46 protein-coding genes (1 of these 46 running past the window's edge) are annotated in these 57671 nt (G+C 71.1%); 28 read left to right on the top strand and 18 right to left on the bottom strand.

The window, feature by feature from the left end:
* From HTV45_RS29280 to HTV45_RS29265, 4 genes are all read left to right on the top strand, one after another.
* Window positions 1-6 carry part of the coding region annotated (locus HTV45_RS29280) for a flavodoxin-dependent (E)-4-hydroxy-3-methylbut-2-enyl-diphosphate synthase (RefSeq protein ID WP_215208911.1) on the top strand (this coding region is incomplete at its 5' end). The annotated region extends 202 nt beyond the left edge of the window, so 6 of the 208 annotated nt are shown.
* A 162-nt stretch (window positions 7-168) separates the two neighbouring features.
* Complete coding sequence (locus HTV45_RS29275) at window positions 169-1017, top strand: GNAT family N-acetyltransferase (protein WP_215208910.1); 849 nt, start codon at window positions 169-171, stop codon at window positions 1015-1017.
* Between the two features lie 27 nt (window positions 1018-1044).
* Window positions 1045-1611, top strand: a complete 567-nt coding sequence (locus HTV45_RS29270; RefSeq protein ID WP_215208909.1) for a GNAT family N-acetyltransferase — start codon at window positions 1045-1047, stop codon at window positions 1609-1611.
* A gap of 144 nt (window positions 1612-1755) precedes the next feature.
* The gene (locus HTV45_RS29265; RefSeq protein WP_215208908.1) at window positions 1756-3456 is read left to right on the top strand and encodes a proline--tRNA ligase; all 1701 of its coding nucleotides are present in this window, start codon (window positions 1756-1758) and stop codon (window positions 3454-3456) included.
* Between the two features lie 109 nt (window positions 3457-3565).
* Here HTV45_RS29265 and HTV45_RS29260 read toward each other — a convergent pair whose 3' ends face one another.
* The 3 genes from HTV45_RS29260 to HTV45_RS29250 are packed head-to-tail and all read right to left on the bottom strand — an operon-like array spanning window position 3566 to window position 5583.
* Window positions 3566-4486, bottom strand: a complete 921-nt coding sequence (locus HTV45_RS29260) for an aminoglycoside phosphotransferase family protein (RefSeq protein WP_215208907.1) — start codon at window positions 4484-4486, stop codon at window positions 3566-3568.
* A 51-nt stretch (window positions 4487-4537) separates the two neighbouring features.
* Window positions 4538-5026 carry a DUF4439 domain-containing protein gene (locus HTV45_RS29255; protein WP_215208906.1) on the bottom strand — a complete coding sequence of 163 codons (489 nt, stop codon included), beginning with the start codon at window positions 5024-5026 and terminating at the stop codon, window positions 4538-4540.
* A complete protein-coding gene (locus HTV45_RS29250; RefSeq protein WP_215208905.1) occupies window positions 5023-5583 on the bottom strand; it encodes a hypothetical protein in 561 nt (186 codons plus the stop codon). Before HTV45_RS29250 ends, HTV45_RS29255 begins: the two co-directional genes overlap by 4 nt.
* A gap of 218 nt (window positions 5584-5801) precedes the next feature.
* Between HTV45_RS29250 and rimP the strand changes: the two genes are divergently transcribed.
* The 9 genes from rimP to HTV45_RS29205 all read left to right on the top strand — a co-directional run bounded on the left by rimP (window position 5802) and on the right by HTV45_RS29205 (window position 18914).
* Entirely contained in the window at window positions 5802-6368 is a 567-nt protein-coding gene (gene rimP, locus HTV45_RS29245) for a ribosome maturation factor RimP (RefSeq protein ID WP_215208904.1), read from the top strand.
* Between the two features lie 2 nt (window positions 6369-6370).
* Window positions 6371-7429, top strand: coding sequence for a transcription termination factor NusA (gene nusA / locus HTV45_RS29240; RefSeq protein WP_215208903.1), 1059 nt, complete (start codon window positions 6371-6373; stop codon window positions 7427-7429).
* A 102-nt stretch (window positions 7430-7531) separates the two neighbouring features.
* A complete protein-coding gene (locus HTV45_RS29235) occupies window positions 7532-7852 on the top strand; it encodes a YlxR family protein (RefSeq protein ID WP_215208902.1) in 321 nt (106 codons plus the stop codon).
* Window positions 7853-8000: 148 nt separating this feature from the next.
* On the top strand, window positions 8001-11090 hold the full coding sequence (infB, locus tag HTV45_RS35090) for a translation initiation factor IF-2 (protein WP_215208901.1): 3090 nt from the start codon (window positions 8001-8003) through the stop codon (window positions 11088-11090).
* Window positions 11091-11365: 275 nt separating this feature from the next.
* Entirely contained in the window at window positions 11366-11662 is a 297-nt protein-coding gene (locus HTV45_RS29225) for a DUF503 domain-containing protein (protein ID WP_215208900.1), read from the top strand.
* Window positions 11663-11712: 50 nt separating this feature from the next.
* Window positions 11713-12162 (top strand): 30S ribosome-binding factor RbfA, encoded by a 450-nt coding sequence (gene rbfA / locus HTV45_RS29220; RefSeq protein ID WP_215208899.1) that lies wholly within the window; start codon window positions 11713-11715, stop codon window positions 12160-12162.
* Window positions 12159-13064: a tRNA pseudouridine(55) synthase TruB gene (gene truB / locus HTV45_RS29215; protein ID WP_215208898.1), complete on the top strand. Its 906-nt coding sequence runs from the start codon at window positions 12159-12161 to the stop codon at window positions 13062-13064. The genes rbfA and truB overlap by 4 nt, the downstream gene beginning before the upstream one ends.
* An 820-nt stretch (window positions 13065-13884) precedes the next feature.
* Window positions 13885-17772 (top strand): serine protease, encoded by a 3888-nt coding sequence (locus tag HTV45_RS29210; RefSeq protein WP_215208897.1) that lies wholly within the window; start codon window positions 13885-13887, stop codon window positions 17770-17772.
* A 185-nt stretch (window positions 17773-17957) separates the two neighbouring features.
* Window positions 17958-18914 (top strand): bifunctional riboflavin kinase/FAD synthetase, encoded by a 957-nt coding sequence (locus HTV45_RS29205; RefSeq protein ID WP_215208896.1) that lies wholly within the window; start codon window positions 17958-17960, stop codon window positions 18912-18914.
* Window positions 18915-19027: 113 nt separating this feature from the next.
* On the opposite strand, the gene HTV45_RS29200 is transcribed toward HTV45_RS29205, so the two are convergent.
* The 3 genes from HTV45_RS29200 to eccE all read right to left on the bottom strand — a co-directional run bounded on the left by HTV45_RS29200 (window position 19028) and on the right by eccE (window position 24778).
* Window positions 19028-22249 carry an SCO5717 family growth-regulating ATPase gene (locus tag HTV45_RS29200; protein ID WP_215208895.1) on the bottom strand — a complete coding sequence of 1074 codons (3222 nt, stop codon included), beginning with the start codon at window positions 22247-22249 and terminating at the stop codon, window positions 19028-19030.
* Window positions 22250-22631: 382 nt separating this feature from the next.
* Window positions 22632-23453, bottom strand: a complete 822-nt coding sequence (locus tag HTV45_RS29195; RefSeq protein WP_215208916.1) for a hypothetical protein — start codon at window positions 23451-23453, stop codon at window positions 22632-22634.
* Window positions 23454-23458: 5 nt separating this feature from the next.
* Window positions 23459-24778 carry a type VII secretion protein EccE gene (gene eccE / locus HTV45_RS29190; RefSeq protein ID WP_215208894.1) on the bottom strand — a complete coding sequence of 440 codons (1320 nt, stop codon included), beginning with the start codon at window positions 24776-24778 and terminating at the stop codon, window positions 23459-23461.
* A 218-nt stretch (window positions 24779-24996) separates the two neighbouring features.
* Here eccE and eccB point away from each other — a divergent pair, with 218 nt between their 5' ends.
* The 3 genes from eccB (at window position 24997) to HTV45_RS29175 (ending at window position 28484) form a co-directional block, all read left to right on the top strand.
* Window positions 24997-26532, top strand: coding sequence for a type VII secretion protein EccB (gene eccB, locus HTV45_RS29185; RefSeq protein WP_215208893.1), 1536 nt, complete (start codon window positions 24997-24999; stop codon window positions 26530-26532).
* Between the two features lie 14 nt (window positions 26533-26546).
* A complete protein-coding gene (gene mycP / locus HTV45_RS29180) occupies window positions 26547-27812 on the top strand; it encodes a type VII secretion-associated serine protease mycosin (RefSeq protein WP_215208892.1) in 1266 nt (421 codons plus the stop codon).
* A gap of 237 nt (window positions 27813-28049) precedes the next feature.
* Window positions 28050-28484, top strand: coding sequence for a hypothetical protein (locus tag HTV45_RS29175; RefSeq protein WP_308309779.1), 435 nt, complete (start codon window positions 28050-28052; stop codon window positions 28482-28484).
* Between the two features lie 92 nt (window positions 28485-28576).
* Here HTV45_RS29175 and HTV45_RS29170 read toward each other — a convergent pair whose 3' ends face one another.
* Window positions 28577-29041 carry a hypothetical protein gene (locus HTV45_RS29170; protein ID WP_215208891.1) on the bottom strand — a complete coding sequence of 155 codons (465 nt, stop codon included), beginning with the start codon at window positions 29039-29041 and terminating at the stop codon, window positions 28577-28579.
* A gap of 1298 nt (window positions 29042-30339) precedes the next feature.
* On the opposite strand from HTV45_RS29170, the gene HTV45_RS29165 reads away from it, so the two are divergent.
* The 3 genes from HTV45_RS29165 to HTV45_RS29155 all read left to right on the top strand — a co-directional run bounded on the left by HTV45_RS29165 (window position 30340) and on the right by HTV45_RS29155 (window position 32306).
* On the top strand, window positions 30340-31536 hold the full coding sequence (locus HTV45_RS29165; RefSeq protein ID WP_308309778.1) for a S8 family serine peptidase: 1197 nt from the start codon (window positions 30340-30342) through the stop codon (window positions 31534-31536).
* 75 nt (window positions 31537-31611) lie between these two features.
* The gene (locus HTV45_RS29160; protein ID WP_215208889.1) at window positions 31612-31953 is read left to right on the top strand and encodes a WXG100 family type VII secretion target; all 342 of its coding nucleotides are present in this window, start codon (window positions 31612-31614) and stop codon (window positions 31951-31953) included.
* A gap of 50 nt (window positions 31954-32003) precedes the next feature.
* A complete protein-coding gene (locus HTV45_RS29155) occupies window positions 32004-32306 on the top strand; it encodes a WXG100 family type VII secretion target (RefSeq protein ID WP_215208888.1) in 303 nt (100 codons plus the stop codon).
* A 152-nt stretch (window positions 32307-32458) separates the two neighbouring features.
* Here HTV45_RS29155 and HTV45_RS29150 read toward each other — a convergent pair whose 3' ends face one another.
* The 8 genes from HTV45_RS29150 to eccCa form a co-directional block, all read right to left on the bottom strand.
* The gene (locus tag HTV45_RS29150; RefSeq protein ID WP_215208887.1) at window positions 32459-33106 is read right to left on the bottom strand and encodes a hypothetical protein; all 648 of its coding nucleotides are present in this window, start codon (window positions 33104-33106) and stop codon (window positions 32459-32461) included.
* A gap of 38 nt (window positions 33107-33144) precedes the next feature.
* The gene (locus tag HTV45_RS29145; protein WP_215208886.1) at window positions 33145-34158 is read right to left on the bottom strand and encodes a hypothetical protein; all 1014 of its coding nucleotides are present in this window, start codon (window positions 34156-34158) and stop codon (window positions 33145-33147) included.
* A gap of 1 nt (window position 34159) precedes the next feature.
* Entirely contained in the window at window positions 34160-36433 is a 2274-nt protein-coding gene (locus tag HTV45_RS29140; protein ID WP_215208885.1) for a DUF6571 family protein, read from the bottom strand.
* Window positions 36434-36486: 53 nt separating this feature from the next.
* Window positions 36487-36930: a hypothetical protein gene (locus tag HTV45_RS29135; protein WP_308309777.1), complete on the bottom strand. Its 444-nt coding sequence runs from the start codon at window positions 36928-36930 to the stop codon at window positions 36487-36489.
* A gap of 92 nt (window positions 36931-37022) precedes the next feature.
* Window positions 37023-37535, bottom strand: a complete 513-nt coding sequence (locus HTV45_RS29130; protein WP_215208884.1) for a hypothetical protein — start codon at window positions 37533-37535, stop codon at window positions 37023-37025.
* 71 nt (window positions 37536-37606) lie between these two features.
* Window positions 37607-39931, bottom strand: coding sequence for a DUF6571 family protein (locus tag HTV45_RS29125; protein WP_215208883.1), 2325 nt, complete (start codon window positions 39929-39931; stop codon window positions 37607-37609).
* 18 nt (window positions 39932-39949) lie between these two features.
* Complete coding sequence (locus HTV45_RS29120) at window positions 39950-40429, bottom strand: hypothetical protein (RefSeq protein ID WP_215208882.1); 480 nt, start codon at window positions 40427-40429, stop codon at window positions 39950-39952.
* Window positions 40430-40532: 103 nt separating this feature from the next.
* Window positions 40533-44510, bottom strand: a complete 3978-nt coding sequence (gene eccCa / locus HTV45_RS29115; RefSeq protein ID WP_215208881.1) for a type VII secretion protein EccCa — start codon at window positions 44508-44510, stop codon at window positions 40533-40535.
* Between the two features lie 332 nt (window positions 44511-44842).
* Between eccCa and eccD the strand changes: the two genes are divergently transcribed.
* Complete coding sequence (eccD, locus tag HTV45_RS29110; protein WP_215208913.1) at window positions 44843-46342, top strand: type VII secretion integral membrane protein EccD; 1500 nt, start codon at window positions 44843-44845, stop codon at window positions 46340-46342.
* Between the two features lie 141 nt (window positions 46343-46483).
* Here the strand turns inward: eccD and HTV45_RS29105 are convergent, their stop codons facing one another.
* Window positions 46484-46765 (bottom strand): DUF397 domain-containing protein, encoded by a 282-nt coding sequence (locus HTV45_RS29105; RefSeq protein WP_215208880.1) that lies wholly within the window; start codon window positions 46763-46765, stop codon window positions 46484-46486.
* Window positions 46766-47034: 269 nt separating this feature from the next.
* Between HTV45_RS29105 and rpsO the strand changes: the two genes are divergently transcribed.
* From rpsO to HTV45_RS29080, 5 genes are all read left to right on the top strand, one after another.
* Window positions 47035-47322 (top strand): 30S ribosomal protein S15, encoded by a 288-nt coding sequence (gene rpsO, locus HTV45_RS29100; RefSeq protein WP_103540847.1) that lies wholly within the window; start codon window positions 47035-47037, stop codon window positions 47320-47322.
* 361 nt (window positions 47323-47683) lie between these two features.
* The gene (locus HTV45_RS29095; RefSeq protein WP_215208879.1) at window positions 47684-49900 is read left to right on the top strand and encodes a polyribonucleotide nucleotidyltransferase; all 2217 of its coding nucleotides are present in this window, start codon (window positions 47684-47686) and stop codon (window positions 49898-49900) included.
* Complete coding sequence (locus HTV45_RS29090; RefSeq protein ID WP_215208878.1) at window positions 49897-51276, top strand: pitrilysin family protein; 1380 nt, start codon at window positions 49897-49899, stop codon at window positions 51274-51276. The genes HTV45_RS29095 and HTV45_RS29090 overlap by 4 nt, the downstream gene beginning before the upstream one ends.
* A gap of 25 nt (window positions 51277-51301) precedes the next feature.
* Window positions 51302-52054, top strand: a complete 753-nt coding sequence (gene dapB, locus HTV45_RS29085) for a 4-hydroxy-tetrahydrodipicolinate reductase (RefSeq protein WP_215208877.1) — start codon at window positions 51302-51304, stop codon at window positions 52052-52054.
* A 13-nt stretch (window positions 52055-52067) separates the two neighbouring features.
* A complete protein-coding gene (locus tag HTV45_RS29080; RefSeq protein WP_215208876.1) occupies window positions 52068-52511 on the top strand; it encodes a hypothetical protein in 444 nt (147 codons plus the stop codon).
* Window positions 52512-52544: 33 nt separating this feature from the next.
* Here HTV45_RS29080 and HTV45_RS29075 read toward each other — a convergent pair whose 3' ends face one another.
* Both HTV45_RS29075 and HTV45_RS29070 read right to left on the bottom strand, forming a co-directional pair.
* On the bottom strand, window positions 52545-53099 hold the full coding sequence (locus HTV45_RS29075) for a hypothetical protein (RefSeq protein ID WP_215208875.1): 555 nt from the start codon (window positions 53097-53099) through the stop codon (window positions 52545-52547).
* A gap of 109 nt (window positions 53100-53208) precedes the next feature.
* The gene (locus HTV45_RS29070; RefSeq protein ID WP_215208912.1) at window positions 53209-53448 is read right to left on the bottom strand and encodes a hypothetical protein; all 240 of its coding nucleotides are present in this window, start codon (window positions 53446-53448) and stop codon (window positions 53209-53211) included.
* A 211-nt stretch (window positions 53449-53659) separates the two neighbouring features.
* Between HTV45_RS29070 and thyX the strand changes: the two genes are divergently transcribed.
* From thyX to HTV45_RS29055, 3 genes are all read left to right on the top strand, one after another.
* Window positions 53660-54400, top strand: coding sequence for an FAD-dependent thymidylate synthase (gene thyX, locus HTV45_RS29065; protein WP_215208874.1), 741 nt, complete (start codon window positions 53660-53662; stop codon window positions 54398-54400).
* A gap of 209 nt (window positions 54401-54609) precedes the next feature.
* Window positions 54610-55512, top strand: a complete 903-nt coding sequence (gene dapA / locus HTV45_RS29060; RefSeq protein WP_215208873.1) for a 4-hydroxy-tetrahydrodipicolinate synthase — start codon at window positions 54610-54612, stop codon at window positions 55510-55512.
* A gap of 155 nt (window positions 55513-55667) precedes the next feature.
* Window positions 55668-57353, top strand: a complete 1686-nt coding sequence (locus HTV45_RS29055) for a ribonuclease J (RefSeq protein WP_215208872.1) — start codon at window positions 55668-55670, stop codon at window positions 57351-57353.
* Window positions 57354-57671 lie beyond the last annotated feature (318 nt).

The following is a 57671-nucleotide window of genomic DNA, read 5'->3' as shown; positions in this document are numbered from 1 at the left end:
GGCTGACACGGAGTCCCGGACGCCGGGCGGCGCGGACCCGGCCCGTTTGCGGGCCTCCCCCCGGGGAATTCGCCGGGGAGCCCGGCCCGGGACCGGGGCGGCGACGCCCGGCGTCCGCGGGTACAGTGCGGACATCAGGCAGAACCCATTTGTGTGAGGCCCCCGCACTTGTTGACGCAGACCACTTCCCGGGTCCTCGAACCGAGCGACCTGGACGCCGCCCTCGCCGTACTCGACCGCGAGCCGGTCGCGAACGCCTTCGTGGCGGCCCGGGTCCAGGTCGCCGGCCTGGACCCGTGGCGCCTCGGCGGCGAGATGTGGGGCTGGTACGAGGGCGGCGTCCTGACGTCCCTGTGCTACGCCGGCGCCAACCTCGTACCCATCTGCGCCACCCCCCGTGCCGTCCGCGCCTTCGCCGACCGCGCCCGCCGGGCCGGCCGCCGCTGTTCCTCCATCGTCGGCCCGGCCGGCCCCACCGCGGCACTGTGGCGGCTGCTCGAACCCCAGTGGGGCCCGGCCCGCGAGGTCCGCACCCACCAGCCCCTCATGGTCACCGACCGGCTGCCCCACGACATCGCCCCCGACCCCGGCGTCCGCCGCGTCCGCAGGGACGAACTGGAGACGATCATGCCGGCGTGCGTGGCGATGTTCACCGAGGAGGTCGGCATCTCGCCCCTGGCCGGCGACGGCGGACTGCTCTACCAGGCCCGGGTCGCCGAACTCGTCGGGGCGGGCCGCTCCTTCGCCCGGTTCGACGCCGACGGCAAGGTCGTCTTCAAGGCCGAGATCGGCGCCGCCACCGACCGCGCCTGCCAGATCCAGGGCGTCTGGGTCGCCCCCGGACACCGGGGCCGGGGCGTCGCCGCCCCCGGCATGGCGGCCGTCCTTCGCTACGCCCTCGCCGACACGGCCCCCGTGGCGAGCCTCTACGTCAACGACTTCAACACCCCCGCGCGCAGGACCTACGAGAGGGTCGGCTTCCGGGAGGTCGGCGCCTTCACGAGCGTGCTGTTCTGACCGGCGCGCCCCTGTAGTCTCCCCGGCATGCTGCGCTTTCCCGGTCACGGCCGCTCCGAGTCCGACGACATCGTGATCGGCCCCCTCGACCTCCCCGCCCGCGTCGACGACGCCCTGTCGGTGCAGGCGCTGGCGTTCGGGCTCGGCCCCGACGAGGTGGCCGTCCGCCGGCAGATCGTGCTGCGCCACATGACCTTCCCCGGCGCCAGGGCCTTCGGCGCCACCGTCCACGACCACCTCGTCGGCTTCGTCTACGGCATGCCCAACGACCGCACCCACTGGTGGTCCACCGTCGTCGAGCCCTACCTGCGCGCCCGCGGCCACGGCGACTGGCTCGACGACTCCTTCGTCATCACCGAGCTGCACGTCCACCCCCGGCACCAGCAGCGCGGAATCGGCCGCGCACTGATCACCACGATCACCGAGGGAGCCGAGCAGCCCCGCTCGATCCTCTCCGCGATCGACGTCGAGAGCCCCGCCCGCCACCTGTACCGCTCCCTCGGCTACCAGGATCTCGCCCGGCAGGTCCACTTCCCCAGCGCCGCCCGGCCGTACGCCGTCATGGGCGCCCCGCTGCCCCTGCCGCGCGGATAACGGCCGGCGCGGAGCGCGTGTGCGCGGCGGCGGACAATCGATTTCCGCCGCCGCGTCCCGCCCGGCTAACCTCCTGTCATCACCCTCCCCCACTCCCGGCCGCGCGCGAGCGGGGGGACCCCCAGCAGCAGGAGTACGAGAACCATGGCGAACACACCGGTCCAGCGCATGTCCCAGTTGATGGCGAAGACGCTGCGCGACGACCCGGCGGACGCCGAGGTGCTCAGCCACAAACTGCTGGTCCGCGCGGGCTATGTACGCCGTACCGCCGCCGGTGTCTGGACGTGGCTGCCCCTCGGCAAGAAGGTCCTCTCCAACGTCGAGCGCGTCGTCCGCGAGGAGATGGACGCCATCGGCGCCCAGGAGGTCCTGCTCCCCGCCCTGCTGCCGCGTGAGCCCTACGACGCCACCGGCCGCTGGGACGAGTACGGCCCCGAGCTGTTCCGTCTCCAGGACCGCAAGGGTGGCGACTACCTTCTCGGCCCCACCCACGAGGAGATCTTCACGCTGATGGTGAAGGACCAGGCGTCCTCCTACAAGGACCTGCCGGTGATCCTCTACCAGATCCAGTCCAAGTTCCGCGACGAGGCCCGCCCCCGCGCCGGCATCCTGCGCGGCCGCGAGTTCCTGATGAAGGACTCGTACTCCTTCGACCTGGAGGACGAAGGCCTCGCCCGGTCCTACGCCCTGCACCGCGCGGCGTACCAGCGGATCTTCGAACGTCTCGGTCTCGACTACCGCATCTGCGCGGCCACCGCGGGCGCCATGGGCGGTTCCAAGTCCGAGGAGTTCCTCGCCCCGGCCGAAGCCGGCGAGGACACCTTCGCGGACTGCCCGAACTGCGACTTCGCCGCCAACACCGAGGCGATCGCCCACGAGCTGAAGCCGGTCGACGCCGCCGGCGTCCCGGCGGCCGAGGACATCCCCACGCCCGACACCCCCACCATCGAGACCCTCGCCGCCTCACTCGGCGTACCGGCCTCCGCCACGCTGAAGAACCTGCTGGTCAAGGTGGACGGCGAGATCGTCGCCGTGGGCGTGCCCGGTGACCGCGAGGTCGACATGGGCAAGGTCGAGGCACACTTCGCCCCCGCCGCGGTGGAGATGGTCACCGAGGCGGACTTCATCGCCCGCCCCGACCTGGTGCGCGGCTATGTCGGCCCGCAGGGCCTGGACAAGGTCACGTACCTCGCCGACCCGCGCGTCGCGCCCGGCACCGCCTGGATCACCGGCGCCAACAAGGCCGGCACGCACGCGAAGAACGTGGTCGCCGGCCGCGACTTCGAGGCCGACGCGTACGTGGACGTCGTGGTCGTGCGGGACGGCGACCCCTGCCCCCGGTGCGGCACGGGCCTGCGGCTGGACCGCGCCATCGAGATCGGCCACATCTTCCAGCTGGGCCGCAAGTACGCCGACGCCCTCAAGCTCGACGTCCTCGGCCAGAACGGCAAGCCGGTCCGCGTCACCATGGGCTCCTACGGCGTCGGCGTCTCCCGCGCGGTGGCCGCTCTCGCCGAGCAGACCGCCGACGACAAGGGTCTGTGCTGGCCCGCGGAGGTCGCCCCGGCCGATGTGCACGTGGTCGCCGCCGGCAAGGCGCTGCAGACGGAGCTGGCCCTGGACGTCTCGGAGAAGCTGTCCGCCGCGGGCCTCCGCGTCCTGGTCGACGACCGCCCCGGGGTCTCTCCGGGAGTGAAGTTCACCGACTCGGAGCTGATCGGCGTCCCGCAGATCCTGGTAGCGGGCCGTCGCTCCGCGGAGGGCGTCGTCGAACTCAAGGACCGGCGCACCGGCGAACGCGAGGAACTGACCGTGGAAGCGGCGGTGACCCGCCTGACCTCCTGATCCCCGGTCCCCGCCTGCCGTCCCGGCCCCCCGCCACCCGGGGGCGGCCGGGCCGGCAGGCGGCAGGCACCGCCCCGAACGGCGACGGCACCGTGGTGGCGGGCGGGTCTCACAGCCAGCCGGCGAACTCCAGCAGCAGTTCCGCGTCCCGCTCGCGCCCCACGCGCCGCGCCCGTACGCCTGACTCCACCGCGCGGAACAGCGTCCAGCCCCGCAGCCGGTCCCGGTCGACCTCCAGGGACTCCGCGAGCCGCTTCACCCGCCGCCGCGTCGTCGCCGCGCCGGAGGGCTGGGCGATGAGGTCCTCCACGCGGTCACGAACCAGCCGCGCCAGATCGAAGGCGTGCTCGCCGACCACCGGGTCCGGCCCCACCGCCAGCCACGGTGTGCGCTCCCCGGAGAGCACCTTGCTCTGCCGGAACGTCCCGTGCAGCAGTCGGTGCTCCGGTGGCTCCGCCAGCAACTCCTCGCGAGCCGTCAGGGCCGCCTCCACCAACGGGGCCACCTCCCGGTCGGCCGACGCGCTCGCCCGCATCGTCCGCGCCTGCCGCCCCGTCCGCTCGGCCACCGTCTCGAAGCCGTGCTGCTCCGGCGGATCCACCCAGAGCCTGCGCAGTGTCCCCGCCGCCTCCAGCAGCGCCTTCGCCTCCGGCAGCGTCCGCACCGACACATCGGGATGCAGCCGCTCCAGCAGCAGCACGCCCTCGGTCCCGGACGGCGACGAAGAGGAGGACGGCTCCTCCAGCAGCCGCACCGCTCCCCGCCCGTCCCAACGGAGCAGCGCGGCCCGCTCGCTCTCCGGGCGCGCCCGGCGCGGCGCCAGCTTCAGCACGGCGGGCCCGCCGCCGGCCGTACGCACCAGCACCACCAGGCTGCTGCGTCCGCCCGGAACCTGAACCCGCTCCACGGTCAACTCGCGCTGTGCCACGGCCTCGTGTGCCGCCCGAGGCAGCTTCTCCAGCCAGTCGTCGCCTTCGGGCGCCGTCTCACCGAGCGCCCTCACCAGACGCTGCGGCGGTTCGAAAACCATGCGCGAGTCGTTCCCTTCCTGCTGTTCGCGGTGTCTGCCGCCCCCGTCGCGTCACGCCGTCGGCGCCGGTGTCCCCGCAGCCGTACCGCCCCGCTCGGCGAGCCCAGGGAAGGCTACGCTCTCCCCGCTCCAGCGCACCGACCGCACCGCCGCCTCCCGCATCGCCTCGGCGGCCCCGCGGCGCCCCTCCCCGGTGCTCGCGCGCACCAGATCCGCGTAGACCCCGGCCAGCCGGTCCTCCAGCCGGGCCGCCAGCCGGACCGCCGCGCGCGCGTCCGGCACCGGGAACGGCAGCGCGTACCCCGCGGCGGCCGCGACGGGCGTGGCGCCCGCGTCCTTCACCGCGCGCACCAGTGCGTCCCTGCGCGCCCGGTGCGCGTCGTACGCCTTCCGTGCCTCGGTGCGCCGCTTCTCGCCGACCCGGCCGCCGACAACCCCGTAGCCGTACACCGCGGCGTGCTCGGCGGCCAGGGCCGCCTGAAGGGCGCGCAGCTCCTCGTCCTCCGTCTCGCGGCCTTGCGCCTCGCGTGCCTCGTTCACCGTCCGGCCTCCGTCAGCAGATACACATGTGCCGCACCGGCCGCCGCCACCGAGGCCAGCAGCCGGGCCAGTTCGCCCGGCGCGTCCAGCAGGGCCTTCGTACGCGCGTCGGCGATCCTCCGCTCGGCGGCGGCGAGTTCGGCGAGGGCGTCCTTCTGTCCGACCGGCACGGCGGCAGCCGGGGAAGGTACCGAAGGCGTCGCGCCGGACCCGGGCCCGGACAGCGACGGCGAGGGCGAGGGCGACGATGACGGCGACGCCTTCGCCGTGGCCCCGAAGGCCTCCGCGTGCCGGATCACCTCCGCCTGCAGCGGACGCAGCCGCTCCGTCAGCTTCGGGTGCGCGGCGAGGACCGCGTCGTACCGCGCGGCGAGGTCCTGGCTCTCGCGCGCCGCACGCGCGCGGGCCCGGTCGGCGGCCGAAGGACGGCTGCCGCCCGTGTCGGAGTCATCGGACTCGGCGGAACAACCCGCCACGAGCAGGGCCGCGGGCGCGGCGGCGAGCAGGCTCCTTCTGCGCGGCCCCGAACGGGCGCGCGGAGACGAGGGGAACGGCACGGCAGACGTCCTCGGGGGCTCGTACGAACGTGGCGACGGAGGGGAACAGGCAAACGGACCGCTGGCCCGTGATCACGGTACCCGTGCGCCCGCCCTCCGGCGGTCAGCGGCACCCTCCGTGACCGGGGTGGACGGCAACACCCCCCGCGACCGGATACCCTTTGACCCAGACACGCGCACCGTCCCACAACAGCACACGCGGCCGAGGAGTCACCCGGATGAGCAGCACCTTGAGCGAGAGGCTTCAAGACCTTCTGGAACCGCTCGTCAGCTCCCAGGGCCTGGATCTCGAAGAGATCGCCGTGGACTCGGTGGGCCGCAAGCGTGTGCTGCGTGTCACCGTCGACTCCGACACCGGTGCGGACCTCGACCGGATCGCCGATGTGAGCCGCGCGCTCTCGGCGAAGCTCGACGAGAGTGACGTGATGGGCAGCGCGGAGTACACCCTCGAGGTCGGGACCCCGGGCGCGGAGCGCCTCCTCACCGAGCACCGCCACTACGCGCGTGCCACCGGCCGCCTGGTGCGGTTCCAGCAGGCCGAGGGCGGCGAACTGGTCGCCCGGATCACCGCGGTCGACGACGACGGCCTCGACCTCGAGGTGCCCGGGGTCAAGGGCCGCAAGCCCACCGTGCGCAGACTCGCCTTCGACGACATCACCAGGGCCCGTGTCCAGGTCGAGTTCAACCGCAAGGACGACGCGGCCGGCCACACGAACGGCCACGACGGCCACGACGGCCACGACGGCCACAACGACGACAACGACGAGAAGGAAGAGGAGGCGTAATCGTGGACATCGACATGAGTGCTCTTCGGCTGTTGGTGCGGGAGAAGGAAATTTCTCTCGACCTGCTGGTCGAGGCGATCGAGTCGGCCCTCCTCATCGCCTACCACCGCACCGAGGGAAGCCGCCGGCGCGCGCGCGTGGAGCTCAGCCGGGAGACCGGGCATGTGACCGTGTGGGCGAAGGAGGACCCCGAGGACCTCGAGGAGGGCCAGGAGGCCCGCGAGTTCGACGACACCCCGTCCGACTTCGGCCGTATCGCCGCCTCCACGGCCAAGCAGGTCATCCTGCAGCGCCTGCGCGACGCCGAGGACGACGCGACGCTCGGCGAGTACGCCGGCCGCGAGGGCGACATCGTCACCGGAGTGGTCCAGCAGGGCCGCGACCCGAAGAACGTCCTGGTCGACATCGGCAGGCTGGAGGCCATCCTGCCCGTGCAGGAGCAGGTCCCCGGCGAGACCTACCCGCACGGCTTGCGGCTGCGGTCGTACGTCGTCCGGGTGGCCAAGGGTGTACGCGGCCCGTCCGTCACGCTGTCGCGCACACATCCCAATCTGGTGAAGAAGCTGTTCGCCCTGGAGGTGCCGGAGATCGCCGACGGCTCCGTGGAGATCTCCGCGATCGCCCGCGAGGCCGGTCACCGCACCAAGATCGCCGTCCGCTCCACCCGGTCCGGCCTGAACGCCAAGGGCGCTTGCATCGGCCCCATGGGCGGCCGGGTGCGCAATGTCATGGGCGAGCTGAACGGCGAGAAGATCGACATCGTCGACTGGTCGGACGACCCAGCCGAGATGGTGGCGAACGCGCTGTCGCCGGCCCGGGTCTCCAAGGTGGAGGTCGTCGACCTCGCAGCCCGGTCCGCCCGGGTCACCGTGCCGGACTACCAACTGTCCCTGGCGATCGGCAAGGAGGGGCAGAACGCCCGTCTGGCCGCCCGCCTGACCGGCTGGCGGATCGACATCCGGCCGGACACGGAACAGACCGGCGAAGAGGCCGGGGACCGCGCCAGGGGCCGGACCGGAGACCGGGCCGGAGACCGGGCCGGAGACCGGGCCGGGGAATAGATCCAGGCCGCGGTGCGCTGAGATCACGACAGCTTGGCCCGCGGCGCTGTTCGATTCTTTGCCCCAGCGGGGTGAGGTCGGTCGGGGGAGGTAGACTGAGGAGTGTCTGGCCGGACACGAGCTGGCGTATGCCCTGAGCGCACATGCGTGGGGTGCCGGGAGCGAGCGGTCAAGAGCGATCTGCTGCGGATCGTGGTGATCGAGGACGCGTGCGTCCCGGATCCTCGCGGTACGCTGCCCGGCCGGGGTGCGTATGTGCATCCCGTCCTGGTCTGTCTCGACCAGGCGGTGCGCCGCAGGGCGTTTCCGAGGGCGCTGCGCGTCACGGGACCGCTCGACGTAAAGGCGTTGCGCCACTACGTCGAGCAGGCACAAGGTTGCCGATCAGCGGCTGATACGTCCGCTGGACAGGCGACACGGTAAGAACTTGCCGTACGGAAACCGCCGTGCGGCCTGGTACCTCGCGAGTCGAAAGCAGGTCGAGATTGCGATGAGCACTCGATGAGTACGCGATGAGTACGCCCATGAACTAGCGACGGTCCGGACGCAACCCGGACCTCAGAGGAGCGAAGTGGCTAAGGTCCGGGTCTACGAACTCGCCAAGGAGTTCGGTGTGGAGAGCAAGGCCGTCATGGCCAAGCTCCAGGAACTCGGTGAGTTCGTCCGTTCGGCGTCTTCGACCATCGAAGCGCCCGTAGTACGCAAGCTGACAGACGCCTTCCAGCAGGGCGGGGGCAACGGCAGGTCCGCCGCGAAGCCCGGCGCCCCCCGCAAGGCGGCTCCGAGGCCCCCCGCGCCGTCTCCGGCGCAGGACGGCCCCTCCCAGGGCGTCAAGCCAGGGGGAGACCGTCCGGGTCCGGCGGCGCCGAAGCCGCCGTCAGCCCCCAAGCCCGCCGCGGCCCAGCCGCCGGCGGCCCCGTCGGCGCCCGCGTCGGCGACGCCCGGTTCGCGCCCGACGCCCGGCCCGCGGCCCGCGCCGCGTCCGGCTCCGGCGGCTCCGGAATTCCAGGCCCCGCCCGCGGCGGCGGCTCAGGCTCCGGCTCCGTCCGGTCCCAAGCCCGCCGGCGCGCGTCCCGGTGCGCCCAAGCCCGGCGGTCGTCCCGCCGGCCAGGGAGGTCAGGGCGGCCAGGGCCGCTCGTCCGGCCAGGGTCAGCGTCCCGGTGGCGGCGCCGCGCGTCCGGGCGGTCGCCCGGCCGGTCCGCGTCCCGGTAACAACCCCTTCACCTCCGGCGGCTCCACCGGCATGGCCCGTCCGCAGGCTCCGCGCCCGCAGGGCCAGCGTCCCGGCGGTCCCGGTGCCCCCGGTGCCGGTCCCCGTCCCCAGGCCCCCGGTGGCCAGGGCGGCGGTCCCCGTCCGCAGGCTCCGGGCGGGCAGCGCCCGACTCCGGGTGGGATGCCGCGTCCGCAGGGCGGTCCCCGTCCCGGCGGCGGCGGTCCCGGCGGTCCGCGTCCGAACCCCGGCATGATGCCGCAGCGTCCCGCTGCGGGTCCGCGTCCCGGCGGTGGCCCCGGTGGCCGCGGTCCGGGTGGCGCGGGTCGTCCCGGTGGCGGCGGCGGTGCCGGTCGTCCCGGTGGCGGTGGCGGTTTCGCGGGTCGTCCCGGTGGCGGCGGCGGTGCCGGTCGTCCCGGTGGCGGTGGCGGTTTCGCCGGTCGTCCCGGTGGCGGCGGCTTCGGTGGCGGCGGTGGCCGTCCCGGTTTCGGTGGCCGTCCCGGCGGTCCCGGCGGCCGTGGTGGCACGCAGGGCGCCTTCGGCCGTCCCGGCGGTCCCGCGCGTCGTGGCCGTAAGTCGAAGCGGCAGAGGCGCCAGGAGTACGAGGCCATGCAGGCCCCGTCGGTCGGCGGTGTGATGCTGCCCCGCGGCAACGGCGAAGCCATTCGCCTGTCGCGCGGTGCCTCGCTCACCGACTTCGCGGAGAAGATCAACGCCAACCCGGCGTCGCTCGTCGCGGTCATGATGAACCTCGGCGAGATGGTCACCGCGACCCAGTCCGTCTCCGACGAGACGCTCCAGCTCCTCGCGGGCGAGATGAACTACACCGTTCAGATCGTCAGCCCGGAGGAGGAGGACCGCGAGCTGCTCGAGTCCTTCGACCTGGAGTTCGGCGAGGACGAGGGGTCCGAGGAGGACCTGGTCGTCCGCCCGCCGGTGGTCACCGTCATGGGTCACGTCGACCACGGCAAGACCCGCCTCCTCGACGCCATCCGCAAGACGAACGTCATCGCGGGCGAGGCCGGCGGCATCACCCAGCACATCGGTGCCTACCAGGTCGCGACCGAGGTCAACGAGGAAGAGCGCAGGATCACCTTCATCGACACCCCGGGTCACGAGGCGTTCACCGCCATGCGTGCCCGTGGTGCGCGGTCGACGGACATCGCGATCCTGGTCGTCGCGGCCAACGACGGCGTCATGCCGCAGACGGTCGAGGCGCTCAACCACGCCAAGGCGGCCGAGGTCCCGATCGTCGTCGCGGTCAACAAGATCGACGTCGAGGGCGCCGACCCGACCAAGGTGCGCGGTCAGCTGACCGAGTACGGCCTGGTGGCCGAGGAGTTCGGCGGCGACACCATGTTCGTCGACATCTCCGCCAAGCAGGGTCTGCACATCGACAGCCTCCTGGAGGCCGTCGTCCTCACCGCGGACGCCTCGCTCGACCTGCGTGCCAACCCCACGCAGGACGCGCAGGGTATTTCGATCGAGTCCCGGCTCGACCGCGGCCGCGGTGCCGTGGCCACGGTCCTCGTCCAGCGAGGCACCCTGCGGGTCGGCGACACGATGGTGGTGGGCGACGCCTACGGCCGCGTGCGCGCCATGCTCGACGACAACGGCAACAATGTCGCCGAGGCGGGCCCGTCGACGCCGGTCCAGGTCCTGGGCCTGACCAACGTCCCGGGCGCGGGCGACAACTTCATCGTCGTCGACGAGGACCGTACGGCCCGTCAGATCGCCGAGAAGCGCGCCGCCCGTGAGCGCAACGCCGCGTTCGCCAAGCGCACGCGCCGCGTGTCGCTGGAGGACCTGGACAAGGTGCTCAAGGCCGGCGAGGTCCAGCAGCTGAACCTGATCATCAAGGGTGACGCGTCCGGATCGGTCGAGGCCCTCGAGTCCTCGCTGCTCCAGCTGGACGTCGGTGAAGAGGTCGACATCCGCGTCCTGCACCGCGGCGTCGGTGCGGTCACGGAGTCCGACATCGACCTGGCGATGGGCTCCGACGCCATCGTGATCGGCTTCAACGTGCGCGCCGCGGGGCGTGCCGCGCAGATGGCCGAGCGCGAGGGGGTGGACGTCCGGTACTACTCGGTCATCTACCAGGCGATCGAGGAGATCGAGGCGGCCCTCAAGGGCATGCTCAAGCCGGAGTACGAGGAGGTCGAGCTCGGTACGGCGGAGATCCGCGAGGTCTTCCGCTCCTCCAAGCTGGGCAACATCGCGGGTGTTCTCATCCGCTCCGGCGAGGTCAAGCGCAACACCAAGGCGCGCTTGCTCCGTGACGGCAAGGTCATCGCGGAGAGCCTCAACATCGTGGGCCTGCGTCGCTTCAAGGACGACGTCACCGAGATCCGCGAAGGCTTCGAGGGTGGTATCAACCTCGGAAACTTCAACGACATCAAGGTCGACGACGTCATCGCGACCTACGAGATGCGCGAGAAGCCGCGGGTGTAACACCCCACGGCGTACGCCGGCCGGCGGAACCCACCCGGGTTCCGCCGGCCGGCGCGTGTGTGCGCCGTGCCGGGCTCGCCGCGCGGTGACGCGGCGACGCGGCGACCGCGCACCGGAGTTCCGGCACGCGGTCACGTGAGCCGGGGCCGCGAGCGGGCCGGCGGAGCACAATATCCGTCGATCGCCACGCCCGCTTCGATGTACGGTTCTGATGTCCCTGCCCACCACGGATGGCGGGGCCATCGATCCCGTACCGGCGGGTGAACCGGTTGCACATGTATGTGGGGACACTGTCCTTCGACCTACTCCTCGGCGACGTACATTCGCTGAAGGAAAAGCGTTCCGTCGTCCGCCCGATCGTGGCCGAGCTCCAGCGCAGATACGCGGTGAGCGCGGCCGAGGTGGATCACATGGACCTCCATCGCAGGGCGGTCATCGGCCTGGCCATGGTGTCCGGCGACACGGGGCACCTGAGGGACGTACTGGACCGGTGCGAGCGGCTGGTCGCCGGGCGCCCCGAAGTGGAGCTGCTGTCCGTCAGGCGGCGCTTCCACGGTGAAGACGACGACTGACGACCACAGCCGCAGAGATGCGCAGACAGGAAAGAACGGGAGACGGACCAGTGGCCGACAACGCGCGGGCGAAAAGGCTGGCGGACCTCATCCGAGAGGTGGTGGCCCAGAAGCTGCAGCGCGGGATCAAGGACCCGCGGCTCGGCACACACGTCACCATCACGGACACCCGGGTCACGGGTGACCTCAGGGAGGCGACCGTCTTCTACACCGTGTACGGGGACGACGAGGAGAGGAAGGCGGCCGCGGCGGGCCTGGAGAGCGCCAAGGGCGTCCTGCGCTCCGAGGTGGGCCGTGCGGCGGGGGTGAAGTTCACGCCGAGCCTGACCTTCGTCATGGACGCGCTGCCGGACACCGCACGTGCCATCGAGGACCTCCTCGACAGGGCGCGTCAGTCCGACGCCGAGGTGCGCCAGGCGTCCGCGGGCGCCACGTACGCCGGCGAGGCCGACCCGTACCGCAAGCCGGAAGACGACGAGACGGACGACGCCGCCGAATGACGCAGAAGCACACCACGCCCGACGGCCTTGTCATCGTCGACAAGCCGTCGGGCTTCACTTCGCACGACGTGGTCGCCAAGATGCGCGGCATCGCGCGCACCCGCCGCGTCGGCCACGCCGGCACCCTCGACCCCATGGCGACGGGAGTCCTCGTCCTCGGCGTCGAGCGGGCCACCAAGCTCCTCGGACACCTGGCGCTGACCGAGAAGGAGTACGTCGGCACCGTCCGGCTCGGGCAGAACACGCTCACCGACGACGCCGAAGGGGAGATCACCTCCTCCGCCGACGTCTCCGGAATCTCCCGGGAGGCCGTCGACTCGGGTGTCGCCGAGCTGACCGGCGACATCATGCAGGTGCCGTCCAAGGTCAGCGCCATCAAGATCGACGGGGTGCGCTCCTACAAACGCGCCCGGGAGGGCGAGGAGTTCGAGATCCCCGCCCGTCCGGTCACCGTCTCGTCGTTCTCCGTGTACGACGTCAGGGAGGCAGTCGCCGACGACGGCACCCCGGTGCTCGACCTGGTGGTCTCGGTCGTCTGCTCCTCCGGCACCTACATCCGCGCCCTCGCCCGGGACCTGGGCGCGGGACTGGGCGTCGGCGGCCACCTCACGGCGCTGCGCCGCACCCGCGTGGGCCCGTACAGGCTGGACTCCGCCAAGACGCTGGACCAGCTCCAGCAGGACCTGACGGTGATGCCGGTCGCCGAGGCCGCCACCACCGCCTTCCCGCGCTGGGACGTCGACGAGCGGCGGGCCAGGCTGCTCACCCATGGGGTGCGGCTGGAGATGCCCGAGGAGTACGCCGGCTCCGGCGCCGTGGCCGTGTTCGGACCCGGCGGCCGGTTCCTGGCACTCGTCGAGGAACAGCGGGGGAAGGCCAGGAGTCTGGCCGTCTTCGGCTGACGGGCGGAGGCCCGCCCGCGTGCCCTTCGCGCGGGGAGGGGGGACCGCTGGGTCCCTCGGTCTCCGGCCCGCCCGTGGAGCGGCGTCACGGGGATGGACATGCCGCCGCTCCACGGTCCCCCTCGGTTCCCCCACCCCTACGGTCTATCCATCCAGGCCTGCCTGTTCACCCGTAAGTGCGGGCGCTCGGAGTGAAGCGGGGGAGCGGAAGGGGGCGCGTTCACCGACCGGCCTGTCCCGCTGATCATTTCGGCCCTAATGTCGCAGACCAGGGCACGCATGGTCGGCGGGAGGCTGGAGGATGCCGTCAGGAACCGGACCCCGCGAGGTGCGGGACGCCCCGGGCAGTCCCTCGGCATTCGCCGGGGCGAGTGGAAGCCCCGGGGCCACAGGGAGCACGGGGACGTCCAAGGCCGCGGGCGGCACCGGAGCCGCTGGGAACCCGGGCTGTGCACGGCCCCGGGAGGGCGTGGAACCGTCCGGTGACAGGGACCACCGGGGGCGCGCGGAGCCGCCCGGGCGCCCCCGGCCCTCATGGGTGTCCCCGGAGCAACGCGGCGACACGGGACTGCCCGGTCACGCCGGCCACTCCGCCGCCGGGGACCTGTGGGGCGCCGGCATCCGGGGTGTCCAGCGGGCCCCGGACCACTCGGATCCGCCGGGCTCCTCGGCTTCTCCGGCCCCGGGCTCGCCAGCTTCTCCGGCCCCGGGCCTGCCGGGCCGCTCGGATCCGCCGGGCCGCTCGAATCCTCCGGGGGTCTCTGATCCTTCCGGCCGCTCGCTCTCGTGTCCCCCCGGCCTTCCCGATGCCTCCGGGGGCGTGGGATCCCTCGGCAGCCTGTGCCCGAGTCCCCCCGATCTGCGGGACCTCGCTGCCCTCTCCCCGCTGCTCGCGCCGGACCACCCCGTCGACGACGGCCTGGTCCGCCTGTACGACCTCGCCGGCCGCCCGCGCGGGACCGGATTCGTGGCCGACCACCACGGCACGGTGATCACCAGCCATGAGGCGGTCGACGGCCTGCCCCGGCTCGTGCTGTACGCGGCCGGGAACAGCCACTGTGTGGTGACCGACGAAGCCGTCACCCCCTTGCCCGCGCTCGATCTCGCTCTCGTACGCACCGAAGGGCTCGGTGCGGTGCCCCTGCCGGTCTCCGCGCGGGAGCACGTCGAGAGCGGCACCTATGTGCGCATCGCCGCCGGGGGATGGCGTGAGGCGCGCGTCCTGGGCACAGCCGCCGTCACCTACACGGCCACCGACCGCCCGTACTCCGTCCCCCGTGCCCTGGAACTGGCCGTCGGCACCGCGGGCCGGGACGCACTGCGCCTCGGTGGCGGCGCCGCCGGCGGTCCGGTGCTCGATGCGGGCACCGGCGGGGTGATCGGCGTGCTCGGCACCGCCCTCCGCTCGGCCGACAGCGCGGTGGGGTTCGCCGTACCGCTCTCCCCGGCGGCTCCCGCCCTCGCCGGGCTGCTCACCGAGAACGCGGCGACGGTCCCCGCCTACGGCACCGGCCTCAACCTCGCCGCACTGGTGGAGCTCACGGCCACCTGCTCGGCGCTCGCGGCCACCCCGACGGGACCCGCGGGTGCTCCGGCGGGGTCCGAGGGGACGCCGGTGGGGCTTTCGGCCGGTGCGGCGGGTACAGCCGTCGGCGCGGCGGGACCCACGGGCGACGGGGCGGGGCCCACCGGCAGGCCGGCTGTCGTCCCGGGTGCCTCGACAGGGTCTCCGGTCGGCTCGGCGGGGGTGTCGGGCGGTGGCCGGGCGGGGCCTGCGGGCACCTCGGCGGGGGCCGCCGCTCCGGCCGGACGTGCGGGCGCCTCGGTGCGGTCTGCCACCGCCCCGACGGCACCGGCGGACACGGCCGCCACGGCGGACACGGCCGCCACGGCCGGGTCCACCGTCACCTCGACAGCGCCCGAGGGCACGTCGGCCGGACCTCCGGCCGCTGTCCGGAGACCGGGGCCCGGCCCGGACGGAGGAGCGAGGTCCGTGGTGGAGCCCGTCGACCGGCCCGCCGTCCTCGCGGAGTTCGCCGCGTTCGAGCGGGACGAGGCCGCTGTGCTGGGCCTCGTCGGACCGCCCGGCAGCGGCCGCACCACGGAACTCACGCGGCTCGCCGCCCGCCGCCACCGGGCCGGACGGCCCACCGTGCTGCTGCGCGGCGCCGATCTCCGAGCGGACGACCACTCGCTCGCGGACGCCGCACGCCGCGCCCTGGACCGGGCCGCCGCAGTCGTCGCCGCCTCCCGCACCCCGTTCCCGACCACCCCGGACGCCCTCGGCGACCTGAGCCCCGAGCGCGTCGCCCGGCTCGCCCGCACGGCGGGTCACCCCTTGCTGCTGCTTCTCGACGACCCCGAGGAGATGCCGCCCGGCCTCTTCCGCCGCCTTACCGAATGGACCACCGGCACCGCCCGATGGCTGCGGACGGCAGGCGCGCGGCTGGTGGTGGCATGCGGTGCGGAGTACTGGGAGGAGGCGAGGTTCCCGGAAGAGGTACTGCCCGCCGGCGGCCCCCGCCCCGACGGACTCCCCCCGTGCGTCCTGCTCGGCCACCTCACCCCCGAGGAGGCCCGCGAGGCACGTGCCCGTCACGGCATCCCGGAGGGCGTGTTGGCCGGTACCGACGCCCGCCACCCGGGGACCCTGCGGCTGCTCGCCGGGGTCCGGGCAGGCCTCGCCGACACCTCGCCCGGCACACCCGGCACCTCCGACGCCGATGTGCCCGTCGGCCGCGACGACGTGTTCTCGGCCCACCTGGACCTGTCGTGCCTGCGCGTCGCCACCCGCCTCGCCGCCGGGAACGGGCTGCGCGGTACCGCCGTACGCCGGCTGGCGGCGAAAGTGGCCGGGCGGGTGCACCAAGCCGCCCGTCAGGGCCTCGGCACCGGGCACGGCGGACTGGACGCCGAGGCGTTCGACGCCGTGTTCCCGGCCGGACCAGCCCCGGACCGGCCCGCCGGCGGCACCGGAACCGTCACCGGCTGGGCCGCGGCCGTACTCGCCGAGGGCCTCTTCGTCCCGGCCGGGAGCGGCTACCGCTTCGCCCACCAGACGCTCGCCCACTGGCTCCAGGGCAGCCACCTCGACGTGGACGGCGCCCTGCACGCCCTGGTCCACGACCATCGCCGTGACTCCGCCCCCGCCCCGCACCACCGTGCCGGCCCCGTCGTCGAGGCCCTGCTGCTCCTCGCACACCGGCACGGCACCGGCCGCCTCGCCTCACGCCTGGTGGACCTCACCCACGCCCTGGACGCCGACCCCGGCTCGTGGTGGGCCGCCCGCCTGCTCACGGGGACCCTCGCACGCGTACCCGACGCCACCCCGTACACGGACGTGCTGCGGCTGCTCACCGACCGGATCGTGGCGTGGCGGGAGCAGCGGCGGACGGTGCCGCCGGAACTCGGCCCCGCCTTCTGGACCGCGCTCCCGCTGCCGCTGGAGGCGCGGTGCGCCCTGCTGCGCCGGCTGGTCCACGCCGACGGCCCGCCGTGCGAGAGCGGCCCCCGCTTCCTGGACGCCGCCGCCCGCCTGCTCACCGCCGACCCCGTGGGCGTACTGCCGTACCTGGTGCGCTGGTTCGAGGACGAGCGGCCGCTGCCCGCCACTCCGCACGCCACCGTCGCCACGGCCGCGCAGGCGCTGCTGCACACCCACCGCCACGAGGCCCTGGACACGCTGACGGAGGCCCTCGCCGACCATCCGCACCGGCGCGCGGACCAACTGCTCACCGTACTGACGGAGGAGGAGCCGGCGGCGATGTGCCGGGCCGTCGACCGCTGGGCGCGGGACGAGCGTCCCGCACGCCGGGCCGCGGCGATCACCTACGGCCTGCGCACCGCTCCGTACGCGCGAGACCCGGCCGACCGCACCCTGCTGCGGTACGCGGCCCTCGCCGTACTCGTCCGCACCGCCGACCGCGAACTGCACGGAGGGGCGCTCGCCCTCCTCGTCCGCGACCCCGACAGCAGGGACCGGCACCTCGAGCGGGCCCTGGCCCGTTTCGCGGACGGCGACCCCCGCCTTCCGCCGAGCGCCCTGACCGACGCCCTCGACACCCACCCGGCACCCGTGCTCGACGCCTTCCGTACGAGGCTGGCCCGGGAGGCGGACCCGGCCGGCACCTTCCACGTCCTCGCCGACGCCACCACCCCCGCCCTCGCCCGGCCGGTCGCCGTACTCCTGCGGCAGGTCGCGGAACGGCGGCCCGAGCTGGCCGGGCACGTGGCCGCGTACGCCGACCGGCGGCTGGACCGGGACGGCCCCGCCGACCGTGCCGTACTCCGGACCCTGCTCACCGGCCTGCTGCAGGACGGCCCCCAACCGCTCCGGCTGGTTCTCGCCGGTGTGCTCGCCGCCCCCGGCACCCGGGCCTCCCGCCCGCTGCGCCGCGACCTGCTGGACGCCCTGCTCGCCCGCGAGTCGGACCCGGCCGTCATGGAGGCGGCCCTGCGCGGCGCCGCCCGGAGCACCGGTCCCGAGCTGCGCGTCCTCGTCCACCGCACCGGCCTGCTGCTCGCCCGCGCGCCGGACGGCGCCGGCCGTTTCGAGCGCTGCCTGACCGACCTGGGCCGGCACGTCCCGGGCTTCGCCGCCGCCGTGGCCGGCTGGCTCGCGGACGCCCCGCGCGCATGGGCCCCGCTGGTGAGCCCCGGCACCCGGCGGACGATCGAGGACCTGGCGGGCGTGGGCGCCCCCGTCTGACGGCGGCGGGCCCCGCACCCCCGGCACACGGAGGCCGCCGGCCGCGCGGAGGCGGAGACGGTGACGGGGCACCGACGCGATGCCGATGCGGGCCCCAGGCATGTGGCATGGCACCCTTAGAGCTGCGCAGAGAAGTCCGCGGACCCGGGTCCGTCCGGCAAGATTTTCGACGAGGAGCAGGCACAGTGCAGCGCTGGCGTGGCTTGGAGGACATCCCCCAGGACTGGGGGCGCAGCGTCGTCACCATCGGCTCGTACGACGGAGTCCACCGCGGGCACCAGCTGATCATCCGGCATACCGTGGACCGCGCCCGCGAACTGGGCGTTCCGGCCGTCGTCGTCACCTTCGACCCGCACCCCAGCGAGGTCGTCCGCCCGGGCAGCCACCCCCCGCTGCTCGCCCCGCACCACCGGCGCGCCGAACTCATGGCCGATCTCGGCGTGGACGCGCTCCTGATCCTGCCCTTCACCATCGAGTTCTCGAAGCTGTCGGCGGCCGACTTCGTGGTCAAGGTACTGGTCGACAAGCTGCACGCCAAGGCGGTCGTCGAGGGCCCCAACTTCCGCTTCGGGCACAGGGCCGCGGGCACCGTGGACTTCCTCGCCGAGCAGGGCGGGGTCTATGACTTCGACGTCGAGATCGTCGACCTGTACGTGAGCGGTGAGGCCGGGGGCGGCGAGCCGTTCTCCTCCACGCTCACCCGCCGCCTGGTCGCCGAGGGCGATGTGGAGGGCGCCGCCGAGATCCTGGGCCGCCCTCACCGCGTGGAGGGCGTCGTCGTGCGCGGCGCCCAGCGCGGCCGCGACCTGGGCTTCCCCACGGCCAACGTCGAGACGCTCCCGCACACCGCCATCCCCGCCGACGGTGTCTACGCCGGCTGGCTGCACACCCAGGGCGAGGCCATGCCGGCCGCGATCTCCGTCGGCACCAACCCCCAGTTCGACGGCACCGAGCGCACGGTCGAGGCGTACGCCATCGACCGTGTCGGCCTCGACCTGTACGGCCTCCATGTCGCCGTGGACTTCCTGGCGTTCGTGCGGGGCCAGGCGAGGTTCGACACGGTCGACGCGCTGCTGGTGCAGATGGCGGAGGACGTCGAGCGCTGCAAGGAGCTCGTGGCCGCGGCCGGGAAACCGGAGTAACCGGAGCGATCGGACCCGTCACCGCAACTCCCGGCAGCCGGACCCGCAGTTGAAGGCGGCCCCTGATGAGGGGCCGCCTTCGTGTGCGGACGACGCCCGCCCCCGGGCGCGGGCTACTGCGCGCCGGGGTGCCCGGGCTGCGGAGGATAGGGCTGGCCGGGGACGCCCGGGTACGGCTGTGCCGGGGGCTGCCCCGGGTACGGGTAGTGCTGTGCGGGCGGCTGCTGGGGATACGCACCCGGCTGGCCGGGGGCCTGATACTGGCCCGGCAGCGGCGGGGCGGCGACCGGCGGCGGGTTGCCGTCGGAGGTCCACAGACCGTGCGACTGCTGATGCCGGACGAAGTCCTCGGCGACCAGCGACGCGAGGTTGAAGTACGCCTCCCGCACCTTCGGCCGCATCATGTCCAGGTCCACCTCCGCGCCGGCGGCCAGATGCTCGTCGAACGGTACGACGACCACACCCCGGCACCGGGTGCGGAAGTGCGTCACGATGTCGTCGACCTTGATCATCTTGCCCGTCTCGCGCACCCCCGAGATGACGGTGAGGGAGCGCGACACGAGGTCCGCGTACCCGTGCGCGGAGAGCCAGTCCAGCGTCGTACTGGCACTGCTCGCACCGTCCACCGACGGCGTGGAGATGATGATGAGCTGGTCGGCGAGGTCCAGCACACCGCGCATGGCGCTGTAGAGCAGGCCCGTGCCGGAGTCGGTGAGGATGATCGGGTACTGCTTGCCGAGCACGTCGATCGCGCGCCGGTAGTCCTCGTCGTTGAACGTCGTGGACACGGCCGGGTCGACGTCGTTGGCGATGATCTCCAGACCGGAGGACGCCTGTGAGGTGAACCGCCGGATGTCCATGTACGAGTTGAGGTGCGGGATCGCCTGGACGAGGTCACGGATGGTGGCCCCCGTCTCGCGCCGCACCCGGCGGCCGAGCGTACCGGCGTCCGGGTTGGCGTCGATGGCCAGGATCTTGTCCTGGCGTTCGGTGGCGAGGGTGGAACCGAGCGCGGTCGTCGTGGTCGTCTTGCCGACGCCGCCCTTGAGGCTGATGACGGCGATGCGGTAGCAGGACAGCACCGGCGTACGGATCAGCTCCAGTTTCCGCTGCCGCTCGGCCTCTTCCTTCTTCCCTCCGAGCTTGAACCGTGATCCGCCGGACGCGGGGCGGCTGCTCTTCGCCTTCTGCTTCTTGCTGTTGAGCAGCCGGTCCGAGGACAGCTCCACGGCCGCGGTGTAACCCAGCGGCGCCACACCGGGGTTGGTGGGCTGGCGCTGGTCGTGTCGGACGGGCTGCGGCCAGGCGGCGCCGGTCCGCGGATCGACGGGCTGCTGATCGACGGGCTGCTGCGGCGGCTGCTGTCCGGCGTGCGGAGGCTGCGCCTGCGGCGGCACGCCCGGGTGCTGAGGCTGCGGGGCCCCGGCGGGCGGCTGCGACTGCTGCGGGAACCCGTGACCACCGGGCGCGGACGGGTTTCCGGCCGGGGGCTGCGGTGCGGGATGTTTTGGAGCGCCGGGGTGCGGGAAGCCGTAGCCGGCCTGCGGCTGCGGGCCCGGGGGAGTCGGCACCGGTCCGGCAGGGGGGAAGCCGTAACCGGCCTGCGGGCCGGGTACGGGCGGGTTCCCGGCCGGGGGCTGCGCGGGGGGAGCCGGGGTCGTCCCGGCGGGCGGCACTCCGTGTCCGGCCTGCTGCGGAGCGGGCGGCTGGGCGGCGGCGGCCGCCGGGGTGCCCGGCTGCGGGCCGGGCGGGTTCTGCGGCGCGGCCGGCTGCGCCGCAGCCGCCGGTGGGAAGCCGTATCCGGCTTGGGCGGGCGGCGGCTGGACGGCGGCATCAGGCTGCGGGAAGCCGTATCCGGCCCGCGCGGCGGGATGTTGCGCGGGCTGGGCCGGGGCGGCCGGCGCCGGGTTCCAGGCAGCGGGCGCGGGCTGCGGCGCCTGCGGCTGGAACGGCGGCTGCTGGGCCGGTGCGGCAGGCTGGTCCTGGGCCGCCGCCGGCTGCGGGGGCGCCTGCGGCGGCTGTACGGGCCACTCGCCGGCGGGCGCCGGGGCCTGGGGATACGCCGGCGGGGCCGGGGGGGCCTGCGGTGCCGGGGGAGTCCAGTCGGACGGGGCGTACGCCGGGGCCGGGACGGCATGTCCGGGCGGGACGTCCTCGCCGGCCTGGCCGGCTCCGGCGTCAGCGCCGTCGGTGGACGCCGCGTCGTTCACGACCGGCTTGGCGTCCTCGGGCTCGACGGCCGCCGGTACGTCCTTCGACGGCACCGCGTCCTCGGGCTCGGCCTCCGGTTCCGCAGCCGCGGCGTCGTCGGCGTCGTCGGCGTCGTCGGTCTCCTCGGTCCCCGAGGGCCCGGCGTCCCCGGCTTCCGCGTCCGCGGCGGCCTCTTCGGATGCGGTGACTCCACCGTCGTCACCACCGCCGGACGCACCGGAAGCCTCCTCGACGGCTCCCGCGTCCGGCGAGTCCACGCCGGAGACGTCCGCAGCAGCGCCCCCGGCGCCGGACTCGCCCTCGACGACATCGGTGGGCTCCGCCGGCGCCGTCTCCTCGGCGTCGGCCACCGCCACTGCCTCCGCCTCAGCGGTGGCCTCCGCGTCGGCCGGTCCTTCCGCCTCACCGGTGGCCCCCGCGTCGGCCGGTACCCCGGTGCCCGCCTCGCGTGCCGCGATCTCCCGCTTCAACGCGCCGGCGGAGAAGCGAATGGTGGCGCCGCTCTCCAGGTCGCCGTTGTCGCTCTCCTCCGGCTGCCCCGGCCCGGACTCTGGTGCGGACCCCGGCGACGGGAACCCGCCCACCGGGGCGTCCGGCACGGACGCGGGCGGAACCGCACCGGGATCCGTGTGCTCCGCCCCGTCCCCGGCGTTCGCTTCCGTGCGATTCGGCTCGAACCCGCTGCCCGCCGGAAGACCGGGCACGGCCACCGGCGGCCCGGAAGGGGGCGCGGGCGGCGCGAACGGCGCGGGCGGGGTGAAAGGCGCCCCCGGCGTGGGCGCCGGGGTGGAAGACGAACCCGGCGCGTCCACTGCGTGCGGCGGCGGAGTCAGCCCGGGCAGTGGTGGCACAGGCTGCCCGGCGGGAGGAGCCGCGGGAGGCGGAGCGGGCGCGGACCCGTGAGCGGGCGAGGCGGAGGAGCCGGGGGGATCGACGGAACCGGGGGAAGAGGAAGAGGACGACGCCCCCGAATCCGGGCTTCCCGAAGCGTTCTGCGTGTACCAGGCCGGCGGCGCGTAGTCGATGGTGAACTCGCCCGTCGTCTCGATGGCGGACTCCGCGTCGGGCTGGTCATCGCCGGGTGTCGCCCAGCCCCCGCGCGTCCCGTCCCGATCGCTGCTCACAGTTCCTCCTGTTGGTGGTCGATTACCCTCATGCCGTGCCGGGGCGACCACGCCCTCGTCGCCCGAAGCCGCCGAAGCCGTCCCTCCGGGATCGCTGCGAGGCCGCCGGATCCCGCGGCCGACCGACCATCGGCTCTCCTCGGGGCGCCGACGTACGGCCCGCCGGGCCGGACGCAGTGCCCCGACCCAGCCTAATCATCACCACCGGCGCCCCGGCAGGCCCGTCCACCGCCCGAAGTGCATCCGCCATGCCCCGATCCGTCCACCGGTGCCGCTTCTGATGCCCCGACAGACCGGGTGAAACGGGCAAACGGCATGAGTTCCGTGACCTGAACGGAACTTACCCGGTCACTTCGGCCACGTGCCCCGATGGAACCCGGCCTCAGTCCATCCGCCGCGGTGTACCCAGCAGGCCGATCTCCGCATCGGTCGGCTGCGTCATCACGTACTGCCGGTCGCGGTCGGCGCACCAGAGGGTGAGTCCGTCGGCGAGGGTGGGCAGGGCATCGGCGTCACCCCGGGGCAGCGCGATCGCGCGGCTCAGCTCCCCGGCCTCGCCCGGCGATATCCGCTGCACCCCCACGAGCCGGGCCTGCCGCAGCAGTCGGGGCGCGACGGGGCTGAGGTAGGGCAGCAGCGTCAGTACCGACTGCCAGGGCCCCGACACCACACGTCCCCTCGGCGGCCGCATACCGCAGTCCCGCACCACGAGCACCGGGGTACCGGCCGAAGCGCCCTGTGGTGGCACCCGCCCCACGTCGTACACCGCGAGCCCGTTCTGCCCGCCGCCCATCGCGTGCACCAACTGGGTCCAGGCCTGCGCCCGCCCGGTCTCCACGGCCACCCGCGCGCCGGTCGCGGCCGCCCGCAGCGCGAAGACCTGGGCGGTCCACAGGCCGCCGATCAGCACGACATCGTAGGGCGTGGGCCGGTTCAGCCCGAGTACGGCGGGCTGGCCCTCGGCGTCCACGCCGATGACCACCCCGTCGTCCCCGATGGGCAGGGTGAGTGTGTCCAGGTCGTCCACCGACAGGGTGTGCCGTCCATGACGCGGGCCGAGCAGACCGAAGCCGGTGCGCAGCAGACCGCGTGTCCGCCCCGCGGCCGGTTCCGGTACCGAGGCCGGGAGTTGCGCGCCTCCTGCCGCACCCGGCGCGCCGTGCGCACCGGATCCGTCAGCGACGCGTGTCGTCATCGCTGTCATCGCCGTCATCGCACACCTCCGAGGGGCAGAGTGGCCAGTACACCCGGCAGTTGCTCCCGGTCGAGCCGCGCCAGGACCGCACCCGTCTCCCGGGCGGATTCCTCCAGCGCCCGCCGTGCCGCGGTCAGTTCCTCGGCGCTGCGTCCGGTGACCCGCAGATGGCCGCTCAGCGACATCCCCTGCCGGTCCGCGTGCGCGACGGTGAGACTGACGGTGGTGGCGAGCGCGGGCACCGCCGTGACCCGTGCGACGAACTGGGGCAGCGACACGCCACGGTCGCCGCCCAGCGGGGGCCACCTGCGGATCCAGTACGTCGTGTGCCGCCGGTTGTCGCAGCGCCAGCTGCGGCCGGACTCCTCGGTCCGCCGGTCCTGCCGGTCCGCCCGGCCGGCCTCGGCCGTCACCAGCGGATTGGCGCAGGCGGACGTGGCGATCGCCGCGGTCAGTTCCTCCTCGTCGAGCACCGTGGCACGGAAACCGGCCCCGGTCAGCCGGCTGGCCAAATGGTCGGCGGCACGCACGGCGCACTTCTGCGCGCCGACCGGACCACCGCCCCGGGCGGCCACCGCCTCCGGACACAGCTCCGGGTCGACCTTCAACGCGATCCAGGTGATGCGCACCGCCGGAGCGCCGGTCCGCTCCTGCAGCGGCGCGTAGTTGCTCACGGCCACGGACTGGCGCGGCAGGTGCAGCGCGGGCGCGGGCTGAGTGTGCAGCACGATCTGCGCGGACTCCAGGCGGATGTCGTCGACCTCGAGTGCGTCCCGGACCAGCGCCAGGGGCAGGGGACGCCGGCTCCGCTCGGCACGCAGGGCGGTGGCGTCGGCCTCCACCTGGACCACGACGGTGACGAACGTGCCGTCGCCGACGATGCCGACGGGCCGCCGTTCCCGGCCGCCGTACGTAACGGTGCGCAGGCTCGGATCGCACTCCACGGCCGGGGTGAGACCCGGCTCGGTGCCGGGCGGTACCACCAGCGTCGCGGCGCTCCTCTGCCGGGCGCGCAGTCCCCTCGCCGTGGCGATCCACTCGGGCAGGGAACGTCCGCGACGACGCACGAAGGCCAGCAGCACCAGGACGAGGGCGACAGCGGCCGCGGGCGCCAGGCCCAGGGGTCCGATCACCCATCCCACGACGAGGACGGCGGCCCCGAGCTCCAGCAGGACGAGCCGTTGCAGCCGGAACGAACCCGGCCTGCCCGTCAGCGTCCTGAGATGGAGACCGTTTCGAGCGGGCACCTGCCGGGCGGCCGGTGCCCCGGGTTCGGCAGAGCCGCGCGCCGCCCGTGTCCGGCCACGGCCGGGCACCCGCGTCCCGGAAGCCATCACTTCATCCCCCCGATTTGCTCACAACTCGCTGGAACTCCAGCATCGCACCAGGCCTTTGAAGGCCCGGGCACCCTACCCGCTTCCCCGATCACTTGCCGTACCAGGCATAGTAGGGGGCCGGTCCGACAGCGGCGGGCGGGGGACGGCGCCCCTCGGCACCGCCCGGACGGAACGCGTGCGGAACACGGGCGGAACACGGGGAGAGACACGCATCCATGGCATCTCGGCGCGACCAGCTCAACGCCTACACCTTCGCGAAGCGCCGCCTGCTCGCGGCATTCGTCCAGTCGTACCCGCAGGGGTCGGAGGAAGGCGCCCCGCGCCCTCTGCGCGGTGTGGTGCCCGGGATCGTCATCGGCGTGATCGTCATGGCCGTCTTCGGTGCCTGGGGCATGCTCAAGCCCACGGCGCCGAAGGGCTGGGACACCCCGAACGAGAAAGTGATCATCGCCAGCGAGTCGACCACCCGGTACGTCGTGCTGAGGACCGGTGACGAGGTCCAGCTGCACCCCGTGCTGAACATGGCGTCCGCCAAACTCCTCCTGGCGCCCCAGAAGGGCGACGTCGTCACCGTCAGCGAGTCACTCCTGGACAGCGGAGAGATTCCGCACGGCGTGACCATCGGCATCCCGTACGCCCCCGACCGCCTGCCCTCCGGGACGGAGGCGGGCGCCGCCAAGCGGTGGGTCGTCTGCGAGCGTCCGAGCGCGGGCGGCCGGTCCATCCAGAAGGCCGCGCTGGTCCTCGCCGACCGGGAGAGGAAGCTGACCGAAGGCAAGGAGAAGCTCTCCGGCGGCGAACTGCTCTACGTGATGGGCCCGGACGGCAGACGGTTCGTCGTGGACCCGGGCGGCACGGCGTACCAGGTCGACAGGACGGACACCGGCGAGGATCTGGAGCTGCTGCTCCGCACGGTCGTCGGCTCCGGCCGCGAGCCCCAGCGGGTGTCCCGGGAATGGCTGGCGACCCTGCACGAGGGCGACCCGGTCACCTTCCCCGGGATCGAGGGCGTCCCCGGCGCCCCCGCGAACGCCCCCGGCCAGCTCGAAGCGTCGGCCGACAGGGTCGGCACCGTGCTCAAGGCGTTCGACAACAACAAGGAGCAGTACTACGTCGTGCTGCCCGGCCGGGTCGCGCCGGTCTCCGCGTTCGTCGCCCAACTGCTGCTGTTCAGCAAGGAACTGGCGCAGGTCGGCCAGGCCGGCCAGGCGCTGGAGACGAGCCCCGGCGCGATCGTCCCGGGCGACCCCTTCGGCACGGAGCACGACTGGCCCACCGGAGCCCCTCGGGCGGTCAACGAGGCCTCGGACACCCAGGGCAGCCGCAACACGGTCTGCAACGTCCTGCGCGGTGTCGACGGCAAGGGCGCCACCACCCTCACCACATGGGCCGGCACCGACTTCCCCGCAGACCTTCCAGCCGCCTCCTCCAGCGCCTACGTCACCCCCGGATCCGGCCAGCTCTACCGCCAGTTCCAGGGCGCCGAGACGAAGGCGGGCCCCGTCTTCCTGGTCACCGACACCGGCCTGCGGTACGTACTGCAGTCCAACGCGGACAGCGCGACCGCCGACGCCGGCATCGGCACGTCGGCCGAGGACAGGAAGCGGCTGGAGCAGGAGGCCCGACAGGCCCAGACCCGCCTCGGTTACGCCGACGTGGACCCCGCCCCCATCCCCGCCGCCTGGTCCGCGTACCTCCCCACGGGCCCCCGCCTGTCCACGGCGGCGGCACGCCAGCCACAGGGCTCGTGACGGAGGACCCCGCCATGCTGCGACACACACACCTCCCCCTCCTGCGGACGGCGGCCGCCGCGGTCCTGCTGACCGCCCCGGTGGCCCTCGCACCGCCCGCCGCCGCGGCGGACTCCTTCTCCGACAACTGCGAGTACCCCAACGCCTCCTACCCCGGGCGCCCTTGGTCCCTGCAGCGCGTCCAGCTCGACGCGCTGTGGAGCCAGTCCCAGGGCAAAGGCGTCCGGGTCGCCGTCATCGACACCGGCGTCGACGTGCGCCACCCGCAGCTGAAGAACGCGGTGGACGTCAGGAGCGGCCGCAACTTCCTGCCCAAGGGCCTCAAGAACGAGGACGGCGACCCCGTCGACAGGGGCAGCGAGAACGGCACCACCGACACCGTCGGCCACGGCACCAAGGTCGCCGGCATCATCGCCGCCCGGCCCGCCGACAAGACCGGTTTCGCGGGCCTGGCCCCCGGGGCGACCGTCATTCCGATCCAGCAGAACGACGCGGAGGGCCACGGGAACACCGAGACCCTCGCCCGGTCGATCCGCTACGCCGTGCAGGCGAAGGCGGACGTCATCAACATCTCCCAGGACACCTCGAACGCCGTCGAACCGGACCCGGACCTGAAGGCGGCCGTCGACGAGGCCCTGGCACAGGAGATCGTCGTCGTCGCGTCGGCCGGAAACGACGGACTCGGCGGCAACGTCAAGAAGACCTACCCCGCCTCCTACGAGGGCGTACTCGCCGTGGCGGCCTCCGACCGCAACAACGAACGCGCGTCCTTCTCCCAGTCCGGCGACTTCGTCGACGTGGCCGCCCCGGGCGTCGACATGATCTCCACCGTCCCCCGGGGAGGCCACTGCTCCGACAACGGTACGAGCTTCTCCGCGCCGTATGTGGCCGGCGTCGCGGCGCTGATCAAGGCCAAGCACCCGACCTGGACCCGGCGTCAGATCGTCGCCCAGATCGAGCACACCGCGGAACGCGCGACCGCCGGCCACGACCGCCTGGTCGGCTGGGGCGTGGTGGACCCGGTCCGCGCCCTGACGGAGGACGACCGGCCGATCGAGTCCCCCCGCCCCCGCGAGGGCCTGGTCAGCGCCGAGGCCCCGGCGGCGGCCGAACTCCCGCTCGGCGAGACCGCCGAGGAACGCAACGTCCGCCTGGCCACCTACGTGGCCGTCGGAGCGGCGATCGTGGTGGCCGTGCTCGGCGGAGCGGCGGTGGCGGTCCGGGACGCGCGCAGACGCGCCCGTGGCGGGTCCGTTCGCGATGGCCACGGTGCAACGTGACGAACATCGCTCGGCCGTCGCCGGGACGCCGCGGGCCCTTGTGACGAGGGTGTCCGCCCGGCCGGAAGGAGCGGAGGACCACCGAGTCGCAGCAATGTTGTCGCATATGGCAGTTGGGACTGTCGATGTCAGTAACTAGAGTGGCGTCGTGACCGTGATGATCGCTGCAGCGACAGGTTGAGCCTGAGGGCTTGCGCGGACCGGTCGCGCCACGGGGACAACGGGGAGGAAAGCGAAGTGCTTCCTGCAGACATGGGCGGAGGCGGCGCGGACGTGCGCCGCGGTGTGATGGCGCTGTCGACGTTCAAGAAGCGCGTGGACGACCTGCTGACCACCTTCGAGACGTCGGCGGGCGGTGTGCCCAACGTCGGCGCCCACAGCCTGCCGGAGAGCGCCTTCGGCAGCGGCGCCTTTCCGGAGGGCAAACGGCTTCACCGGGAGTACGAGCGCGTCCACGAGAGGATCACCGCACTCTCCAAGTCGCTCGGCCTGCAGCTGGAGGCCATGCAGATCGCCGTGCACGGCGTCGACGTCACGTTCGACAACATCGAGGAAGAGCAGCGGTACCGGTTCCACGAGATCCGGACCGAGGTCAACCGGACCCGCGAGGAGATGCTGAACGAGCGCATCGAGCGGGACAACAGGGCCGACAGCACCGACGCGGGGTACTGATGAGCGGCGGCAAGGACAACCAGGACCCCCACCAGGAGGAGCGCCAGGAAGCTCTGGCCCAGAACGGCGCACTCGACGCGTTCACGAACATGTCACGGGTGATCAACCCGTTCGGGGGCCCCTCGCTCAGAGGCTTCCACTTCGGCTCCACGAGCTTCGAGGGCTACGACCTCAACGACATGATCGACATCGTGGAGTCCGCCAACCCCGCGCTGCTGGACTCCGCGGGAGAGGCTCTGGTCGCCGCTCGCGACGCCATCAAGGAAGCCGCGGGAGAGCTCAGCCGCGACCTCGGCAAGATCGATTGGGAGGGTGAGGCCAACACCGCCTTCCAGGACTGGGCCGGAACCCTCGTCAAGACGGCTGAGGGCATCGCCGACTACGCGGACGTCATCGGCACCCAGGTCCTGGCAGCCGGCTCCGGCCTCGCCTCCGTCCGCAAGTCGATGCCCCCGCGCGACGCCCGCCTCGCCCCCAAGACGGTCGACGACATCCCCGTGGTCAAGCGCGTCGACGGCAACGAGGAGTACACCGCCGCCGTCAAGGCGGAGGGCCACCGCCAGGAGGCCATCAACCAGATGTACCGGCTGGCGTCGTTCTACACGGTGTCGGCGGGCACGATGCAGTCGGCGGAGGAACCGGTCTTCCCGAAGATGCCGGATGTGGGGGTGCCGGAGCCGCCGGCCAGCTTCGTCCCGGGCCCACCGAAGGGTGAACAGGTATCACTCACGTCCCTCGACGACGCTCGTTCCCCGTACCAGGACCCGACGAATACCGGGACAGGACAGGTACGCGCCGATGAGCGAGGGACACCTCTTCGACAACAGGAAGTACCGGATGGGCTGTCGAAGCAGCCCGTGAGCACGGAGATCAACAGCGTCGGCACGCTGCCACCCTCGGATACGGCGAAGCCCCTCACGGTCGTACCACCCGGGCCGACCGGGCCCGCCGGGCAACCTGGACCAGTGCCTCCCGCCGCTCCCGGTGTTGTCCCCCCTGCCTACCGCGGCACCTCAGGCCGCGCTGCGGGTCCCAACGGTGCTCCCATGGGGCCCAAGGCTCCTCCGCCGGTACAGGGACGAGTCGGGGGTGCAGGTCCGGCAGCTCGTATGGGAGTCGGCTCTCCAGGGCAAAGCCCGGCCGCGCCACCGCCGATGGCAGGTCGCGGGACCGGCAACATGGGGGTTGTAGGGCGTACCGCTCCACCGGGGCAGGCCGGGAGCCAGGGGGCAGGACCCGCCGGACGTGGCATCGTCGGTGGAATGCCGAGACCCAGTGGACCGGTACCCGGCCCAGTCGGCGGCGTTCCCCGTGGCCCCACGGGTGCCACACCGCCCGGCCGCAATGCTGCCGGGCGAGTCGGCGACGGTGTTGTCGGTGGGCGACCCGTCATACGCCCCGTTTCAGGCGCCACCGGCTCTCAGCCGCTGAGAGGCACAGTCATCGGTGGAGAGAACGCGTCCGGCCCACGCACGACCGGACAACGCTCCGGTCAACAGGGGGTGATCGGGGTGCCTCCCAGCACTCCAGGCGCAGGGCAGAATTCCCGCCGTTCCGCCAATCACTCTCAAGGTGTCGTCGGAGCGCCCCAGAGCAGTACGTCCGGTTCACGAAGCAATGGACGCACGGCTGACGGAACCGGGGCACGGACAGGGGTAACAGGCAACGACAACTCCCGCGCTGGTCGTTCACGCCGTGACAGGCGGCGGGGCGGCACATCGGCGACCGACTGACCGGACCGAGAAGGACAGACAGAAACATGGTGCCAACAAACAGCCGACGCGTCAGTCGAGGCACGGGTGCCCAGAGACGACAGGGCAGATGGGGCGCCAGGGTCTGCTCAGCTCTGGTTGCCGTGGCCATTCTGTCGTCGGGTTCGACGACCGCTGCTTTGGCTGATGATGCCCAGTCACAACAGTGGTACCTGTCGGCGATGAAAGCCGATGGCATGTGGAAGGAGAGCACCGGTGAGGGCATCAAGGTCGCCGTCATCGATACTGGGGTAAACCCGGATACGCCATCCCTGAAAGGGCAGGTGCTGACCGATGAGGTCCCTGAAGCTCTGGCCTTCAAGGCAACCGAGGACTACGTGGGCCATGGGACGACCATGGCGGAACTCATCGCCGGCACAGGGGCCGGTGGCGGGTTGAAGGGACTGGCCCCGGGAGCAAAAATCGTGCCCTACCGGATCGCCACGAAGGAGCTGAAAGGGGCCGAGGCAGAGAAAGCGCCCAAGGTGGCGGACATTATCAGAGCAGTTGCTGACAGCGATGTGAAAATCATGAGCATGTCGTTCGGTAATCACAACGAGAACGAAGACGAGCTCGCCGCAATCAGGTACGCGCAGTCCAAGGGTAAGTTGATGATTGCCGGTGCTGGCAATGATGCGGAGAAAAAGAACCTTATCGGATACCCCGCGGCTTACCGGTATGTCGTTGGTGTTGCGGCCACGGATGAGTCGGGTAAGGCTGCCAGTTTCTCCGAGCACGGCAACTACGTCGACCTCGCCGCGCCCGGCCTGAACATGCCCGTCTGGTGCGACAGCAACTTCCGTGCGTACTGCGACGAGGGCGGGGGAACGAGTTCCGCCACCGCCCTCACCTCCGCCTCCGCCGCCCTCATCTGGTCCGCGCACCCCGACTGGACCGCCAATCAGGTGCTCAACAGCCTCATCGACACGGCCGGCCGTGACTGGGCCAGGGACGACCCGAGCACGTACCTCGGCTACGGCCTGATCCGCCCCCGCAAGGTGCTGGAGGACAAGGGTTACAACCCGGGCCCGGCGAACGCCGACCCCTTGGCGAAGGAGAACGCCACGGGCGCCCTGGACGAGGCGGGCAACCCGGTCTCCGCCGCCTCCTCCGCACCGTCCACCGAGCCCTCGAACGAATCGAAGGACACGTCGGACGACCAGACGCCGGCAGCCGCCTCGGACGCGGAGACGGACGCCTCCGACAGCACCACCCTCTGGGTGACCCTCGGAGCCGCGGCAGCCGTACTGGTCATCGGCGGCGCAGCCTTCGCGGTCCACCGCTCACGGCGCAGCGCATAGCACCACCCGACCACTCACCACCCGTGGTGACACACCAGCCACCACACCACCGCTCTCACGAAAGGGACCGCCGACATGGCTGACGGCCGCAAGCTTTACGAGGCCCAGGTACAGAAGCTTCAGACGAACGTCATCGACCGCTACGACTCGATCAGGCAGAACCTCGCCCGCCTCCAGGGAACGATCGACATGATCGAGAAGAACTGGACAGGTCAGGGCGCCATCGCCTTCGACAAGAAGCAGACGGACATCAACACCCACATGGCGGCGATCGGCCGGATGCTCGACGACTTCCTCGAGGGCATCCAGCTGAACAAGAAGGACAAGCAGAACCTCGAGAGCCAGATCGAGGCCGACATCGCCGCGATCTCCGTGGACGACCTCGGCGGCAAGACGTCGGCCCTCAGCAAGTACTGAACTGACGCGAGCCACCGGCACCTTCCGGCTCCCAACGAAACGAGGAAATCATGTCCGGAGCCCACTACGACGAACTCGCCGTCAAGTACGGCACGATGGACGCCCTCGCCACCGAACTCGGTGACCAGGCCAAGAAGCTCGAGGAGGACCTCCAGGCCCTCAAGAAGGCCGTCCTCGACGCGGCCGCGGGCTGGGGCGGCGAGGCGTACGAGGAGTTCACCAAGAAGACCACGGAGTGGGACCGCCACGCCACCGGCATCCACGAGGCCCTGGTCGCCATCAGCAAGCGGGTCAGCACCGCCGGCGGCGACTACCGCGGCGGCGACCTGAAGGGTTCCAGCTACTTCATGTAGCAGCTCGGCACCAGGTAGACGACCAGGGTGGACACGCGCGGGAGGTGTCCACCCTGTCGTACGACTCGGAGCAGGAACCCCGGGCCGCTCCGCTCCCGTCGTGGCAGCCGTCGGTGAGGGTGTGCGCGTGACCTCTCTCCTGAACGCCTGACCTACTGCACCTGGCCCGCGAGTTCCTTGGTGAGGTTCTCGAGCTGCTTCCGGCTCAGGGAAGTGTCGCCCGACTGTCCGGCACCGACCAGGAGGGCCGCGTCTCCCTGGCCGTCGAGTTCCAGGCGTACGGAGGCGACGCTGCCGCTGCTGGTGATGTCGACCTCGCCGGCCTCGGCGTCGGCGGCCTGGCTGATGTAGGCGAGCGATTCATCGATGGACGTCCCGGTCAGCGGTGAGATCACCGGAGCCAGGTAATTGATCGCATTCGGCTTGCGGGTGGCGATGGTGTGTACGTGCACGTCGTCCTGACCGATATGGAAGGTGCAGCTCACCAGGGCGCCCGGATTCTCGGCCAGTGGCTCCCCGGGCTCGGCGCGCTCGCCGCCCTCGCCTGTGGCAACGGGCGTGTCGTCGTCCTCGACGGGACCGAGGCCGGTTCTGCCATCGAGTCCCGAGGTCTTCGCCGCCTCAGCGATGTCGTACGGCAGCGGGCAGGTACTCGCTCCGTCGTCCGGTACGCCGTCGGCGGTCTCGGTGAGGCCCTTCAGACTCAGCGGTGACGTCTCGCTGCCGTTCTGGCAGCCGGCGACCAGGGCCACGGCGGTCAGGGTGGCCGCGATCAGCTGCCGGTGTCGTACGTGTGTCATGTGTCGTGTCCTCAATGCTTTCCGCGATGCGTCCGGGGTCAGCGCGCGTCGCAGTCGAACCGCTCGCCGATGACGTCGACGAAATTGTCGAACAGAGCTCCCAGGCGCGGGGCTCCGGCCTCTTCGAGGGCGGAGGTGTAACCCGGGCCCACATCCACGGAGAAGTACGTGGGAGTGCCCCCGCAGTCGGCGACCACGTGCCTCGCGTCGAAGCCGGACACCGGGAGGCCGGCCACCCGCGGCTGTTCGGCGAACCTCGGCGAGGAGCGGATGCCGGCGAGCAGACGCGGTTCCTGGGACACGGCGTACGTGGCGTGATCGGAGACCTCGCACGCCCAGGTGGGGCCGGCGCTCTCCCGGACCCTCTCCCTCGCCTGCGGCCGAGGCGTCGGGCCGGGGAACATGAGGTCCGCGGAGCCGCACACCGCACCGCTCGGGACCGCGCGTGGATCCGGGGCCGTGTCGAGGGAGTCGGGGGCGGTCAAGGGTTCCCCTCCCGCGCAGTCCGCCCGCTCGGCCGTGCGGTTGGCGGCCTCGGTGAGGAGCCGGGCGAGTTCCACCGGGTCGGAGCCCTCCGGTGCGTATCCCTCGATGACGGCCGGCCCGTCAGCCGTCGTGCATGCCTCGGGGAGCAGCACCCAGCCGTGGTCCGATCCCACGCCGCCGGTGGCACCACCGGAGAAGAACGACACCGAAGCCGGACTCGGCCACCGGCCGTGGTCGCTGAAGGGGAAGTCGCCGCGCTCGCGGGCTGCAGAGATCCTCAGATGCTCGGTGTCCGACCCGGGGAGGAAGGACGAGCTCTCCACCGTGCAGGTGAACGCGATCCGGTCACTCGACGGGCCGTCCGTACCGTCCCCGTCCGAGATGCGGCCGGATCCGGCGAAGACGGACTCCGCCGCGTCGCCGGACACCAGCCCCGCACACACGTCCTCGCGGCCGAAGAGGTTCGTGTTCAGCCACACGTGCACACCTGCCGCCGGCAGAACGATCGCCAGGGCGACCGCGATGCCCCTCCGCCCGAGACGCGCCCGGTTGCTCTTGTCCGTCATCTCACTTCCTCGTACGCAGTGCCGAGTACGCGTCCTCGCGTCCGGTGATGAAGCTCTGCTTGGCCTCACCCTTGGCGTGTTCGTGCGCCTCGGAGCCCTGGATGCCGTGTTCGCCGCCCCACGCGTCGAGGAGGACGTTCGTACCGCCGACACCGGCGGACGTCGTGCTGCTGTCCTCGGACCTGGCGGCATCCTCCGCCGCGGCCGTGACGTCCTTGGAGTACTCGTAGGTGGCCGCGTCGACCATGCGCTGGACCGGGTCGCCCACCACGGGTATCTGGGTGAAGAGGCCGCCGACTCCGTGGTACGTGTACCGCATGGCGTCGTTGAGGTTGCCGACCTTGGTGTCCCGGTCGTCGAGGATCATGTCGGATCCGATGGCGGTCATCGAGCCGTACACCTCGCCGACGTGGCGGGCCTTGTTGTCCCAGTCGCCGACGACATTGCTCCGCTGCTCCGCGGGGGCGTCCCTGGCCGTGTCCAGGTATTCGGCGGAGTAGAGCTTCTGGTTCTCGTACAGCAGGTCGTAGACGAGCACGGGTTCGCCGTCGGGAGTCTGGCCGTACGGTGCGTCGGACACACCGCGCATCACACGGAGCAGGCTGTGCTTGCTGTTGGTGATGCTCGACTCCTCCCCGTCGGCGTTGATGCCCGAAGCCCCCTGGGGACTGTTCGGCTCGGTGCCACTGAGGATCGCGTGGGTATCGGTCGTGTAGTCGGCCAGGGCGCGCCCGAGCGGGACCTTCAGGTTCTGCGGGATCGCATCACCCTTGCCGTCCTTGTCCAGTTGGGTGATCGTCTCCTGCATCACCCGGGCCTGTGCCTCGGTGTGACGATCGAAGGACGCTCCGGCGGAGTCGGGTTCCCGTCCCGTGGCCGCTGCCTCCAGGGCCGCACCGAGCCCCGTGCGGTTGAGCGGGTCGTCCATCGTGAAGACGGTTGGACCGGCGACCGTGCTGTGCTGGGGCCACTCGCGTTCGTGGAGCAGGTACTTCAGATGGTCGTTCGCGACATGGTCGGAGCCGGAGCCGTTGCCCGCGGGGTCGAAGAAGGCGGTGGCCGCGTCCGGGTTCTTGCTCATGACGCCCAGGAGCCCGTCCAGAGCGTCCGCGCGGATGCCGTCGTGACCGGCTCCCCACTCGGCGTAGATGCCGGGCTGCTTCTTCTCGGCGGATATGAGGTCGTCACCCAGTTCATAGAGGAACTGATCGTCGTACTTGGCATCGCCGTGCCGCATCAGACTGACGAACGACTGGTAGCCGTACAGCGGTTGCGTGTTCGACCCGTAGTTCTTCGTGCCGTGCTTGTCGAGGCTCTCCGTCCACTGCCGGTAGAAGCGGCCGTCGTCACTGGCGAGCCAGTCCTTGAACTTCTGTGAACCGGGCGGTGCGTCGGCGACCGAGCCGGGCACATGGGTGGCCTTGGCCACGGTGTCGGCCAGACCGCCCTGCAGTTCCATGTACTGGGCTTTGTGCTTCTTGTCGTCGTCGTGGGCCAGCTGGTTCAGCTCGTTGGTCAGCCTGATGGTGCCGTCGGGGCCGAGTCCCTTCAGCAGGGTCTGGCTGAACACCTTGTTATCAGCGTTGTCGCGGAAGGCGCGGTCGAGTTCTGTGAGTTCGGCCGCTGAGACCTTCTTGCCGTCCGCGAGTCTGGTGGCGATGTCCTCGGCGTTCTGGGCTTCGTACTGCTCGATGTCGCCCTGGGCTTGGCCGTTGAAGCCGTTGACCGTGCCGTCCTGGAGGTCGGTGTCGATGACGACGGCGTTGAAGGCGATCTCGACGCCTTTGTCGGCGTCGGTGGTGTCCTTGACGAGTTGGTCGATGCGGTCCTGCCAGGAGCGGACGCTCTTGCGGACGCTTTCCTGGTAGTCGGGGTCGTGGTGGTAGGCGGTGCGGGTGCCTTCGCTGAGCCGTTGGGTGTCGAAGGAGACGCGGCCCTGGTCGGACACCTTCATGCCGGCGTCGATGGCTTCCTGGCGTGCGGTGGTGAGTTTGCCGCGCAGGTCGGTGAACTGGGTGTGGGCGTCGCGCAGGAGGGAGGCGATGGCTTTCGCCTCGGTCTGGGCGTTCTGGTACTCGTTGAGGGTGGTGTCGAAGCGTTGGCTGGCGGTGTTGGCGGCCAGTCCCTGCCAGACGGGGCCCATGGAGATGCCGTGCACGTCCCGCTTGTATGCCTTCTCCTGCTTGCCGAACTCCTTGGCCATGTCGTCCCAGCCATCGGCTGCCGTGGTGAGGGTGGCCAGGTCGGTCGTCATGATCTCGTGGTACGTCGGCATGGGTCCCCGTGGTGCGGTGTCGGCGTGATCGGTCGAGGGTGGCGGCAGACTGCTCAGTAGCCGTCCAGGCTGGAGGACTTGCGGATTCCCTGCCCGACGCCGAAGTCGAGGCCCTGGAACAGGATGCCGGTGCTCCGCAGGGCTTCCTTTTCGGAGCTCAGGCGGTTCATCAGGTTCTGTACCTGCTCGCCCCAGGTCTTGTGCGCCTTCCTCAACGCCGTCGAGGTGACCCACCCGTGGCCGTCCTTCGCGGCGAACGCCTTGACCGCGGCGCCGGTCTCCTCGTCCGCCCAGTCGCCGGCCTTGCGTGTGTCCGGCTCGATGTGGTCCTGGATCGCCTTGGCGGCGGCCTTCTTCTGCGCGGGACTGGAGGCCAGGTCCTTCGAACCGCCGACCACGGGTCCCGGCGAGCCTCCCGGATCGGCCGGATACTGGTTCAGCTCCATACCGACCGGCTGCTGCGGGCCACCACCGTTCCCGTACACCACGTCACACACCCCCGTCTTCTTCGTGATCGTCGTACGCCCGGCCAGGCTAACAACGGGCCTGCTGCCCGTGTATCACAGGGGGCGCCACTTGTCGTCGGCCGTCAGGTCGGACATCCGAGCCTTTTCGCGTAGCCGTCGAAATATCCGGGAGCCAGTTCTTCCAGGAGTTCCCGTGAGTTTTCATCGGATCTGATGTCGCTCACCTCTACGGTCAGGACGTCGCCCTTTTCGCTGACGCCTGGGCAGGGGATGGCAGTGATCACCCCCGACCGCCAAGAAGCCACCGTTCCTCCCTTGGAGTAGCGCAGATGTTTTCTGCCGAGGCCCACGAAGTGGTCGCTCAATTCATATCCGCTCTCATGCCAGTCGCCGATACCTTGTACCGAGTCGTTCCCGTCTACATACATGTGGCAGATCTGGCCCTCTGTGAGACTGAAATGTCCCGTGTCCTGTTCCAGTTCGTCGCCGTCGTGCAGCAGTCGCCCTAGAATGTCCGGATCTACCGAAATTCCACAGATATTGTCAGGTACGGGATATGAGAGCTCGTCGTCCGATGTACCACAGGCGGTGAGAACGACCGTGAAAGTGCTGGCAACAAGCAGTCTCCCCGGCATCAGGAAACGGCCTCGGATCCCACTCTTCCCCCGCTTGAACAGGGAGTCAGCTGAACGGCGAGGGGAAAGTTTCACGTGGCGGCTCCCGAGGAGTTCCACTGGGCGCCATCGGTATGACTTACTCCTGCTTGAGTGCGGATCGCCCGCAGGAGCGCTTCTCTGGTGTCCGAGTCGGCGCCGTCGTGGTGAGCGAAGTATGTGGTGGCAGCCGCTTGTGATGCTTTCACGGTCGCCTCCCTCCCTTTCGAGTACTCTTTTCCAGCGCTGCGCTCGGCTTCATCCGTAGTGTCTTCCTCGGCGCTGTCCACCACGCTCTCGGAAATGTCCTCGGCCAGCCAGTTGATCGGCTCCCCGACGACGGAGAAGGGGGCGGGGATGGCGCCCGTACCGATTCCCACGATTCGGTTGACCCATTTGGCGTTGTCAGCCACGGCTTCGTTGTACTCATTGTCCTTGGCCGTGTGATAGTCGTAAATCGCGTCGGCCCGGGAGTTGCTCATGATGCCCGCGATCGCAGCCCCCGGAGCGACCAGGTCCCCGACGCGTGCTCCGTCCTCCGCGGTGAGATCCTTCCCCTCCGCCCTCAGGAACTCGTGCACCACGTTCGCCGTGTAGGCCTGCTGCGCGGAGGTGATGGCGGCGTAGGCATCCGGGTCCTGGCCCACCAGTCCGAGGAACTTCTGCGCGTCCCCGTATCCGAGGTTGGCGGGTGCGCCGTTGACCGGGAAGGTCTTGCTGTCGGGGCTCTCCAGGTACATCGAGCGCTGGAAGTCACCGATGTAGTCCGCGGAGATGTTGCCGAGACTGTCGCGCAGGGCGTGGAGGGGGCCGGTCTCCTCGTCCTCGAGGTCGCCGTTCATGTTGTGCGTCAGCAGGTCAGGGTTTGCGGAGAACTTCTCCACGATGTCGTGGACCAGCTTCGCCTGCGCCTCGCTGTGCCTGACCGACGGGTCGGCCGTCCCGCTGTCGTACGGGTGGCCCGTCGCGGCGGCCTCCAGGGCGTGACCGAGGGCGTCAGGGCCGAAGTTGAGGGCCTGCTTGGTCGCGTCTTCGTCCACGAGGACGTTGAGGCTGTTCCTGTCGATCGTCCACTCGAAGTCCTTGTCGGTGAACAGGTCGAGGTAGGACTTGAAGTCCGTCTTCCCGCCCGACTTGATCGTCCCGTCCTCGTTGTACGCCGTCGGCTTCTCCGTGAAGAACCGCTCGGCCGCCTCGGGACTGTGTCCCAGCGCCTCGAGCACGCTGTTCAGCGGGTCGTTGCCGGTGCCGAGCTTTCCGGAGGGGTTGAAGCCGTACCTGTCGTCGGTGCCGGCGGGCTTGTTGGACAGGAAGCGGTGGGGATCGTCCTCGTGGAGCTGGGTCACGTGTTCCGCGATGGGGGTCAGGAACGCGGGATCGTAGTTCCCGTAGCGGAGCAGGCCGCCCAGGACCTGGTAGCCGTAGGGCCGGCTCATCATGCCCCGGTCCCACTCGATCTCCTGGGTGCCCAGTGTGCGGAACTCCGCGCCCCACCACGAGGGGAGATGCTGCCGGTCCCCGCGCAGGCTCTGCGGTGTGTAGGGGTCCGTGGCGTTGGCCAGTGCGTGGCCCATGTATTTCTGCAGGTCCCGCATCCCGGCCAGGCGCGCCTTGGAGGCGTCGTCATCCGTTCCGTTGATCGACATCGCACCGTAGAACTCGAGTGTCTGCCTCGGCCCGCCCAGGCCCTCGAAGAACTCGGTGGCGAACTCGCCGTCCTTCTCGCGCCCGTTGTGCCGAAGCAGTCTGTTCAGCTCGGTGAGCTCGCGGTCGGTCAGGTTCTCGCGCTTCTTGGCCAGTGCCAGCGCGCGCTCGACCTGCGCGTCGTTGAGGGAGTCGTACTTCGCGTGGCCGGCGTTGTACAGGTCGTCCCCGTGGGCTCGCTCGAGCGCCAGCTTCGTGGAGGCGTCGATGTCGTTGGCGTGCGCGAGCTTGCCCGTGATGGCGTTCGCGTAGCGCTGCCGATCCTCCTCCGTGTCGTCCTTGCCGCCGGCGCCCGACGTGGGCTGGACACCCACACTCACCGTTCCGTCGGCGTTGTCCCGGACGGTGTAGCCCTTGCCCTTGGCCTCGTCCGTGAGTTGCCTGACGCCCTTCTGCAGCGCCTCGAGTTCGCGGTGTGCGTCGTCCAGGACCTGGAAGATGCTGTTGGCTTCCAGGTGGAGGTCGCCGAACTCCTTGGCGGTCTTGTTCACGAACTCGCGTGTGACGCCGGCGTTCAGGCCTTCCCAGCGTGCGCGGTCGGACTTCTTCTTGAGGCCGTCGCGGGCATCGGTCTCGAGCTGTTTCAGATTGCCGACCACCTTCTTCCAGTCCGAGACGGCGGTGTTCAGCTTGCCGAGGTCGACCTGCATCAGGTCGTCGTAGGTGATGGACATGCGTGAGCTTCCCCCGTACTACCTGAAGTACTTGTCGAGCTCGGAGACGGGCATGGCGGAGCCGTCCCGGCTCATGATCACCGCGGCGATCTCGGCATCGTCGTCGGCGTGCAGTTTCTTGCTGAAGTCCAGGTGGTTGGAGATGTGGGCACAGGCCTGGCGAACCGCCTTCACCTGGCTCTCCCAGACGGACAGCGTCGTCATGAGTTCGCCGCCCATGGTGAAGTTGGACCGGGAAAGGGCTGACGCCGCCTGGTGGGTCGAGCCGGCCTGGTCGGAGTTCAGGCCCGCGCCGGCGATGTCCACCTTCTTCACCAGGTCACCGTGCAGGACGAAGGCGTCGTGGCCCACGGCACCCAGGTCGTCCTGCCGTACCACCAGGTCGGGTCCGCCGTCGCCGCCCGGCCCCCCTTGGGCGGGCGCCTGGTTCAGCTGCGTACGTGCCGACTGCCGGTCGGCAGCCTGGGCCTTCAGTTGCTCCCACTCGTCCCATGCCACGGCGTCGCTCCCCTTCGCTGCTGTCAGCCGACTGTGGTCGTACCGGATTCTTCCGTGCCGGAGGCGGCCACAGAACCTGCAGGAGCGGCAGACCGGCGAACCGTCACCACTCCTCCTCCGGCACGAGTCCCGTCTGCACCAACGGCCGCCCCCGCCGCCGGGACACGAACACGCCCCGCCCGGCAGGCATCGGCCGCGGGCGCACCCCGCCCAGCACATCGCCCTCGGCCGGGTCGCCCGCCAGCACGACGCCCTGGGCGCCCAGCTCCTTGATGCGCTGCATGAACGACTCGTACGAGGCACGGCTCGCGCCCGCCGTGGAGCGCGCGATGACGAACCGCACCCCCACATCGCGGGCGAACGGCAGCAACTCGGTCAGGCCGCTCAGCGGGTTGCCGCTCGATGTGGCGACGAGGTCGTAGTCGTCGATCACCACGTACACCATCGGGCCCTGCCACCAGCTCCGGTCGCGCAACTGCTGGGCGGTCACCTCGGCGGTCGGGGTCCGCCGCTTCATCAGGTCGGCCAGGGCCGCCATGTGGTGGTCCATGTCGTTGGACATGGGGATGTACTCGGCGAGGTGGCTGTCCGGGGTGACGCCCAGCAGGGAGCGCCGGTTGTCCACCACGAACAGCTTGCAGTCCTCACCCGGGTACCGTGCGGTCAACTGCCGGATCAGCAGGCGCAGCAGGTTCGACTTGCCGGACTCGCTCTCGCCGAAGACGAGGAAGAACGGGTCCTGGTCGAAGTCGACGAAGACGGGCTCGAGGTTGTTCTCGTCGAGCCCGAAGGCGATACCGCGCCGCGGGAAACGGTCCCCCGGAGGCAGTTGCTCCGCCGGGAACTCGCGCGGCAGCAGGCGGACGTCCGGCGCACCCGGAGACTGCCAGTGCCGGGACACCTCGGCGGCCAGCGCGGCCGTCGCGTCCGCGAGGTCGGTGTCCGAGGTCAGTCCGTCGATCCGGGGCACCGCCGCCATGAAGTGCAGCTTCTGCGGTGACAGACCCCGGCCGGGCACGCCGGTGGGCACGTTCGCCGCCACCTTCCGGTCCAGCTCGGAGTCCATGGTGTCGCCGAGCCGCAGCTCCAGCCGGTTCAGCAGGTTGTCCTTGAGCGCGGACCGCACCTCCATCGAACGGGAGGCCGAGAGGACCAGGTGGATTCCGTACCCCAGACCGCGCGCGGCGATGTCCGTGACCACCTGGTCGAGCGCCTCGTAGTCGGCGCGGAAGTTGGCCCAGCCGTCGATCACCAGGAAGACGTCGCCCCACGGCTGGTCGGTGACCGGGATGTCGCCGCGGGCACGGCGGGTGCGGAACTCGGCGATGGAGGAGATGCCCGAGGCCCGGAAGTACTCCTCGCGGCGGGCCAGGACCCCGTAGACCTCCGCCACCGTACGCCGCACCTTCTCCGGATCCAGGCGGGAGGCGACGCCGCCGACATGCGGCAGCCCGGCCACCGAGGACATGCCACCGCCACCGAAGTCCAGTCCGTAGAACTGCACTTCCTGCGGCGTGTGGGTGAGGGCGAAGGAACAGATCAGCGAGCGCAGCAGCGTGGACTTGCCGGACTGCGGACCGCCGAGGACCTGCATGTGCCCCGCCGCACCCGAGAAGTCCACCCACAGCGGGTCACGGCGCTGCTCGTACGGCTTGTCGACGAGACCGACCGGGACCACCAGCCGCCCGGCACCCTCGAAGCCCGGCTGGGTGAGACCCCGGCCCTCCACCGCCGCGAGACCGGGCAGCAGTCCGTCCAGCGACGGCGGGCTGTCCAGGGGCGGCAGCCACACCTGGTGGGCCGCCGGACCCTGGGCTTCCAGCCGGCGTACGACCACGTCGAGCACGGTGTCCGCCAGCGCGTCGTCCACCTCGCCGGCGCCGCTCGCCGGGCCCGTGCCCTGCCGCGGCACCGGAACGTACCGCACGGGCACCTCGGCCGCGGTGAACAGCACCGGCCGCCGGTCCACCGGCAGCGGGCCGCCCAGCGCCGTGTCCCGCTGCCCCCCGGACCGGTAGACACCCGAGACGTACGCCGCCTTGAACCGGAGCATCTCGTCCGTGCCGAACTTGAGGATTCCCGAACCCGGTACGTTCGGCAGCTCGTACGCGTCCGGCACGCCCAGCGCCGCCCGCGACTCGGCGGCGGAGAAGGTGCGAAGGCCGATGCGGTACGACAGGTAGGTCTCCAGGCCGCGCAGCCGCCCCTCCTCCAGTCGCTGCGAGGCCAGCAACAGGTGCACGCCCAGTGACCGGCCGATACGGCCGATCTGTACGAACATGTCGATGAAGTCCGGCTTGGCCGTCAGCAGTTCGCTGAACTCGTCGATGACCAGCAGCAGCGAGGGGATGGGCTGGAGCGGCGCGCCCGCCGCCCGGGCCTTCTCGTAGTCGTGGATGTTGGCGTAGTTGCCCGCGTCGCGCAGCATCTCCTGGCGGCGGTTGAGTTCTCCGCGGATGGAGTCGCCCATGCGGTCGACGAGGGTCAGGTCGTCCGCCAGGTTGGTGATGACGGCCGCCACGTGCGGCATCTGGGCCATACCGGCGAAGGTGGCACCGCCCTTGAAGTCCGCCAGGACGAAGTTCAGGGTCTCGGAGGAGTGGGTGACCGCGAGACCGAGCACCAGGGTGCGCAGCAGTTCCGACTTGCCGGAACCCGTGGCGCCGACGCACAGGCCGTGCGGGCCCATGCCCTCCTGGGCCGCCTCCTTGATGTCGAGCATGACCGGCCGGCCGTCCTCACCGACGCCGATCGGCACCCGCAGCCGTTCCGCCTGCGACCGCGGCCGCCAGGTGCGCCGGGTGTCGACGGACGCGGCGTCGCCCAGGTTCAGCAGATCCGTGAACTCCAGGTTGGCCAGCAGCGGTTCGTCGTCGTCCCCGCCCGAGGCCATCCGCAGCGGCGCCAGTTGCCGGGCCAGCGCCTCCGCGGACTCCTGCGACAGCACATCGGGCGTTCCCTCGTAGACCGCGCCGTGCGCCGACTCCAGACGCAGCGCACGCGGTTCCACCATGACGGACAGGTCGCCGTGCAGACCCGAGGTCTCCCGCCCGGCCACCTCGACGACCGTCACGCCCTGCAGGCCCTCGGGGCCCGCCAGCATGGACTCCGGCGGCAGGGACACGCCGTCGAGGACGACGACGATGTGCGGGGTGTCCGGCAGCGGCGCGGCGTTCGGATGGAACCGCGGGCGTCCGGCCAGCCGCGAAGCCAGCAGGTCCTCCACCTCACGGGGGTCACCGCCGATCAGACGACGCGAGCCGGCACCGTCCGCGACACCGGACAGCTGGACGTGCGGCAGCCACTTGGCCCACTCCCAGTGCGGCAGTTCCTCCCGGCCGGCCACGACCGCGACGATCAGGTCCTCGGGGGAGTGCAGCGAGGCCAGCGAACCCGTCAACGCCCGGACGGAGGACCGTACGGACTCCGGCTCGCCGCCGAGCGTGACGCGGTAGAAGGCGCGCAGGGAGACCGCCATCGGCAGATCGTCCAGGGTGCCGTGGACCGATACGAACCGCTGCATCAAGCCCGCCGTCAGTGGCTCCAGCTGATCGACCGGGCCCGTCTCGGGGGAGACCAGCGGGGTGGCCAGCGGCTGGGGGCCGAGGCCGATGCGCACCTGGGCGAAGTCCTCGTCGCCCGGCCGCCGCTCCCACACCCGGCTGCCCTCGGCGACCAGCGCCCACAACTGCTCGGGGGAGGGGTGAAGGTAGTACTGGGCGTCGCGCTGCGCCCTCGCGGTCTCCTGGGTGACCCGGCGGGTCTGCGACAGATAACCCAGGTAGTCGCGGCGCAGATCGGCGATCTGCCCCTGGGAACCCCGGCGGAAGCGGACCACCATGGCGATCGACATGGCGATCGTCGACGCGATCATCACCATGCCCATGATCCGCATGAACGGTTGCCCGCTGGTGAAGAAGAAGACGACCGAGCCGCCCATACCCAGCGTCGGCAACAACTGCATCAGCACGCTCTCGTGCTGATTGCGCGGCAGCTCCGGCGGAGGCTGGACCATCACCTCGCCCGCGGGCACCTCCGGCGGCAGCGCTCGTGGCGGGCGCTTCACGACGATCTGGCTCACTGCTCACCAATTCCCTTGCCGGCCCACTGGGTTTGCCGTCCACCACCCCGTCTCAGGCGGACGAGGGCCGCCGCGTGATCCTACTGATCCCCTCACCCACCGGCGGGCGGTAGGGTGCCGGATGTTCGCGTGAGCACACGCGAGGCCCGGCGGACGTACAGGACATTGCGTGGGATGTGGTGCGGCGCGCAGGCGCCGTGCCCGGCGCGGACGGTCTCCCGTCCGCCCCGCACCACGGGACCTGCCCCATGCGCCGGGAAAGGCACGCAGGTTCTTCACGCCGCACACACCGCACACACCGCAGCAGTATCGAGGGGGAGCAGCAGGTGAGCATGACGGCCGCCACCGGCACCAGCGAGTCCGGCCGGGGAGCCCTCCCCGGGACGGTGACGGGGCTCGGCTTCTGCCGGGTCACCATCGTCGCGCCCGACAGCCGGATCGACGTGGCCCTCCCCGACGACGTACCGGTCGCCGACATCTATCCCGAGATCCTCAGGCTCTCCCGGCAGACCCCCGCCGAAGGCGCCCCGGTCGGCTACCACCTGGTCCGACGTGACGGCACGGTCCTCGACAGCTCCCGCTCCTTCACCGCGCAGCGCATTCTCGACGGCGAACTCCTCACCCTGCGCCCCTTCGCCGAGTCGCTGCCGCCGGCTGTCTTCGACGACGTCTCCGAAGCGGTCGCCTCCGCGGTGACCCGGGACCGCTCGCTGTGGCGCGGCGATCTCACCCGCGCGGCGGGCCTGGCCGGCGGCGGTCTGCTGCTCGCCCTGCTCGCCTTCGTCGTCTGGACCGCCGACCCGCTCCACGACATGCACAGCCTCCCCGGCATCCTCGCCGGCGTCGCCGGAGTGCTCCTCGTCACCCTCGCCTGCGTCCGCGCCCGCGTCTACGACGACCGGGCCTCGGCCATCGCGCTCGGCCTCGGCGCACTGCCCAACGTGGGCGTGGCCGGCTCCGGCCTGCTGTCCCTCTCCGACGGGCAGGGCATCGGGAAACTGCAGTTCCTGCTCGCCTGCGCGGCGGTGCTGGTGGCCTCGGTGATCCTCGCCCTGTGCTCGCCCCGCGGCGACGGCCCGTTCGTCGCCTTCGCGGTCGCCTCGGGCCTTGCCATGATCACCGTTTTCGCGGCGCTGCTGAAGAACTGGTCCCCGGCCGAGATCGCCGCCCTGTGCGCCCCCGTCGCCATCGGCGCCCTGGCCTTCCTGCCGGGCATGTCCCTGCGCTTCGCCCGTCTGCCCATCGGCTTCGAGGCGCCGGACGCCGCCCCGCGCAGTGTCTACGCCGCAGACCCCGAACCGCATGAGCCGGTGGACGCCGGACGGATCGGGGCCCAGGCCCGGCGCGGCCACGAACTCCTCGTCGGCCTGGTCGGAGGCTGCTCACTGCTCGCGGTCGGCGCGGCCCTGGTGCTGGGTTTCTCCGACGACCTCTGGGCGCAGCTGCTCGCCCTGGCCACCGGCATCGCCCTGCTGATGCGCGCGCAGCTGTTCCGCTACACCGCACAGGTCGCCGCCGTCCTGGCCGCCGGTCTCGGATCCCTGGTCGCGCTCGGCGTCGGCCTGGCGCTCAACCCGCCGAACGCCCTGATCCGCGATGCCCTGACGGGGAACCGCACCGACCTCGACATCCGCACGGTCTGGCTGGTCGCAGCCATCGCCGCGGCGGCCGCGCTCATCACCGCCATCGGGCTGATGGCGTCCCGCAGCGGACTCACGCCCTTCTGGGGGCGCTTCCTGGAGATCGCCGAGGGCTTCGTCCTGCTGACGCTGGTGCCGCTGGCGCTCGCCGTCTTCGACGTGTACGCGTCGGTGCGGTCGATGACCGGCTGACGCACGGCCCAGGGAGGTGCAGAGCGCTCGCGTGACACACGCGCGGCCCAGGCAGGGCGCACGCACCCCGGGCCGGTGACACACGCGGCCCGGGGAGGGCGCAACCGCGCTCGCGCACTCTCCCGGACGCGTACGGGGCGGTCAGCCCGCCTCGGGGCCCGCCGGCTCCAGGTCGAACTCCCCGTCCCGCGCGCCCAGCACGAAGGCCCGCCACTCCGCCTCCGTGTACCGCAGGACCGTCTCCGGGTCGAGGGAGGAGCGCATGGCCACGGCGCCACCGGGCAGGTACGCGATCTCGACCCGCTCCTCGTGCTCCTCGGTGCCCGGCGCGCTGTGCCACTCGACGCCGGAGATATCGAGGGCGTAGAGCTCGTCCTTCTCCCGCTCCTTGCGTGCCTTGATCTCCTCAGCCGTCTCCGCCATGCCGCAGCGACCCCTTCCCTACGTGCGAACGATTGCGGGCGTCACTCTAGTGGCGTCGACCGCCCGACCTGGGTGGTTCCGCGGACCGGGGCGGGAACCCCCGCTGCCGCCTGGTAACCTGGCTGACGGCCGTATGTGTACGCACCCCCGGAGCGACTTCTCGCCCTGGAGGCCGCGCCCAGCGGATCCCCGCCTTCCGAGTCATGGAAGACCCCCCGAGACGCAGACCGGGGGCACTCGGTGGCCACCACAGACTATGAGGAGTACGCGTGTCGCTCGACGCCGCAGTGAAGAAGCAGATCGTGTCGGAGTTCGGTACCAAGGAGGGTGACACCGGCTCCCCCGAGGTCCAGGTCGCGCTGCTGTCCCGTCGGATCTCCGACCTGACGGAGCACCTCAAGACCCACAAGCACGACCACCACTCCCGCCGTGGTCTGCTGATCCTGGTCGGTCAGCGCCGCCGGCTGCTGCAGTACCTCGCCAAGAAGGACATCCAGCGCTTCCGTGCGCTGGTCGACCGCCTCGGCATCCGCCGCGGTGCGGCGGGCGCCAAGTAGGACGCCGTGAAGGGAGCGGTTCCCTGGGACAAGGGGACCGCTCCTTTGCTGTACGTGCGGACTGTCACCGCACCTTTGTAGTGTGGTAGCACAACGCAGGAGACACGACCGACCGTGATGACCGAGGCCGCATCGGGTATGCGGCCCCACGGGCACCACGGACCGACGTCATCGGACGTCACGACGTACGAGGAGAAGCGCACCTCGCCGCCGCCGGTCCTCGGTAGTGGCCCCCGGAAGAGTGAATCCGGGTGCTTCGATCGAAGACCGGCCCGCATCCAGTGGAGCGCTTCTCCGCCACCGTCCCCCCGCCACACGGGCGAGGCGGGACGAAAGACGACAAGTAACGGAGAAAACACTGGTGGAGAACGAGACCCACTACGCCGAGGCCGTCATCGACAACGGCTCCTTCGGCACCCGCACCATCCGCTTCGAGACGGGCCGTCTGGCCCGTCAGGCCGCCGGCTCCGCCGTGGCCTACCTGGACGACGACACCATGGTGCTGTCGGCCACCACGGCTTCCAAGAACCCCAAGGACCAGCTCGACTTCTTCCCCCTCACGGTGGACGTCGAGGAGCGGATGTACGCCGCGGGCCGGATCCCCGGATCCTTCTTCCGGCGTGAGGGCCGGCCCTCCGAGGACGCCATCCTCACCTGCCGCCTGATCGACCGCCCGCTGCGCCCGTCCTTCAAGAAGGGCCTGCGCAACGAGATCCAGGTCGTCGCCACGATCATGGCGCTCAACCCGGACCACCTGTACGACGTCGTGGCGATCAACGCCGCCTCCGCGTCCACGCAGCTGGCCGGTCTGCCCTTCTCCGGCCCGATCGGCGGCGTCCGCGTCGCGCTGATCCGCGGCCAGTGGGTGGCCTTCCCGACGCACACCGAGCTCGAGGACGCCGTCTTCGACATGGTCGTCGCGGGCCGCGTCCTGGAGGACGGCGACGTCGCGATCATGATGGTCGAGGCCGAGGCCACCGAGAAGACCATCAAGCTGGTCGAGGGCGGCGCCGAGGCGCCGACCGAGGAGGTCGTCGCCGCCGGTCTGGACGCCGCGAAGCCCTTCATCAAGGTGCTCTGCCGCGCCCAGGCCGACCTCGCCGCCAAGGCCGCCAAGCCCACCGGCGACTTCCCGGTCTTCCTGGACTACCAGGACGACGTCCTCGAGGCGCTGACCGGGGCCGTCAAGCCCGAGCTGAGCCAGGCGCTCACCATCGCCGGCAAGCAGGAGCGCGAGGCCGAGCTGGACCGCGTCAAGGCGCTCGCCGCCGAGAAGCTCCTCCCGGAGTTCGAGGGCCGCGAGAAGGAGATCTCCGCCGCGTACCGGGCGCTGACCAAGTCCCTGGTCCGCGAACGCGTCATCAAGGAGAAGAAGCGCATCGACGGCCGCGGTGTCACGGACATCCGCACCCTGGCCGCCGAGGTGGAGGCGATCCCGCGGGTGCACGGCTCCGCGCTGTTCGAGCGTGGCGAGACCCAGATCCTGGGCGTCACCACCCTCAACATGCTCCGTATGGAGCAGCAGCTGGACACCCTTTCCCCGGTGACCCGCAAGCGCTACATGCACAACTACAACTTCCCGCCGTACTCCGTCGGCGAGACCGGCCGTGTCGGCTCACCCAAGCGCCGCGAGATCGGCCATGGCGCGCTCGCCGAGCGCGCCATCGTGCCGGTGCTGCCGGCCCGCGAGGACTTCCCCTACGCGATCCGCCAGGTGTCCGAGGCCCTCGGCTCCAACGGCTCGACGTCCATGGGCTCGGTCTGCGCCTCCACCATGTCGCTGCTGAACGCCGGTGTGCCGCTCAAGGCCCCGGTCGCCGGCATCGCCATGGGCCTGATCTCCCAGGAGATCAACGGCGAGACGCACTACGTCGCCCTCACCGACATCCTCGGTGCGGAGGACGCCTTCGGCGACATGGACTTCAAGGTCGCCGGCACCAAGGAGTTCGTGACCGCCCTCCAGCTCGACACCAAGCTGGATGGCATCCCGGCCTCCGTGCTGGCCGCGGCCCTCAAGCAGGCCCGCGACGCCCGCCTCCACATCCTCGACGTGATGATGGAAGCGATCGACACGCCGGACGAGATGTCCCCGAACGCGCCGCGGATCATCACCGTGAAGATCCCGGTCGACAAGATCGGCGAGGTCATCGGCCCCAAGGGCAAGATGATCAACCAGATCCAGGAGGACACCGGCGCCGAGATCACGATCGAGGACGACGGCACCATCTACATCGGTGCCGCCGACGGCCCCTCCGCCGAGGCCGCCCGCACCACGATCAACGGCATCGCCAACCCGACGATGCCCGAGGTCGGCGAGCGCTACCTGGGTACGGTCGTGAAGACCACCACCTTCGGCGCGTTCGTCTCCCTGCTCCCCGGCAAGGACGGTCTGCTGCACATCTCGCAGATCCGCAAGCTGGCCGGCGGCAAGCGCGTGGAGAACGTCGAGGACGTCCTCGGCGTGGGCCAGAAGGTCCAGGTCGAGATCGCCGAGATCGACTCCCGCGGCAAGCTCTCCCTGATCCCCGTGGTCGAGGGCGAAGACGCCGACGAGAAGAAGGACGACGCCGACAAGTGACGTCCCGTGGCTCCAGGACGACGGCCCGCACCTCCTCGGAGGCGCGGGCCGTCGCCCGTACCCAAACCCTGATCAAGGGCGAGAACGGCATCGGAACGGTCCGCAGGACCACCCTCCCCGGAGGGCTGCGCGTCGTCACCGAGACGCTGCCCTCGGTCCGCTCCGCCACCTTCGGCATCTGGGCGCACGTCGGCTCCCGTGACGAGACCCCGGCACTGGGCGGCGCCACCCACTACCTGGAGCACCTGCTCTTCAAGGGCACGGCCACCCGCTCCGCGCTGGACATCTCCTCCGCCATCGACGCGGTCGGCGGCGAGATGAACGCGTTCACGGCCAAGGAGTACACGTGCTACTACGCACGCGTGCTCGACACCGACCTGCCGCTCGCCATCGACGTGGTGTGCGACATGCTGACCGGCTCGGTGATCCGTGAGGAGGACGTCGACGTGGAACGCGGCGCCATCCTCGAAGAGATCGCGATGACCGAGGACGACCCGGGCGACTGTGTGCACGACCTGTTCGCGCACACCATGTTCGGTGACAACCCGCTCGGCCGCCCGGTCCTCGGCACGGTCGACACGGTCAACGCCCTCACCGCCGACCGCATCCGCCGCTTCTACCGGAAGCACTACGACCCGACCCACCTGGTGGTCGCCTGCGCCGGCAACGTCGACCACGACAAGGTGGTACGCCAGGTCCGCGCCGCCTTCGAGAAGGCCGGGGCCCTCAAGAACCCCGCCGCCGAGCCGATCGGCCCCCGAGGAGGATCGCGCAGCCTGCGCACCGCCGGCCGGGTCGAGCACATCGGCCGCAAGACGGAACAGGCGCACATCGTCCTCGGCATGCCGGGCCTGGCCCGCACCGACGAGCGGCGCTGGGCCCTCGGCGTGCTGAACACCGCCCTCGGCGGCGGCATGTCGTCCCGGCTCTTCCAGGAGGTCCGCGAGAAGCGCGGTCTGGCCTACAGCGTGTACTCGTACACCTCCGGCTTCGCCGACTGCGGACTGTTCGGCGTGTACGCGGGCTGCAGGCCCTCGCAGGTGCACGACGTGCTCAAGATCTGCCGCGACGAACTCGACCAGGTGGCCGAGCACGGACTGCCCGACGACGAGATCGAACGCGCCATCGGCCAGCTGAAGGGCTCCACCGTCCTCGGCCTGGAGGACACCGGCGCGCTGATGAACCGTATCGGCAAGAGCGAGCTGTGCTGGGGCGAGCAGATGTCGGTCGACGACATGCTGGCCCGGATAGCCTCGGTGACTCCGGACGACGTCCGTTCGGTCGCCCGCGACGTCCTGGGACGGCGGCCCTCCCTTTCCGTCATCGGCCCGCTCAAGGACAAGCAGGCGTCCCGGCTGCACGACGCCGTCGCCTGATCCCTCTCGTAAGGAAGCAACGAACATGAGCAAGCTGCGCGTGGCGGTCCTCGGAGCCAGGGGCCGGATCGGTTCCGAGGCGGCACGGGCCATCGAGGCCGCCGACGACATGGAGCTGGTGGCCGCCCTCGGCCGGGGTGACAAGCTGGAGTCCCTCGCCGAGCAGGGCGCCCAGGTCGCCGTGGAGCTGACCACGCCCGCCTCGGTCATGGGCAACCTCGACTTCTGCGTACGGCACGGCATCCACGCCGTCGTCGGCACCACCGGCTGGACCGACGACCGCCTCGCGCAGCTGAGGGGCCTGCTGGAGCAGTCCCCGGAGACGGGCGTGCTCATCGCGCCGAACTTCTCCATCGGCGCCGTGCTGACCATGAAGTTCGCGCAGATCGCCGCCCCGTACTTCGAGTCCGTCGAGGTCGTCGAGCTGCACCATCCGAACAAGGTCGACGCTCCTTCGGGCACCGCCACCCGCACCGCCCAGCTCATCGCCGAGGCCCGCCGCCGGGCCGGCAGCCCGCCCGCGCCGGACGCCACGGCCACCGCCCTCGACGGCGCCCGGGGCGCCGACGTCGACGGTGTCCCGGTGCACGCCGTCCGGCTGCGCGGACTCCTCGCCCACCAGGAGGTTCTGCTCGGCGGCGAGGGCGAGACCCTCACCGTGCGGCACGACTCCCTGCACCACAGCAGCTTCATGCCGGGCATCCTGCTCGGTACCCGCCGCGTGGTGACCACTCCCGGCCTCACCTTCGGCCTGGAACACTTCCTCGACCTGAACTGAGCCCTGCGGACCCATGCGCGCCAAGATCTCCTACGCCATCACGGCCGCCGTCCTGGTCGTCTACTTCGTCCTGGTCGGCAGCCGAGGTGTGCTGCTCATCCAGGCCGGCACGCTGATCACCGTCACCTTCGGCGTCGCGGTGCTGATCCTGCCGGTCATCGGCGTGTGGTTCCTGTGGAAGAACACCGAGTTCGTCCGCGACGCGAACCGGCTCGCCGCACTGCTCGACGCGGAGGGCGCTCTGCCCGTCGACGAGCTCGAGCGCCTGCCCAGCGGACGGATCGACCGCGACTCGGCCGACGAGGTCTTCGCCCGGCGCCGCGCGGAGACGGAGGACGCCCCCGGAGACTGGCGCAGCTGGTTCCGGCTCGCCGTCGCCTACCACGACGCCCGCGACACCCCACGCGCCCGCAAGGCCATGCAGCGGGCGATCACCCTGCACAAGACCTCGCCCTGACCCTCGGGCCCTGAGCCTGTGCGGAGCGAGGCGTCAGGTGCGCCGGTACTCGGCCGCCCAGGCCTCCACGGTGTCCGCCGCCCGGTCGAAGGCCAGCTGGTCCCGGCCCAGGAAGTCCGCGTTGTGCGACGTCAGCAACGCCAGCGACTCGGCCGAACGCGCCCGTCGGGCAAGGATCAGCGCCTGTCCCTGCACCGTCCGGGGCAGCCCCAGCCAGCGCACCGGCTGCTGCACCGTGCGTACGGAGAGGACCTCGTCCCAGGCGGTCGTCCGGGTGCTCACGAAGCCCACGTGGCGAAGCCCCCGGGCGCTGACCCACACACCCATGCGCAGCAGCCGCAGCGCGCAGACCACACCGACCAGCGCGATGGCGAAGACCGTCCCGGCGGACGCCGGCGTCGCCGTCGCCGCGATGATCACCGCGGCGAAGAGCACGAACGAGGCGAGCAGCAGCAGGAGCGCCGCAGCCCCCACCCGCCAGGGGCCGGGACGGTACGGGCGCCGCCAGCGGTCCCGGTCGTCGTGCGGCAGGGCGACATCGTCCGCCGTGTCGAAAGCGCGGTCGGCCGTCAGGAAGGGCAGGGGCACGGCTGGTCCTCACTCGATCCATGCGTGGGTGTGCCCGGTGAGGCTACCGATCTGTGTCCCCTGTCACCACCAGCGGGGTCCGGATGGCGCCGGTACGGCCGGTCCGGGCTCAGCGCCTGTCGGAGGCCTGCTGGTGCTGGGTGCCCGCGCCGGAGTCGCCGGTGGACAGCGCGGGCGTGCCTATGACCAGGGAACCCACCAGTCCGGCGACCAGGGTGAGCCCGAGCAGCCAGCGCCCGGCCAGCTGACCGGCTGAGGCCCGCTCACGGGGTGGTGGGGCGACATTGCTGCGGAACCTGTCCGCCTCGGCGACGAAGGCGAACGGTACGGGTTCGCGCCGACCGAACATCGTGGTGCGTCTCCCTCCGGGATCGAACGAATCGCTGTCACTCATACAGACGCACGGCAGCCCCGCAAGGTGCCCGCTTTCGCTGATTTCGCAGAAGTTCGGCGTCGTTCACCGCGGTATGTCGCCTCCCGGCGCCAGAAGGCCAGGCTGTCGGTGCCGCGCCGTAGAGTGGGCGCCGCCCGACAGACGTGATGGAAGGACTCCCCGCGCCGTGACCGACACCCCCGCCGACGACCTCGAGCCAGGCTTTCGCAGCGATGTGACCGTCGAGCTGGTCAAGCACACGGCGTCCGACGCCGACGTGCTGTTCGCCGCCCGCGTCTCGACCGTCGGCGAGCAGTCCCTGGAGGAGCTGAACAAGGACCCGGAGCGGTCCAAGGGCCTGATCAACTATCTGATGCGGGACCGGCACGGCAGCCCCTTCGAGCACAACTCGATGACCTTCTTCGTCAGCGCCCCGATCTTCGTCTTCCGTGAGTTCATGCGCCACAGGGTCGGCTGGTCCTACAACGAGGAGTCGGGGCGCTACCGCGAGCTGCAGCCCGTCTTCTACATCCCCGGCGAGGACCGCAAGCTGGTCCAGCAGGGCCGCCCCGGCAAGTACGTGTTCGTCGACGGCACCCCTGAGCAGTACAAGGCCGTCACCGAGACCATGGCGGAGTCCTACCGGCGGTCCTATGCCGCGTACCAGGAGATGCTGGCGGCCGGTGTCGCCCGAGAGGTCGCCCGTGCCACCCTCCCGGTCGGTCTCTTCTCCTCGATGTACGCCACCTGCAACGCCCGCTCGCTGATGCACTTCCTGGGCCTGCGCACCCAGCACGAGCTGGCCAAGGTCCCGTCCTTCCCGCAGCGGGAGATCGAGATGGTCGGCGAGAAGATGGAGGCGGAGTGGGCCCGGCTCATGCCGCTCACGTACGCCGCGTTCAACGCCAACGGTCGCGTGGCCCCGTAACCGCGGGATTCCCGTCGGCGAGTACACATGTACGGAGCAGCCGCACGAGGTGTCCGTATTGCGGCATTTCATGAAGTTCATCTAGCCTGATCAAACGGGCCCGGCACTGCCTGAACCCCCGAGCAGGCAGTGCCGGGCTCCCCTTTTGCCCACTTTGTCGTATCCCCCGAGGGAAGACCCCGCCGTGAGCAACGAGTAGCGTGTAACCCATGGCTCCGACCTCCACTCCGCAGACCCCCTTCGGGCGGGTCCTCACCGCCATGGTCACGCCTTTCACGGCGGACGGCGCACTCGATCTCGACGGCGCCCAGCGACTCGCCACCCATCTGGTGGACGCAGGCAACGACGGCCTGATCGTCAACGGCACCACCGGCGAGTCCCCCACCACCAGCGACGCGGAGAAAGCCGATCTCGTACGGGCGGTCGTGGAGGCCGTCGGCGACCGGGCCCATGTGGTGGCCGGAGTCGGCACCAACGACACCCGCCACAGCACCGAACTGGCGCGCGCCGCGGAGCAGGCCGGCGCCCACGGCCTGCTGGTCGTGACCCCGTACTACAACAAGCCTCCGCAGGAGGGCCTCTACCGGCACTTCACGGCCGTCGCCGACGCCGCCGACCTGCCGGTCATGCTCTACGACATCCCCGGCCGCAGCGGCGTCCCGATCAGCACGGAGACGATCGTCCGTCTCGCCGAGCACCCGCGCATCGTCGCCAACAAGGACGCCAAGGGCGACCTCGGCCGGGCCGGCTGGGCCATCGCCCGCTCCCGCCTGGCCTGGTACTCCGGTGACGACATGCTCAACCTGCCCCTGCTCTCCATCGGAGCAGTCGGCTTCGTCTCGGTCGTGGGCCACCTCGTCACCCCCGAGCTGCGCACCCTGGTCGACGCGTACACGTCGGGAGACGTCCAGAAGGCCACCGAGATCCACCAGAAGCTGCTCCCCGTCTACACGGGCATGTTCCGCACCCAGGGCGTGATGACCACCAAGGCGGCGCTCACGCTGAAGGGTCTCCCCGCCGGCCCCCTGCGCGCCCCGATGGCCGAGTGCGCCCCGGAGGAGATCGAGCAGCTCAAGATCGATCTTGCCGCCGGCGGGGTACACCTCCAGTAATCCAGACTTCGCGCGCCCGCTCGCGCAGACGTACCTCACAACTGAACAAGCGGGGACACCGGTGCCCGCAGCCCATAACGACAACTGCTTCTGCACGAACGTCACGCGCGCCACGTGCCCACCGGTACGTGGCGCGGGTGTTTGAGGAGAGTCTTTTGAGTCATCCGCACCCTGAACTCGGCCCGCCGCCGCCCCTCACCGAGGGCGGCCTGCGCATCACCCCGCTGGGCGGTCTCGGCGAGATCGGCCGCAACATGACGGTCTTCGAATACGGAGGCCGCCTGCTGATCGTCGACTGCGGCGTGCTCTTCCCCGAGGAGGAGCAGCCGGGAATCGACCTGATCCTGCCCGACTTCTCGTCGATCCGGGACCGCCTCGACGACATCGAGGGCATCGTCCTCACCCATGGCCACGAGGACCACATCGGAGGCGTCCCCTTCCTCCTGCGCGAGAAGCCGGACATCCCGCTGATCGGCTCCAAGCTGACGCTCGCCCTCATCGAGGCGAAGCTCCAGGAGCACCGCATCCGTCCGTACACCCTCCAGGTGACGGAAGGGCAGCGTGAGCGCATCGGACCCTTCGACTGCGAGTTCGTCGCGGTCAACCACTCCATTCCCGATGCTCTCGCCGTGGCCATCCGCACCCCCGCCGGCATGGCGGTCCACACCGGCGACTTCAAGATGGACCAGCTCCCGCTGGACAGCCGCCTCACGGATCTGCACGCGTTCGCCAGGCTCAGCGAGGAAGGCATCGACCTTCTGCTGTCCGACTCCACGAACGCCGAAGTCCCGGGCTTCGTCCCGCCCGAGCGCGACATCTCGAACGTCCTGCGCCAGGTCTTCGCGGGAGCCCGCAAGCGGATCATCGTGGCCAGTTTCGCCAGCCACGTCCACCGCATCCAGCAGATCCTGGACGCGGCGCACGAGTACGGGCGGCGGGTCGCTTTCGTCGGCCGGTCCATGGTCCGCAACATGGGCATCGCCCGTGACCTCGGCTACCTCAGGGTTCCGCCGGGTCTGGTCGTGGACGTCAGGGCCCTGGACGACCTGCCCGACAGCGAAGTCGTCCTGGTCTGCACAGGGTCCCAGGGCGAACCGATGGCGGCCCTGTCCCGCATGGCGAACCGGGACCACCAGATCCGCATCGTCGAGGGCGACACGGTGATCCTGGCCTCGTCGCTCATCCCCGGCAACGAGAACGCGGTCTACCGCGTGATCAACGGCCTGACCCGCTGGGGTGCCGACGTCGTCCACAAGGGCAATGCCAAGGTGCATGTCTCCGGGCACGCCTCGGCGGGCGAGCTGCTGTACTTCTACAACATCTGCCGCCCGAAGAACCTGATGCCGGTCCACGGCGAATGGCGCCACCTGCGCGCCAACGCGGAACTGGGCGTCCTGACCGGCGTCCCGCACGACCGCATCGTCATCGCCGAGGACGGTGTGGTGGTCGATCTTGTCGAGGGCAAGGCCAAGATCTCGGGCAAGGTCCAGGCCGGATACGTCTACGTCGACGGTCTCTCCGTCGGTGACGTCGGTGAGCCGGCTCTCAAGGACCGGAAGATCCTGGGAGACGAGGGCATCATCTCGGTCTTCGTCGTCATGGACTCGTCGACCGGCAAGATCACGGGCGGTCCCCATGTCCAGGCGCGCGGGTCGGGCATCGACGACTCCGCTTTCAGCGAGGTGATCCCGAAGATCACCGAAGTGCTGGAGCGTTCGGCTCAGGACGGTGTCGTCGAACCCCATCAGATGCAGCAGCTCATCCGCCGCAGGCTGGGGAAGTGGGTCTCCGACACCTACCGGCGCCGGCCGATGATCCTTCCCGTGGTCGTCGAGGTCTGACGGCCCGCCGGGCTTCACCGCGCACGCGCGAACAGGGAGCGGGGGCCTCGATTTGCATCGGGGAGCCCCGCTCCAGTACGTTTACAACTCCCCCCGATCGGGCACCCGGTTGCTTCGTGCGCCGGAACCAGTCCCGGGAGGGCAGGGAAAACCGGCTCAGAATCTCTGATAAAGTCGGAACCGCCGGAAAGGAAAAGCGCGAAAGCGTGAACCTGGAAAGCACCGAGGAAATCGGGTCGGGAAGATCTGATAGAGTCGGAAACGCAAGACCGAAGGGAAGCCCGGAGGAAAGCCCGAGAGGGTGAGTACAAAGGAAGC

This window comes from Streptomyces sp. CHD11, assembly GCF_018638295.1.
In the GTDB taxonomy this organism is placed as follows: Bacteria; Actinomycetota; Actinomycetes; order Streptomycetales; family Streptomycetaceae; genus Streptomyces.
The sequence above is the reverse complement of the archived record's forward strand: the minus strand, read 5'-3'. Positions and strand labels throughout refer to the sequence as shown.

Excerpts from the sequence above, each read along its gene's own strand:
- HTV45_RS29270 (WP_215208909.1), top strand. The coding sequence starts at position 1,045 with ATGCTGCGCTTTCCCGGTCACGGCCGCTCCGAGTCCGACGACATCGTG.
- HTV45_RS29080 (WP_215208876.1), top strand. The coding sequence starts at position 52,068 with ATGCGCGCCAAGATCTCCTACGCCATCACGGCCGCCGTCCTGGTCGTC.
- HTV45_RS29145 (WP_215208886.1), bottom strand. The coding sequence starts at position 34,158 with ATGACGGACAAGAGCAACCGGGCGCGTCTCGGGCGGAGGGGCATCGCG.
- HTV45_RS29155 (WP_215208888.1), top strand. The coding sequence starts at position 32,004 with ATGTCCGGAGCCCACTACGACGAACTCGCCGTCAAGTACGGCACGATG.
- eccB (WP_215208893.1), top strand. The coding sequence starts at position 24,997 with ATGGCATCTCGGCGCGACCAGCTCAACGCCTACACCTTCGCGAAGCGC.
- dapA (WP_215208873.1), top strand. The coding sequence starts at position 54,610 with ATGGCTCCGACCTCCACTCCGCAGACCCCCTTCGGGCGGGTCCTCACC.
- rimP (WP_215208904.1), top strand. The coding sequence starts at position 5,802 with ATGAGCAGCACCTTGAGCGAGAGGCTTCAAGACCTTCTGGAACCGCTC.
- HTV45_RS29160 (WP_215208889.1), top strand. The coding sequence starts at position 31,612 with ATGGCTGACGGCCGCAAGCTTTACGAGGCCCAGGTACAGAAGCTTCAG.
- HTV45_RS29130 (WP_215208884.1), bottom strand. The coding sequence starts at position 37,535 with ATGCCGGGGAGACTGCTTGTTGCCAGCACTTTCACGGTCGTTCTCACC.
- mycP (WP_215208892.1), top strand. The coding sequence starts at position 26,547 with ATGCTGCGACACACACACCTCCCCCTCCTGCGGACGGCGGCCGCCGCG.
- dapB (WP_215208877.1), top strand. The coding sequence starts at position 51,302 with ATGAGCAAGCTGCGCGTGGCGGTCCTCGGAGCCAGGGGCCGGATCGGT.
- HTV45_RS29265 (WP_215208908.1), top strand. The coding sequence starts at position 1,756 with ATGGCGAACACACCGGTCCAGCGCATGTCCCAGTTGATGGCGAAGACG.
- HTV45_RS29150 (WP_215208887.1), bottom strand. The coding sequence starts at position 33,106 with ATGACACACGTACGACACCGGCAGCTGATCGCGGCCACCCTGACCGCC.
- HTV45_RS29070 (WP_215208912.1), bottom strand. The coding sequence starts at position 53,448 with ATGTTCGGTCGGCGCGAACCCGTACCGTTCGCCTTCGTCGCCGAGGCG.
- truB (WP_215208898.1), top strand. The coding sequence starts at position 12,159 with ATGACGCAGAAGCACACCACGCCCGACGGCCTTGTCATCGTCGACAAG.
- HTV45_RS29195 (WP_215208916.1), bottom strand. The coding sequence starts at position 23,453 with ATGACAGCGATGACGACACGCGTCGCTGACGGATCCGGTGCGCACGGC.
- eccE (WP_215208894.1), bottom strand. The coding sequence starts at position 24,778 with ATGGCTTCCGGGACGCGGGTGCCCGGCCGTGGCCGGACACGGGCGGCG.
- HTV45_RS29125 (WP_215208883.1), bottom strand. The coding sequence starts at position 39,931 with ATGTCCATCACCTACGACGACCTGATGCAGGTCGACCTCGGCAAGCTG.
- HTV45_RS29225 (WP_215208900.1), top strand. The coding sequence starts at position 11,366 with ATGTATGTGGGGACACTGTCCTTCGACCTACTCCTCGGCGACGTACAT.
- HTV45_RS29260 (WP_215208907.1), bottom strand. The coding sequence starts at position 4,486 with ATGGTTTTCGAACCGCCGCAGCGTCTGGTGAGGGCGCTCGGTGAGACG.
- eccD (WP_215208913.1), top strand. The coding sequence starts at position 44,843 with ATGACGGCCGCCACCGGCACCAGCGAGTCCGGCCGGGGAGCCCTCCCC.
- HTV45_RS29105 (WP_215208880.1), bottom strand. The coding sequence starts at position 46,765 with ATGGCGGAGACGGCTGAGGAGATCAAGGCACGCAAGGAGCGGGAGAAG.
- HTV45_RS29140 (WP_215208885.1), bottom strand. The coding sequence starts at position 36,433 with ATGCCGACGTACCACGAGATCATGACGACCGACCTGGCCACCCTCACC.